This is a genomic window from Arthrobacter sp. AB6, assembly GCF_031844545.1.
Lineage (GTDB): Bacteria > Actinomycetota > Actinomycetes > Actinomycetales > Micrococcaceae > Arthrobacter.
Genome location: NZ_JAUZVL010000004.1, coordinates 1 through 57,671, shown reverse-complemented (window position 1 = coordinate 57,671; position 57,671 = coordinate 1). Strand labels below are relative to the sequence as shown.

Here is a 57,671-nt window from a genome sequence, read left to right as displayed (position 1 = left end):
GGCGGCGCGAAGGACCCGGGCGCCGTGTACGGCATGGTCTGCGACGGCGACGTCTGCGAGGGCGGCGTCAGGACGCGGGGGGCAGCGGTCTGCACGGGCGGGGACGCCGCGGGGACGCCCGCCACCGGGGATAGCACCTGCTGCACGGGCGGCAGGTCCATCGGCGCGAAGCTGTACGGCCCCTGGATGCCTCCGGTGGTGATGGGATCGCGGCCTGCCTTCACATCGAAAACGAGGGCCTTGGCTGGTTTGTCGTGCCAGCCGCGCAGGCCGCTGTTCTTGTCCCAGAGGTTGGACACCACCACCAGTACGGCCCAGGCGGCGCCTGCAAGGAATAGGGGCGCAAGGATGAACAGCGCCGGGGCGAACCATTTGAACACCACCACCAGGACCGCCGCCAGCAGAGCCAACAGGACGCCGGCACCGGTGATGAGGCCGCGGAGGAAGACGGCGCCGGCTCCCGGCGCGTAGCCGTCGTTGTCCGCGCTGCGGATGCCCATGAGCAGGTTTCCGGGTGTTTTGCCTGTCCTCGCTTCAATCCCCATGACCACGAACAGGTACACCAGCGTCAGGCCCAGCCCGATCCCGCCGAACAGCACCAGGGAAGCCGTGTCATAGGTGATGTACTGCCCGTTGCGGGTGCGGGTGATCCCGGCAAAGCCGATGGTGAGCGTCAGCACCAGCACTGCCAGCGGCGGCAGCCAGTCAATGACGGCAGCGCCAAGCCGCTTGCCGGCCGCGGCCGGAACTAGCTGAAGGTTCACTGCCATTCCCGTTCCTCCCCCTGGGACGGCCCCCGACTGCGCGGTGAAACCGCCGGCGCTCCCCCGCCCGGTGCCTGCGTTTGCGAACCCCGCGGTCTGAGGCGCCGGGGGGCTTTGTACTACCGGGATAGTACCGGGAATCGCCGCACGGTGGGCAGTCACAGCTCCGGGCGGCGGTTCACTGCCGGCATGGCCGCCGGTGTGCAGGTTGCGGTTGCTGCGCGCCGCCCTGTTGGGCAGGGGGGCTCCGCAGGAAGTGCAGAAGGCCGCCCCCGCCCGGATGGACCGCTGGCAGCGGGGGCACGCCTGGAATTCGGCGGTCACGGCGCAGGAGGTCCTTGCCTTGGCGGTTCCGGCGCTGGCGGCGCCTGCGCCGGCGTTGCCTGGGCCGGCGTTGCCTCCACCGCCTTAGCTTCCGGTGCAGGCGCTGCGGAGCCCTCCCCTTCCGGGCGGGTACGACGGCGTGCGGCCGGCTTGAGGGCCGACAGGGCCGGCAAAGCCAGCCGCCCCCTTTGTGCCAGCGGGCTGCGGCGGGCCAAGGCACTGCGTGCGTCAGCGAGCAGCGACCGCGGGGAGAACCTTGCCTGCTGCCGCTGCCAGAAACCTGCCGTAGAGGTCATCTCCTTCAGCGAGCTGTCCACGATGGTCCAGTATTCCCGCACGTCGTCCTCGCTGGGCTGGCCGGCGCCGAAGATGGACGCGTCCGCGCGGCGGGCCAGCATCGTGGTGGTGCCGCCCGCAGCCGGAAACGCCTCGGCCAGGACCGCAGCGCTTTCGCGGCGGGTGGCCCGGGTATCGACGGCGGCCCCCATGTCCGTGGCGAGGCTGACCACCTCGCTCCAGCCGCCACCTACGCGCTGCGCAGGATGGCCTTCGCTGAACCGCGACTTCCGCCGTCGTGATTTCAGCAGGACGATCAGCAGCAGCGGGAGCGCGAGGACGGACAGCGGGATCAGGGCGATGCCCAGCGCGCCCAGCAGGGCACCCCAGAAGAGCCACGGGTTGTTCTTCTTCTGGTCCGCATCCAGTGCATCGGGGGACGAGTCCGGCGGAAGGTCCGCCGGTTCCTGCGGCGGGGGCGGCGGCTGCAGCACCTGCGGCTTGGGCTTGGACTTGTTCTCGGGGTCCGGCGGGATGGGAATGTTGTCCTTGGGCGGCGTCGGATCGAAGCTCACCCAGCCCGCCCGTTCAAAGGCCACTTCCACCCAGGCGTGCACGTCATTGCCGGTGATCTTGACTTCGCCTGCCCCGTTTTCCGGACTGGTGGGTTCAGGGTAGAAGCCCATCACCACGCGGGACGGGATGCCCAGGTGGCGGAGCATGAGGGACATGGCCACCGCGTACTGCTCGTCGTCGCCCAGCATCTGCTTGGCCGTCAGGAGGTTCCTGATCCGGGCAGAACCATGGCCGGACACGCTGGGCAACTGTCCTTCGCTGACCAGCCCGTTGCTGAACGCCCCGGTCTTCTGGAAATGGGCCTCGATCTGCCGGACCCGGTCGATGGCGGTGGGGGCGTCAGCGGAGAGGTCGTTGGCCTGCGACCCCACTACCGGGGGCACTTCCGTGGCGTCGGGCAGGGATAGTTTCGCGAAGTCGTACTGCGCCAGCTGCCCGTGTTCCAGCTTCACGGGATCCGAGACCTGCACCTTGTAGGAATCGCCGCGGGAGAGCCCGTTGGTGGTGACGGCGGTATCCGTTCCGGAATTGAAGTAGAGGCCGGACGCCGCGGCAGACGCGCTGTCATCAAAGCTCAGCCCCGTGGTTTTACGGCCCCCCGGCACGAAGAATCCCTGGTAGTCCTCAACCGTGATGCTGATGGCGTAGTCCTTGGTGGGAACAACCCCGGAGGTATCCGCCAGGGTGTTGATCGACTCGGTGTCCCCCACTCTGTTGAAGTTGCCCGAGCCGTTGGGGTCCATCGTGTAGTTGGTTCCATTGAAGGCATCCAGGGCCCCCAGCCGGACCCGGCCGTCACGGGGCAGGCCCCGGACCACAAAGAGGGTGTCGTCCTTCTTGTCTTTGACAAAGGTGCGGAAACTGGCCAGCGGCGTGATGTAGTCCTTGGGGTCGAACGGCGGGACCACCACGTTCCGGAGGACCTTCCGGTCGTTGCCTGCCGTTACCAGGGGTGCGGAGAGTGCTGTGACGGCCACACTCAAGGCGATGACGCCGGCTGCCATTCCCAGCCTCCGGACCTTCGCCCGCTGCGCGGTGGCGGTATCCGTCTGCGGCCTGTTGACGGAGACCTTTCGCGTGGAGTTCTTCCTGAGGGCGTCCCGGCGGAACGTGGCCCAGGCGATGCCCAGGACCGTCAGGCCGATGCCGCGTTCGAGGGTGAGGAAGGCGGCGTTGGTGCTGAAGGCGATGCCGGTGACGAACAGGACCAGGACCGGCAGGAGCGGAAAGTAAGGGCTTCGAAGGCGCCATGTCAGGACACCGGCCACCAGGGCGGTCACCAGGGAACTCAGGAAGGGAACAATCAGCACGCCGCCTGCAGTGCCCACGGGAACACCAACCGTCAGCATGTCCTTCCAGGCAAACACCACCCCCAGGAGGAGGGTCCGGAGCGAGTCAAGGGTGGGGACAAAACCTGCGATTGCGGCGTCGGGCACCGCCAGCAGCGTTCCGAGGACCAGGTAGGCGCCGAGGGCAACTGCCGTGGTGATGAGCAGTCCGAGCCGCAGGTGAGCGTTGAGTGCGCCGATGGCCAGGCCCAGGAGGATGCCGCCGAAGCCGGAGACGAGGTAGTACCGGTCGCCGCCGAAGCTGAGGCCAAAGCCGAGCAGGCCAAGCCCCAGCAGGACCGTCAGCGCGGCGGCGTCGAGCAGGAAGTGCCAGGCCGGCTGGCCGTCGGCGAAAGCGGAGGCCGCCTGGTTACGGCCGCCGCCGGACGCACCGCGGTTGGTGCCTAATGGTTTGCTGCGGGGGCGCGTGCTGCGCGGGCGGAGGCCTTCCGTGGAGGTCATGCTGCGGCCTTTCTCAGCACAATGGCAAGGTCGTTAAGGTCGCCGAGCGTCAGCACGGTAAGGTCAGCGATGTTCGCGCGGCCGGGCGAGGCGCCGTCTTCCACCCGCACCGCGAGGCTGCGGACGCCGGGCGGCACGGACGCGGCCGCGGAGCGCAGCTGGGTGGCAGTCACGTTGCTGCCCACGACGAAGAAGACCACGGAGGCGTTGGGGACGGTGTCCGCCAGGGTCCTGGCGAGGTCGACGGCGGTCCGCCGCATGGGCGATCCCGCAATCCTGGTCATGTCATCGAGCATGTTCCGCCCGGTTTCACAGCGCAGCGGGCCTTTCTGGGTAAGGACGTCCAGCTCACGCTGCTCACGGATGGCCTGCCGGCCGATCGATGCGGCTACCGAGATGGCCATTTCGAATTCCGCTTCGGAGGCGTATTCGTCGGTGTTGATGGACAGCGAGATGGCCAGGTGGGCCCGGCGTGTTTCCTCGAACTGGCGCACCATGAGCTTGTTGGTCCGCGCGGTGGTTTTCCAGTGGATGTGCCGGCGGTCATCCCCCGGCACGTAGTCGCGGAGCGCATGGAAGGACACGTCCGCGCTGGACAGGTCCGTGGTAGGCATTCCTTCCAGGTCGCGGATAAAGCCGGCCGCCGAACCGGCCAGCGCCACCGTGCGCGGATGGACGAACAGGTCTTCCGGCTCGGTCCACAGGACCTGCCGGCGCAGCAGGTGCAGCGGGTCCGCCCGGACTGACCGGACAGGTCCGACGACGATCACGGCACGGCGCGCGGTGGGAATGGTGAAGAGGTCCTCGTGAACCTGCTGCGGCTTCATGCGGGGCAGGTGGAACACAGCCGTGACGTTGCCCACCGGAAGTTCCAGTGCTGCCGGCAGCAGGGGCCGGGCAGAGGTGTTGGACACGGCGATGCTGCCCACGGCGCTGTCCCCGACGGCCACCCGGGTGCGGGCGAGGTCCAGGAGCACTCCGTAGGAAGATCGGCCCAGGACAAAGGCGATGGCGATCAGGAACATCACGAACGCCGCGATCGCCGCCGCCTTGGCCTCCTGCCAGCCGAACGCCTGACCTGTTGACCAGAGCAGGATGGAGGCAGCCAGGACGCACCAGCCCAGGACGCTGACCACGGACAGCACGGGCCAGGCGTACTTTAGCCATGCAGTTTGGACGTTCCGCCAGGCTGGCGCCAGCGCCATGGCCGCCGTGTTCCGCGCCTCGGCCCAGACTGCCGACGGGTGCAGCTGCATAGGCCGGCCGTCCCTGTGGAAGGGTTGCTTGAGACGCTCCGCGAGCCGGGTCAACGGGGTGCCGGTGGACATATGTATGCCTTCGTTGTTGCGTGGAAGTGGTGGGGTCCGTGCCGGGACCGTCAGGCGTTGGTGCGCTGCTGGGGGGCCGCGACCTCCGCCAGGATCCGCGTCAGCACGGCTTCCGCCGTGGCTCCGGAGAACTCTGCCTCAGGATCCATGACGAAGCGGTGGGTCCACGCCACCGGGGCAAGTTCCTTGATGTCATCCGGAAGTACGAAGTTCCGCCCCTGCCCCGCCGCCCAGACCTTTGCCGCACGGACCATGGCCAAGGCCCCGCGGACCGAGACGCCCAGCCGGGTTTCGGGGGCGTTGCGGGTCTCCTCGCAGAGCCGCGAGATGTACTCGAGGACGGCGGTGTCCACGTGCACCGTGGCGGCGAGGTCCGCCATGTCGGCCACAGCCTGGGTGGTGATGACCGCGGAGAGGTCCTGGGACCGGTCCTTCAGGTTGGAGGCGCCCAGCAGCCGGACAGTGGAGGCGTGGTCCGGGTAGCCGATGGAGGTCTTGATCAGGAAGCGGTCCAGCTGTGCCTCCGGCAGGCGGTAGGTGCCTGCCTGCTCGATGGGGTTCTGCGTGGCCATCACCATGAACGGGCGCCCGGCCTCGTACGTGACGCCGTCAACCGTGACCCTGGATTCCTCCATGACCTCGAGCAGAGCCGACTGGGTCTTCGGCGAAGCACGGTTGATTTCGTCCGCCAGGACGATGTTGTTGAAGATCGGGCCCTTGTGGAACTCGAACTTCTGGGTCTTCTGGTCGTAGATGGTCACACCCGTGACGTCCGAGGGCAGCAGGTCCGGGGTGAACTGGATGCGGTTGTTGGACCCCTGCACCGTAGCGGCCAGGGCGCGGGCCAGCGAGGTCTTGCCGGTGCCGGGTGCGTCCTCGAACAGCACGTGGCCCTCGGCCAGCATGGCCGTGAAGGTGAGCCGGATGACGTGTTCTTTGCCCAGGACGGCCTGCCCCACGTTGGCAACGAGTTTCTCGAAGGTGTCTGCAAACCAGGCGGCCTGCTCGGTGGTCATGGTCACGTGTTGTTCCTTAATCTTGATCGGTAGGTTGCGCCGGGCCGGCTAGCGTTGCGGCATGCCCGGCGGCGGGCCCTGTCCGTCCCTGTTGGTGGTGTCGTGGCGGACGTAGTTCCCGGCGGCGGGGCCGCTGGTCAGGTGGTACCAAATGCCGGAGGGGTTCGCGGACGTCTTGTACCAGACCACATAGAAGTCCGAGTTGGACGGCGTGTTTTCCGGCAGCCATTTGCCGGGGCTGACGCAGCTGGAGGGATTGCCGGCCCTGAAGCTGTCAACGCCGTATCCGGGTTCGGTGCAGCTGCGGACCGGTGTTGCCGTGATGGTCCAGGAGGTGGGTACGGGAGGCGGCGGCTCCGCACCGCTGCGGGATGAATCACTGCCGATCCGGCCGGGCTGGCCCCCGCTGATGGCTCGGACCCGAAGAGTATGGGTTTCGCTGTAGCCCACGGTCCGGGAGAAGCGCCGCTCCTGCGTGTCCTGCCAGGCGCCTCCGTCCAGGCTGTACTGGTAACCGGTGACCGCCCGGCCGTTGCCGTCCGGCTGGTTCCACGTCCAGGACACCGTCCTGTCCCCCACTCCGCTGCTGTTGCTGCCTGTGACGTTCGGGGCAAAGGCCAGCCCATAGGGGTTGACCGAGTTGGAGGGGGTGCTGGCGTCCCCGGCGGTGGAACTGCGGGACGATACTGCCCAGACCACAACAGCGGTCGGGGTGCCGTTGGCTGCGGGAACAGTTCCGCCACCGGCAGCAATATTGCCGCTGCCGCCGCCGGACGTCAGGCTGTATTTGTAGGTGATTTCTTCGGCGGTCGAACCATTGCGCTGGGCTGCCGTCAGCACAGGGAAGCGCACATCGATCTTTCCGCCATTTCCTCCTGTGTCCACCAATGCCGCCGTCGGAGTTCCCACCATGCCCGGCTTGCCGGCAGCACGGATGGCCCCTGATTGGGCACTTGTCCCGCTGGTGCCCGCCTTGTTGGTGGCAGACACCGTGAAGGTGTAGTTGGTTTCGGAGTTGTCCACCGTGACGTTCTGCGAGGTACCGGCCACTTGCTGGCTGGACACCACGGCACCGCCGCGGAGGGTGGTCAGGGTGTACGCCGAGATGGCGTCGCCATTATTGTTCGGCGCAGCCCAGCTCACCTTCAGCTGGCTTTGCGAACCCACCGAACCGGCCTGCGCCGCAGACGGTGCGGCCGGAGTGGCCGGAACACCCGCCGGAACCATGGCTGCTGAATAAGGGCTCCACTCGGAGGGTTCCTTGGCATCATTGCGCGCCAGGACCCGGACTTTGTAGGAGACGCCGTTCTGCAGGCCCTTCCAGACATAGCTGACGCCAGTCAGGTTTTGGATCTGGGCGTTCTGGCCGGCGGGAGGAGGTGAGATCTCCAGGTCGTAGGACTTCACCGGTGAGCCCTTGCTTGCCGGAGCGGTCCAGTTGACGGACAGCTCCCTATCGCCGAACTTCAGCGACGGCGCCAGGGGGGTATCGGGCTTAACGTCAGGCCGGACCTCGGCGGATGCAGGCGAGCGGTCGGACTCGCCGAACTCGTTCGTGGCCGTGACCTGGAACTGGTACTTGGTGTTGTTGACCAGCCCGTTGAGGGTGCAGGTGTTGGCCGGGCAGTCCTGCCGGAACCCTGCCTCCCCGTACACGGTGTACTTAGTGATTGCTGAACCGCGGTCCGCTGGCGCCGTCCAGGTCAGGAGTGCCGTCTGGTCCCCCACGCTCTGCGCCTGCGGGGTAGTGGGGGTCTGGGGTTTGTCCTTGACTGTCAGCCGGACGCGGGCCGTGGCAGTGCGGGACTCATCGCCGGTCTTGTCGGCCACCGTGTAGGACACCACCATGGTGCCGGTGAATCCCGGCGCAGGGGTGACTGTGATGGAATCGCCGTTCACGTCCACGTTGCCGCTGCCGGTTTCCGCAGCGGCCGCAATGATTTTGAGTGCGGTCTCCGGGAACGGGTTGGCATCGTTGGCGAGCACGTTCACCGTTACGGGTTTGCCGGCGGCAACGTCGTCCTGCACGTCGTCGTTCGCCACGGGCTTCGGCCGGTTGGAAGCCGTCACCTTCAGCTGGTAGGTGGCCGTGGCTTCGAGCCCGCGGGGATCCCTGGCTTTGACCTGGACGGCGGCCGTCGTCCCGGCCCCGCTCGAGTCGGCCGCGGAAACCTTCAGGGTCCTGCCGTCGATGCCGGCGTTGAAACCGGCGGGAGATCCTCCCACCAACTCGTATTTCATCTTTTCGACGTCGTCCCGGTCAGGGTCCGCCGTCAGCTTGCCCAGGTCGGTGCTGGCGGAGTCGCCCTTGGGCACGTCAAGGTTTGCGCCCAGCAGTTCCGGAGGGTTGTTCCTGTTCGGATCAGGCAGCACCTTGGTGCGGATGCTCAGGGTGGACTTCAGGCCGGCCGGATCGTCAGGGCCGGTCCCGTCGGTCACCTCGAAGGTAAGGGAACCTGGTCCCACATAGTCGGCGCCCGCGGTGTACTTGAGTCCTGTGCCGTCGCCGGCCACGGGATCGCTGCCGTCTGCGCCGATGAGCTTGATGCGGTCCGTCTGGGTGAGCCGCGGCGAGCGGCCTTCCCGGACCTTGACCCACTCATCCAGGTCAACATCCACGGACTGGCCGGCAACTACCTCAAGCACTTCGTCCTTGGCAAGGGTGGGCACCTGCTGCCCGAGGCCCGGTACCCAGATCACCGCCGTGGACTTCTGGCCGTCCACATCCTCCACGGTGTAGGGGATGAGCTGGGACTGCTCAGTCAGGTCCACGATCATGTTGCCGTCCGCCCCGGGCCGGGCTGTGGTGGCTTCTGTGCTGATCTTGAGGTTTTCCCCTACGCCGTCCGGGTCCTCGTCGTTCTTCAGGACAGGGACGTCCACGGCGGTTTTCCCCATGGTCTGGGCCGACGTCACCCTGTCGTCACGGGCGATGGGCGCCTTGAGGGGAACCTCGTTGTCCACCACCACGCGGATGGTCCCTTGGGCGGATGCGTCCCGGTCATCGGCGATGGTGTAGCGCACGTTGACGGTCCCGGCTTCTCCGGGCGCCAGCAGGATGATTCGGCCGCTCGTTTTGCTCACGGTGGCCTGCAGCGCGGCGTCGGCATCAATGCCGTCGGTGAGGATACGAATGAGGTCGCCGTCGGGATCTGTGTCGTTGCCGGTGGCGTCGACGGCGATCTGGCGGCCGGGGCGGACCCTTACCTCGTCGTCCACGGGAGTGGGCTCCTGGTTGACCTCGCCGCGCGGCGCGATGCCCACGGTGACAGTGCCGGTGTTGACGGCGCCCTGCCGGTCCACCACCTTGTAGCGGAAGGTATCGGTTCCAGCGCCGTCACCGGCAGCGGTGAAGTCGATGAAGTTGCTGCCGACCGCAGCTGTGCCCATGGCCGGTGTACTGTCGATGCCGGTCAGCTGGACGGAGTCACCGTCCGGATCGATGCCATCCAGCGGCACTGGAATCCGGACCGTTCCGGCGGCCACCACGCGGGCCGTGAGGTTGCGCGGCTGCGGGCGTGAGTTCTCCGCGCCCTCCAGGGGAAGGATGTGGATGGTCACGGCGGCGGCGCTTTTTTGTCCCTGGGGATCCACGGCGTTGTAGATGGCGCGGACGGTCTTGGGTGCCGGACCGGCAATGAACCGGAGGGTGTTCTCCGAAACGAAGCTCTTCCCGTCGAGGGGATCAACCCCTTGCGGCAAGACCGGGTCCACGGTGAGCTCCTGGCCCTGCGGGTGGGTGTCGTTCCCGAGCACGGGGATGGTGACGACGTCGTTGACCCGAACGTTTACCTCGTCCGGTTTTGGCTGGGGTGCCTCCACCACGGCCGGCGCCGGCACGGGCACCACCGACACGCTGCCGGTGGCCGACTTCTTGCCGTTGGACATGGTGTATTCGAAGAGGAACGGGTCTTTGGTTCCGAGGATGTCGGTGATCCGAAGGACGCTGTGGTTGATGACGCTCACCGACGCGGTTGAGTTTTCCGGCAGCTTCACGGACTGCAGCACCAGGACTCCGCCGGAGGGGTCGGAATCGTTGGCCAGCGGGTCCACCAGCACGCTTCCGCCGGTGGGCATGAGCGCGACATCATGGACGGCGACGGGGTTGCCCGTTTCATCTCCGGCTTCGACGTCGACGCGGATCAGCCCCTGGCTGCTCTGCGGCCCGTTGCTGGCGATGTAGGTGAGGTAGACCGGGCCGGGGGTGGTGCTGCGGAACGTAAAGGTGCCGCCGTCGGTCACGGGGCCCAGCTCGGCCGGGCCGTTGGCTTCCACCTGGGCCAGGCGGAGGGCGCCCCCGTTCGGATCGACGTCGTTCTTCAGCGGCGAGATGACCAGGTCCTGTCCCACCACGGCCGTGACGTGGTCGGCGTTGACCACCGGTGCAAGGGCTCCCGGCGGCTGGACGTTGACCACCACTTTTCCGCTGACGGTGGCCCTGCCGTCCCAGATGGTCACCTCCACGTTCTTCCTGCCGGCGGTGGCGCCGGAGTCCTGGAAGGTCAGCAGGCCGTCGCGGCGGACCTTGACCTGGTCCTGGTCGTTGTCCGCTTTCGCGTCAAGGAGCACCAGGTCGTCGCCGTCGGGGTCGATCCAGTCGGTAAGGATGTTCTGGCTGACGGCTTTGCCCTGTTCCACGAGCATGGTGGTGTTGTCGCCGCGCTTGAACCGGGGCGGCTTGTTCTCTTCGGGGGCCATCACGCTGAGGGTGACCTGCCCGGTGGCGGAAAGGCCGCGGCCGTCTGAGGCGCTGTAGCTGAATGTTTCCGTCCCGGGTTTCGCGCCGGCCGGAACGGAGATCTGGAAGGCCGTGCCGCCGTAGATGTTCTCAAGGCTGCCGGTCTGGGGTCCGGAATTCCCGACGGCGGCCGTGAGGACATCGCCGTCGGGGTCCGAATCGTTGTCCAGGACGCTAAGGATGGTGGTGCGGCCTGGGCGCACGCCGACGGCGTCGGGCTTGGTTTCCGGCGGACGGTTGGGCTTGGTGCGGTCCGGCAGGACGTTGATGGTGTTGTTGTCCGCGGATTCCTGGTCCTGCTCGTCGGACTCGTTCTTCGGCGGGATGACATCGTCCCAGTTGTTGACCAGCTGCATGTTCTGGTTCACCAGCCACACGTTGCCGGAATTGACGTCATTCAGGACCACGAGGTCCCGGTTCACCCGGAAGACATACGACGGCGAGGCGCTCGCCCTCGGCACGTCAACATTCTTGTCATCGTCGTCATTGGCGCAGTCGCGCACATACTTGTTCGTCCCGGACCACGCCGCGTGTACGCACCCGCCCAACTGGACGGGGGCAGCCGGCACGCCCTCGCCGTCGAATGCCACCGTCTTCGCCGTGGATCCGTCCAGGGGCTGCTTCAGCAACGCCTTCCGGGTGGCGATGGCCACGAAACCGCTGGCGGGGCCGCCCTGCTGCAGCTTCGCCTCCCGCGCGTTTTCCAGCTGGAGCCGCTTTCCGCCGGGCAGGAACAACTTCCCGGCCGCCGGATCCAGAAGCACCGGCTTGTCCCCCACCACCGTGATCTGGAGATCGCCCGAACCTTTCAGCTCGGCCCAGGTTTCGGATTCCGATGTTGTCACCTCGCCGTTGGCGTCAACGGCCGTTACCGTCACGGCCCCGGATTCAGGGTCCGCCGAGTAGATCCGGTCATCATCGCCGACCGCCGAGACAATGCCCTCCGAACCGACCAACACGGGTTCTGAGGCTTCCTCGTCAAAACCGTTGACCGTGGACGGCGACACCGCCCATACCTTGCCCGATGCCGCGTCCGTCACGGAGATGACTTCCGAGCCGAAGCTGACGTCCGCCGATCCCGGCAGCTGCTTGTCTCCGCCCAGCCGCATGTTCGCCGGCGAAACCTGGTTCAGTGTTGAGCCTGTCTCATCATCGACGAAGACGTCACCGGCGTCCTGCAGGATGTCGAACGTGGTGGAAGCGGGGGTCACGGCCCCATCAAGGACGCGGGAGGGGTAGTTGAGCCGGCCCACCGCATTCTTGGACTTCGAGACCACCCACACGCCGCCGTCGTTCAGCTCCACCTCGGTGGTCTTGAACCCCGGATACAGCACGGCACCGGTGACCAGGACAACGACGGCGGCACCGAAGGCGGTGCCCGTGACGAGTTTCTTGTGGCGCCTTTTCAGCCCAAGCTTCCCCAGCAGAGTTGTCACAGCGTTACTATCCCCTGAATTACCGCTGCCAAAAGGCAACTGTCCGGCCCGGGGTGCAATCCCCGGACCTTTATTTTTCGCCGCCCCCGGTGGGAGCAGCAGAGACCTGACATTGGCGATGCCCCGGGCCGGCTCGGGCGTCCGGCCCCGGCGAGGCACCGGTGGCAAGCTTACCGATCGGCACTTCCTGCCGCGATGGGGAGCCCTATCCACACCGGCGGTTCAGCGTTGCCGACGCACCAACTCTACCGCGATAGACCAACAACTGGATAAACTGGTTTTCCGCACCGGTCCCGCTCGCGCGCGGCGTGCGCCTTAGTCCAGCACCAAGCCTTTGCCGAGGCCGCGGCTAAGCCGCACGGGGCGGATTTCGCCGAATCCGCGGACGTTTTCGGGAGGCTGCGGCTCCAGCACGAACCGTTCGTCGTGTTCCAGTGCCGAGGCGGTCATCGAGTCCACCAGCACCGTGCCGGGATCCGCAAGGGTGGTGAGGCGGGCGGCGAGGTTCACGGTGGGACCGTAGATGTCGCCGAGCCGGGACAGGATCCTTCCCCACACCATGGCCACCCGCGCTTCGGGAAGGATCTCGTCCTCCGTGAAGGCCTGGGCAAGAGCCAGGGAGATCTCGGCACCGGCGGCCGGGGTTTCGGCGATGTAGAGGACTTCGTCGCCCACGGTCTTCACCAGGCGGCCGCCGCCCACGGAGATGATCTCGGCACACTTGTTTTCGAAGCGCTGGACCAGCCGGGCCAGAGTTTTTTCATTCATGCGGCGGGACAGGCTGGTGTACGAAACAAGGTCCGCGAAGCCTACGGCTCGCGCCAGCGGCAGCGGGGCGTCGTCCTCGTCGCCTTCCCGGCCCTCTTCGCTCGCCTGCAGGCCCGCTTCCGCCCGGACAGCGAGCCGCTGGACGCCTGCGTTAAGCTGGCGCCGCCAGGAGTAGACCAGCATTTCTTCCAGGGCGTCCACCAGCGCCGGCAGCTCGTTGACCAGGCGTTTGCGGGCGACGGCGTCCGTAACGCCCTGCTCGTGGACCATGTCCTCCACCAGGGCTTCGATCTGCCAGACCACCATCCGGTCCGTCATCTGCCCAATGGAGCGGGTGACGGAGATGGCGGCCTCCTCGGTCAGCTTCCCCGAGCGGACCAGGTCCACCACGGTGGAAAGCGCGGCCTGGTCGCGCTCAGTGAACGCCACGTCCTCGTCGCCGAAGTTGGGGAAACCGAGGGCACGCCACAGTTTGCGCGCGGACAGCAGGGACAGCCCGGCGCCGGCGGCGACTTCACGGCGCCGGAGCTTGCGTTCGCCGCCCAGCAGCCGGGCCTCCAAAGCCTTCATGGCGAGCCGTTCGGCAGACATCGCGCCTGTGGCCGGGTGGGAATCCATCGCGGGCGGGGGTGTGATGGAGTCCACGCGCTCCTGCTGGTCCTCATCGTTCATCCCGTCCACCTTCTCTCAATTCCCATGGCAAAGCTCCGGCAGGATCGTCCATTGCTCCGCCGGCCTGGCCGTCACGTTCGTCGGGCAATTCCTCGATGGCATCCAGGATGAAGTCCCGGAACCTGGCAACCTCCGGCACGTCCTGGAATGTCACCACGCCTTGGTACCCGGTTTCCAAGGATATATTCCCGGAGCGCAACAGGCGCTGAAGTACGGATTCGTGGACAGTCAGATTGCGCACCGAGGCCAGGTTCACCTGCTGGTCACGCCGCCGCAGGAGACCGGACCGGGCAACGAGCCGCCGGCTGGTGAGCGTGTACCTGGTGCCCTGCCACCGCAGCAGCCGGGGCAGGCAATATCCCAGCCAGACCCCGGCCACCGCCAAGGCGAACCCTGCCACCAGCCACGGCGTCCACCGGGGAGTCAGCGCGGGGATGAGCCTGGCCGCTTCCCCGCGGGTGGCCCAGGCGGAAGCGAACGCGGCAAGCGCCGGTGAGAGTATGAAGGCCGCAGCTGCCCCGGCCAGCTTCCTCGGCTGCGGGCGGGTGGTGACGATCACCTGCTCGCCCGGAACGAGGTCTTTACGCATAACCGCCCTGGCCGGATGCGTCCGGGGAATTCCACGGACGCAAGTGCACAACATCCCCGGCCGTTACCACGTGCTCCTTGGACTCGCGGTCCACCACCAGCAGCGATCCGTACTCGTCGAGGCGGGACGCGTGGCCGATGATTTCGTGGTCGCCCGGCAGCTGCGCCCGTACCTGTTTGCCCAGGGTGGTCATGACGCCTTCCACGCGCTTGTGCAGCGACGGTCCGCCGGCCAGGCCTGCCGCCGGGTCGCCGTCGGCGTTGCAAAAGCCGCGGTAGAGCACGGCGAAGTGCAAAAGGTAGCTCTTCAGCAGCTCCGTCCGGTCCGCTGAGCGCGGTGATTCCAGCACCACTGACGTGGCGGTGGGAACCGGGAGTTCGGCCGCCTGGAGGGTGACGTTCAGGCCGGTTCCCAGGATGACCGGGGGCACGGAGCCGTCCACCATGGGACCCATCTGGGCCAGGATTCCCGCGATCTTCTTGCCGCGCACCAGGACGTCGTTGGGCCATTTCAACTCGGCGGGCAGGCCGGCCGTTTCCAGGAGGGTTTCCCGCAGCGCCAGGGCGCCGATGAGGGACAGCCAGGAATAGCTCTGGGTGGGAAGCGGCCTTCCTTCGGCGTTGGCCGGCCGTAGGACAACGGAAACGGAAACTGAGCTCAGGGGCGGCGCTTCCCAGCGCCTGTCCAGGCGCCCGCGGGCTGCCGTCTGGTACTCCGCGGTCAGCACTGACATGTCCGGCCAGGCCGAAGGTTCCACGGTGACGGAGCGGAGGAGGTCGGCGTTGGTGGACCCGGTGGAGTTAACAACCTCAAGCCGCGGGATGCCGGCCGCGGACAGAAAGTGCTGGTCCGCGAGGGCCCTCCGGTCCAGTGGCGTGCCGGGGGCATGTGCGTCATCCATAGCTAAACTCTACCGACACCGCTTAGTCCTGGCAGCCCGGCGTGCCGGCCCGCAGGAACCCGGAAGGATCACGGCGGAGGCTAAAGGAAAATGTCCGGCACCAGCTGGTCTTCGGGAGCGCCAAGGCTGTACGGGCGGAAGTCGGTGACCCCCGCGGCCGCGAGCACCTCTTCATCCGTGTAGAAATTGCCGCTTGGCCGGCCGCCGGCCGTGAGGTTGCAGCCCGTAAGCACGGCGTGGGCCGCATCCGCCATGATTTCCGCGCCACGGGCGGCCTGGACGATCTTTTCCCCGTGCGGCATGTTCCTGATGGCCGCAGTGTCTATAAGGGTGCGCGGCCACAGCGAATTCACCCGGATGCCGTCCGCCTTCAGCTCCTCGGCAAGGCCGAGGGTTGTGAGGCTCATCCCGTACTTTGCCATGGTGTAGGCCAGGTGCTTCCCGGCCCACCGGGGATCGAGGTTCAGCGGCGGCGAGAGCGTAAGGATGTGGCCCTGGTCCGAGGCCCGGAGCGCCGGGAGCGCCAGCTTGGACATCAGGAACGTCCCGCGGACGTTGATGTCCTGCATGAGGTCGTACTTTTTCATGTCCACGTCATCGGTCCGGGAAAGGTCGATGGCGGAAGCGTTGTTGATGACGGCGTCAATGCCCCCGAACCGTTCCATTGCCGCCGCCACGGCCGCGGCCACGTCGTCGTCCCTCCGGACATCACCCACCAGCGGGAGCGCCTGTCCGCCCGCCTCCACCAGTTCCTGGGCAGCCGTATGGACAGTCCCGGACAGTTTCGGGTGCGGCTCCCCGGTCTTGGCCATCAGCACGATATTGGCGCCGTCCTGCGCCGCGCGCAGGGCGATTGCCAGGCCGATCCCCCTGCTCCCGCCGGAGATGAGGATGGTCCTTCCCTGGAGTGAACCGGCAGCCTGGTAGGGTCCGCCGAGGGCATGCGAAGCGTCGTTGCTCGAAGTCATGGCACCACTGTAACCCAACTAAGTTACCGGCAAGTAACATGGCGCTGCTGCTGACGACGGCGCAGAAAATTGTAGGTTCCCTACAGCCGCAGCCGCCGGAAGCGTCACTAGACTTGCCAGCAGGGTTCGCCTTTTGTGTGGAAGCTACTTAACTGCAGCGCCACAGCCCGCCAGCATTCACAGCACCACAGAATCAATCTGCTACAGAGCCGGAGATACTTGATGAGCCACGATCTGACAACGACAGCGGGAAAGATCGCCGATTTCCGCGACCGCCAGGCGCGTGCCGAACAGCCCTCCGGCCCTGAGGCAATCGAGAAACAGCATGCCCGCGGCAAGAACACCGCCCGGGAGCGCATCGCCCTCCTCCTCGACGAGGACTCCTTCGTCGAATTCGACGCCCTGGCCGTCCACCGCTCCACCGCGTTCGGCATGGAGAAGAAGAAGCCGCTCGGCGATGGACTGGTTTCCGGATACGGCACCGTGGACGGTCGCCTGGTGGCCGTGTACAGCCAGGACTTCTCGGTCTACGGCGGGTCCCTGAGCCAGGTCAACGGCGAAAAGATCGTCAAGGTGCAGGAGTTTGCGCTGCGCAACGGCTGCCCCGTTGTGGGCATCCTGGACGGCGGCGGAGCACGAATCCAGGAGGGCGTTGCCTCGCTGGCCATGTTCGCGGACATCTTCCGCAACAACGTCCACGCGTCCGGCGTGGTCCCCCAAATTTCGCTCATCATGGGCCCGTCGGCAGGCGGCGCCGCCTACTCCCCTGCCCTCACCGACTACGTGGTGATGGTGGACAAGACCTCCCACATGTTCATCACCGGACCGGACGTCATTAAGACCGTCACCGGGGAGGACGTTGACATGGAAACCCTCGGCGGAGCCCGGCAGCACAATGCCACCACAGGAACCTCCACCTACCTTGCCTCGGACGAAGCGGACGCGATCGAGTTCGTCCGCGAACTGCTGGACTTCCTGCCGTCCAACAACCTCTCAGAGGCACCCGTCCTGGAGCACACGCAGGAACTGGAGCTCGACGACGACGACCTCGCCCTGGACGCGCTGGTCCCCGATTCCGCCAACCAGCCCTATGACATGCGTGCCGTGGTTGAGCAGATCGTGGATGACGGCCACTTCCTGGAGATGCAGGCCCTCTACGCGCCGAACGTGATGATCGGGTACGGCCGGGTGGAGGGCCATACGGTGGGCATCGTCGCCAACCAGCCCCTGCAGTTCGCCGGCACCCTGGACATCGCCGCCTCGGAAAAGGCTGCCCGGTTCGTCCGCCACTGCGACGCGTTCAACATCCCCATCATTACCCTGGTGGACGTTCCCGGCTTCCTGCCCGGCAAGGACCAGGAGTTCCAGGGCATCATCCGCCGCGGCGCCAAGCTCCTCTATGCCTACGCGGAGGCGACCGTTCCCAAGCTCACCGTCATCACCCGCAAGGCCTACGGCGGCGCCTACATCGTAATGGGCTCCAAGAAGCTCGGCGCCGACCTCAACCTGGCCTGGCCCACCGCCCAGATCGGCGTAATGGGTGCACAGGGTGCCGTCAACATCCTGTACCGCCGCGATCTTGCGGCCGTTGCGGAGGCGGGCGGCGACGTCGAAGCGCGGCGCGCCGAGGTCATCCGGCAGTACGAGGAAGAGCTCCTCAACCCCTACCAGGCAGCGGAGCTCGGCTACGTTGACGCCGTCATCGCCCCGTCCGAGACCCGGCTGCAGATCATCAAGGGCCTGCGCGCCCTGCGTGACAAGCGCGCCAGCCTCCCCGCCAAGAAGCATGGGAACATCCCGCTGTGAACGCGGAAAAGCCGGCGGCCGAGGCTGGCGAAACCCAGGCACCCGCTGAGCCCCTGCTGTCTGTCGTCAAAGGGCAGCCCACCGCCGAGGAACTGGCGGCGCTGACCGCCGTCGTACTTTCCCTGGGCGGCGCGGAACAGGCTGAGACCGAGAATCCGCCGGTGCGGCACTGGGTCCGCCGCCAGCAGCTGAGGCTGGAGCCCGCCCCCGGCCCCGGAGCATGGAAACGCAGCCGCGGCTGATCCTCCCCGCCGGCTCCCACATTCGGAGGCGCTAGTCTCGGAGTGTGACTACAGACACTTCTCCTGCCGCCCGCCCGCACACCCGGATTGACGCCGTCGCAGATGACTACACCGAGACGCTCATAAGGCTCAATCCATCCTTCGCCACCACCCTTGGCCTTGCCGGACACGAAACCGAATACCAGGACTTCTCCCCGGCAGGCATCGCCGAATTCGCGGAGGCTGCCCGGAAGGCCCTGGTCGACCTCGAAGGCCTCGAGCCGGAGGACGACGTTGACGCGGTCACCCTGGACGCCATGCGGGAGCGGCTGGGGCTGCAGCTGCTGATCCACGCCTCGGGATGGGATTACGCCGACCTGAACAACATTGCCTCCCCTGCCCAGGACATCCGGGCGATCTTCGACCTCATGCCCACGGAGACGGAGCAGGACTGGCGGCACATTGCCGGCCGCGCGTCCAACGTCCCCGGCGCAATTGCCGGGTACACCGAATCCCTGCGGCAGGCGAAGGACGCCGGCCGGGTGGCCGCCGCGCGCCAGGTGAAGGTCGTCATTGAGCAGGTGACGAAGTACGCCGCGGAGGATGGCTTCTTCGCGAAGCTGGCGGCCGGGGCGGCCACTGCCGCCGGGCCGCTGCCCGCAGCCATCCGGGAAGAGCTCGACGCCGGTGCGGCCGCCGCCCGGGCAGCCTACGCCGGGCTGGCGGACTTCCTCCGCGCAGAGCTGCTGCCGGCAGCACCCGAAAAGGATGCCGTGGGCCGGGCGCGTTACGCCCTCGCCTCCCGGTCCTTCCTCGGTGCCACCGTGGACCTCGAAGAGACCTACGCATGGGGCGTGGAGGAGCTGGACCGGCTCATCGCCCAGCAGGAACAGGTGGCCCACACCATCAAGGACGGCGCCACCATCGCCGAGGCCAAGGAGATCCTGAACAACGATCCCGCCCGCCAGCTGAAGGGAAAGGACGCGCTGCAGCAGTGGATGCAGGAACTCTCCGACAAAGCCGTGGCCGGGCTCGCCGGCGTCCACTTCGACATCCCCGACGTCATGAAGAAGCTGGAATGCCTCATCGCCCCCACCGACGAGGGCGGCATCTACTACACCGGCCCGTCCGATGACTTCAGCCGCCCGGGCCGCATGTGGTGGTCCGTCCCCGCCGGTGAGGACACGTTCACCACCTGGGCCGAGACCACCACGGTCTACCACGAGGGCGTCCCGGGCCACCACCTCCAGGTGGCCACCGCCACCTACCGCCGCGAGCTGCTGAACAAGTGGCGGCGCAATGTCTGCTGGACCTCGGGCCACGGCGAAGGCTGGGCCCTGTATGCCGAGAAGCTGATGCAGGAACTCGGATACTTGAGCGATCCCGGCGACCACATGGGCATGCTGGACATGCAGCGGATGCGGGCCGCCCGCGTGGTGTTCGACATCGGCGTCCACCTTGAGCTGGAGATGCCGGAACGCTGGGGCTCCGGCACCTGGACCCCGGACAAGGGATATGAATTCCTGAAGGCGAACCTGCCCATCAGCGAAGGCCAGCTGAATTTCGAGTTCACCCGCTACCTGGGCTGGCCCGGCCAGGCGCCCTCCTACAAAGTTGGCCAGCGCCTGTGGGAGCAGATCCGCGCCGAACTCGAAGCCCGGCCCGGGTTCGACCTCAAAGAGTTCCACACAAGGGCTTTGAACATCGGCTCCGTAGGACTGGACACCCTGAGGCGTGCGCTGCTTTCCTAGCTCTGGCTCCGCAGTCGCCCCGGCCCGCCGAGGGTGCCTTCCTCTGCTTGCTGCTCCTTCGTCGCTTTGACGCAAGCTGCCGGAAGGCACCCACGTCGGGCCTTTTACTGTATCGCGCGAGATGTTAACCACACCCGGGGCGGGAATAAGTAACATGGCCGCTGTGCAACCTTGATTTCTCGGGGAATATCGGCTCCGGCAGAATCTTGGGCCGCGTAATATTTCTCAATGTTCGTTCGCCGTGGTATTCGCGCTGGCTTTAGCGTGTTCGGGTGAGCACTCAGACAAGCACCCCCTCCCCCGCCGGGAAGACCGGCTTCCAGCTGCCCAAGTGGGCCGGCTCGTTCGGCGTCCAGATCATCGCCGCCCTCATCGTGGGGCTGGGCCTCGGCCTGCTGGCCAAGTACACCGGCAGCACCAAGGCAGCCCCGAACGGCCTCGGCGCCACGCTGCAGACCATCGGCTCCAGCTATGTGTCACTGCTGCAGACCGCAGTCGTACCCCTGATCTTCACCGCGGTGGTCAGCTCCATTTCCAACCTTCGCCAGGTGTCCAATGCCGCGAAGCTGGCCTGGAACACCCTGTTGTGGTTCGCCATTACGTCGCTGATCGCCGTACTGATCGGCATCGGGCTGGGTGTCCTCCTGCAGCCCGGCGCCAACACCGGCATCACCCAGGAAGCCAAGTACTCCGGCAAGTCCGGTGACTGGTGGGCCTTCCTGGTTGGCCTGTTCCCCAAGAACTTCCTGGGACTGGGCGCCAGCTCCACCGTTGCCGAGTCCGGCGCCGTCACCACCTCGGTCAGCTTCAACGTGCTCCAGATCCTGGTGATTGCCATCGCCGTCGGTGTTGCGGCGCTGAAGGTGGGGAAGGCTGCCGAACCGTTCCTGGCCCTGAACGCCTCCGCATTGGCCGTCATCCAAAAGGTGCTCTGGTGGATCATCCGCATCGCACCCCTGGGCACCGTGGGCCTGATCGGCAACGCGGTGGCTGTCTACGGTTGGGACACCATCGGGTCCCTCGGCAAGTTCACCTTCGCCATCTACGTGGGCCTTGCCCTGGTGCTCTTCGCGGTCTACCCCATCCTGGTCCGCACCCACGGCCTCTCCGTCAAGCAGTACTTCTCGGGCGTGTGGCCTGCCGTCCAGCTGGCCTTCGTCTCCCGCTCCTCCGTGGGAACCCTGCCCCTGACCCAGCGCGTCACCGAACGAAGCCTGGGCGTTCCCCGCGCTTACGCCTCCTTCGCCGTTCCGCTGGGCGCCACCACCAAGATGGACGGCTGCGCCGCCATCTACCCCGCCATCTCCGCAATTTTCGTGGCCCAGTTCTTCGGCATCCAGCTGGACTTCAGCCAGTACCTGCTGATCGCCCTGGTATCCGTCCTCGGTTCTGCTGCCACCGCGGGAACCACCGGCGCCGTGGTGATGCTCACGCTGACGTTGTCAACGCTGGGGCTGCCGCTGGCCGGCGTCGGGCTCCTCCTGGCCATCGATCCCATCCTGGACATGGGCCGCACCGCAGTGAACGTGGCCGGTCAGGCACTCGTCCCCACCATCGTGGCCAAGCGCCAGGGCATCCTCGACGAGCAGCTGTACAACGCTCCCCGCAACGGCACACCCTTCGTGGATGATTCCGTTGCCGGCACTGATACCGATGCCCCGTCCGACGGAACCTCCACGGACACCGCATCGCGTGAACTGGCGGGCGCGAAGGCCTAGGAACCTCTGCTCACCCACTGCAACAAAACAGTAGAAGTTCCCGGGAGACCTTCCCGGGAACTTCTACTGCGTTAGGCGGCTGGCCGAATCGGCGTCATGACCGCGTCAGTGACCGCCGCCGCCGATAATGCCGTTCGCCACCGCCTTGGTCACAGCGTCGGCCTCGGCCTGCGTCAGCTTTCCGTCCGTGACCGCCTGGTCCAACCTCGCCTTGAAGGCCGCAGCCTTCGCAGCCTGCTTCTCCGCGCGGAGCTCCTCCAGTGCAGCAGTGACCTTGGCCTCCTCGATGCCCAACGACTCCGCCAGTGACTTCGCAAGGGCGGCGTCGCGGGCGGCGGGGTCCGGCCTCTCCCCCTCCGCAGGCGGCGTGGGAGGCTTGTTGGCTTCGCGGAAGGCCTGGAGCGCTTCGGCCACCTTGGCTTCGTCGACACCCAGCTTCCCGGCGAGCGCGGATGCCTGGACTGCGCCCCGCTCGCCGCCCCGGCCGTGCTTGCCCATGCCTCCGCCGGGAGCGGTGCCGGTGCTCCCGTCCGGGGACGCACTGGAGCCGGCACCGGGTATGGGAGCGGGTGTAGTGGTGGCTGAGGCGACGCCGGCAACGCCGATACCGGCAGCAAGGGCCAGCGCCGTAGCTGACAGGCCAAGGGTCATTTTCTTTGTGCGTGACATTACGTGTCTCCTGGATCCGCCGCCTGGTGACGGCTGCTGATGATTTGTCCCTTTCGGGACACTTCCAGGATTGGGCAGCAGGTAATGCGGGGCCTGTTCGGAACCTTTCATTCTCCTGTGAAAATAAGTTGCGCAGAGTGCAAAGTTGCACATAGTGTAAACGGGTGACCCTTCCTGCCGCATCTGCCCAACAGGGAACCTCCGTCCCGCCACCGGCCGCACCTTCGCGCCGCGAGCTCAACAAAGCAGCCACCCGCCAGGCCATCACCGACGCCGCGCTGGGCCTCCTGCGAAGCAAGGGCCCTGGAAACTTCACGGTTGAGGACATCGCAGACGCCGCCGGGATTTCACGCCGGACGTTCTTCAACTACTTCGGCAGCACCGACGCCGCACTGGCCTCCATCACCCATGGCTTCCTGGACAACGCGATACAGCAGTTCAAACTCCGGACCGCGGAGGAGCCCATCCTGCAGTCGGCGCAGGAGGCACTGATGGCGCTGGCGGACCCCATGACAGTGGCCCCGCTGGCAGAACTCTTCACCCTGACCCAGCAGAGCACACTTATGTCCCACTCCGAACTGGAAGCCTGGGACCACTGCCGGGAACAGATCACCGCCGTGGCCCGCAGCCGGGCTGCCGCCACGCCGGGCGCCGAAAACGAGCTCTACCTCCGCGCCTTGGCCGGTTCCGTCATCTCGTGCGGCAAGGCGGCAATGGAGGTCTGGTTTGCCCGCCGCGGCGCGGACCTCTCGCCGGCATCCCTGGCCGAGCTGCGGCAACTGCTGATCGACGCCATGGCACTGCTCGGCTCAGGCTTCACCACAGGCCGTGCACCTGCCCCATCCTCTTCCGCCACCCGTTCCTCCTGATCAGATCGGCTTCCTCGCATGGCACTGTTCCTGTACCGCCTGGGCAAATTCTCCTACCGCCGGCGCTGGCTGGTCATCTCGCTCTGGCTTGCCGCCCTGGTGGCCGTGGGCGGTTCAGCCGCAGCCTTCCACGGCACACTGTCCAACAACTTCCAGATTCCGGGCACTGAGACGCAGCGGATCGCGGACAAGCTGAAGGAAGAGCTTCCCTCGGCGTCCGGAGGCACCGCCACCATCGTCTTTGAAGCGCCCGACGGCGGTTTCACCGCCGGGAGCCGCGCGGCCGTCTCGGAGGCCCTGGAGAAGCTCAAGACCGTGCAGGGTGTCCGCGGCACCGTGGACCCCTTTGCCACCCAGGCCCAGGTGGACCGGGCCGGCCAGGCCATCACGGACGGCGAACAGCAGCTTGCCGCAGGCCAGGCGCAGCTGGACGCCTCCCGTGCCCAGCTTGAAGCCGGGCAGGGACAGCTCGCCGCAGCGGAACAGCAGCTGGCCGCCGCGGGCGCCCCGGCTGCCCTGATCGAGGCCCGGCTCGGCCAGCAAAAGGCAGTCCTTGCCGAGGGACAGGCCCGGCTCGAAGCCGGCACCCGGGAACTGGAAGCGGGCAAGGCAAAGCTCAGCCTTGGCAAGCGCCAGGCAGAGGCAGCGTCCGCCATCCGCTTCGTGTCGGAGGACGGCCGCGCCGCAGTGGCGCAGGTGCAGTTCAACACCTCCATCAACGGCCTCAGCCCGGAGGTCCGCCAGCAGGTCCAGGACATCGCCCACGAAACGTCCGCTGCCAGCGTGACCGCCTATGCCAGCAAGGAGATCACCGAGGACATCTCGGAACTCTTCGGCGCCGCCGAGGTCATTGGCATCGCCGTCGCGGCCCTGGTCCTGATCCTCATGCTGGGCACCCTGGTTGCCGCCGGGCTGCCGCTGCTGATGGCCATCGTGGGTGTCGGCATCGGGCTAGGCATCACGTTCGCCCTGTCCGGACTGTTCGACATGAGCTCCATTTCACCCATGCTGGCCCTCATGCTGGGCCTGGCTGTGGGCATCGACTATTCCCTGTTCATCGTGAACCGGCACCGGACCCAGCTGCTCGCCGGCATGGATCCGGAGGAGTCCGTGGCCCGGGCAACCGGCACGTCCGGCAATGCGGTGGTCTTCGCCGGCCTGACCGTGATCATCGCCCTTGCCGCCCTGGTGGTGCCCGGGCTGCCGTTCCTCGCCGTGATGGGCCTGGCTGCGGCCGGCACCGTGGCCGTGGCCGTGCTGGTGGCCATCACCCTTACTCCGGCCATGCTGTCCTTGATCGGACGCCGCATCATCTCCCGGCGGGCCTGGGCCAAAGCCGCTGCCCACAACGCCGAACCCGGCCATGAAGCAGCCGATGAGGCCAAGGACCGGGAACGCAGCACGCACGGCTGGGGCGGCCTGGTCACCCGGCACCCGATCCTGGCGCTCCTGGCGGGGGTGCTCCTCCTTGGCACCCTCGCGCTGCCGGCCACCCAGCTGCAGCTTGCACTGCCCGACGGCGGCTCGGAGCCGGTGGACTCCGAGGCCTACCAGGCCTACGACCTGACCGCGCGGAGCTTCGGAGAAGGCGTCACCGGCCCCATCGTCGCCGTGGGCGAGTTCCCGGCCGGCCTCGATGAAGCCCAGGCACAGACCCTGCAATACGACGTCGCCGACAAGCTCCGTGCCGTGGACAACGTGGTGGCCGCCGTGCCCGTGGCGCTCAGCGAGGACCGACGCACCGCGGTATTCCAGGTCATCCCCGGGGAAGGCCCGGCGAGCGCCAGCACCGTCCGGGTCGTCTCGGAGCTTCGCGGCCTGAATGACGACATCCAGGCCGAGCACGGGGTCGCCATGGGCCTGACCGGCCAGACCGCCGGCAACATCGACGTCTCCACCAAGCTGGGTGACGCCCTGCCGCCCTACCTGGCAATCGTCGTCGGGCTTTCCCTGGTCCTGCTCCTGCTGGTGTTCCGCTCCATCGTTGTGCCGCTGCTGGCAACCGGCGGGTTCCTCCTCTCGCTCGCCGCGGCCTTCGGTGCGGTGGTGGCTGTCTACCAGTGGGGCTGGCTCGGCGGGGTGTTCGACGTCGCCAACCCCGGCGCCGTGCTGAGCTCCCTGCCCATCATCCTGATCGGCGTGCTGTTCGGCCTGGCCATGGACTACCAGGTGTTCATCGCCTCCGGGATGCGCGAGGCCTACATGCACGGTTCCACCGCCAAGGAAGCGGTCCGGGTGGGCTTCCGCCACGCGGCCGCCGTGGTGGCCGCCGCCGCGATCATCATGGTCAGCGTGTTCGCCGGCTTCATCTTCAGCCACCTCACCATGGTCCGGCCGCTGGGCTTCGCGATGGCGTTCGGCGTGCTCCTGGACGCCTTCGTGGTGCGCATGACCATCGTTCCGGCCGTGATGTACCTGCTGGGCGAAAAGTCCTGGTGGCTCCCCCGCTGGCTGGACCGGATCCTGCCGGATGTGGACGTGGAGGGCGCCAAGCTCAGCCGGCCCGAGGCCGCACGGGCGGCCGGAGAACTGGTCCACTAGGCTGGAACTGTGCCCCGCCTGATTCTCGCCTCCCAGTCCCCCGCCCGCACCAAGCTCCTGGCCGAGGCCGGCATCCGCCACACCGTCCTGGTCTCAGACGTGGACGAGGACGCCGTCCAGGCCCGGTACGGCGTTACCGACCCCCATGACACCGCACTGCTCCTTGCCCGGGCGAAGGCCGAAGCCGTGGCGGCCCTCCCGGAAGCAGAAGGGGCCCTGGTCCTGGGCTGCGATTCCGTCTTCGAGTTTGACGGCGAGGCGCACGGCAAGCCGTATACCGCAGCCGTGGCCCGTGAGCGCATGCTGCGGATGAGCGGCAATACGGGGGTCCTGCACACGGGCCACTGGCTGGTGGACTGCCGGGACACCGAGCCGGACGACGACGGCGGGGAACAGGGTTCGGGCGCCACTTTGGGGACGGTTGCCTCCGCCGCGGTCTCCTTCCTGGAGATGGAACCGGCCGAGATCGACGCCTACATCGCCACCGGCGAGCCGCTGCACTGCGCCGGGTCCTTCACCATCGACGGCCTGGGCGGGGCGTTCATCCGGAAGGTCGACGGCGACCCGCACACCGTCGTCGGGCTTTCCGTCTCCACCCTCCGGGACCTGCTGGCCTCGGCGAACGTGCGCATCACCGACCTCTGGCCCGCCTGACCGGAGCCCCGGCCGGGGCGGAAAAAGCGCCGCATTTCGTAGCGTCTTGTAGCTTCCCTACAAAGGCTGGAGCGTTTACACGCGGATTCCGCAAGTAATATCGGCGGAACCCTCAAAACCGCGCTAGGCTCCCTGAAGGAAAGAAGGAGACGCCTTGTCAGCAAATTTGGAGCAATCCGCAGGAACCACGCAGTCGACCCTCACGAAGGTGCTGATCGCCAACCGCGGTGAAATTGCCGTCCGCATCATTCGCGCCGCACGTGACGAGGGCATCGCGTCCGTGGCCGTCTACGCGGACCCGGACCGTGACGCCCTGCACGTCCGCCTCGCTGACGAGGCCTATGCCTTAGGCGGGAACACCGCTGCCGAGTCCTACCTGGTGATGGACAAAATCATCGACGCCGCCCTCCAGTCCGGTGCCGACGCCATCCACCCGGGCTACGGCTTCCTTGCCGAAAACGCCCAGTTCGCTGCGCGAGTGATCGACGCCGGCATTACGTGGATCGGCCCTTCCCCGGAAGCCATCTCTGCCCTCGGCGACAAGGTCCAGGCCCGGCACATCGCAGAAAAAGTGGGCGCCCCCCAGGTTCCCGGCACCGCAGACCCCGTTCAGTCGGCCGAGGAGATCCTCGACTTCGTGGACCAGTACGGCCTGCCGGTGGCCATCAAGGCCGCCTTCGGCGGCGGCGGCCGCGGCATTAAGGTGGCCCGGACCAGGGAAGAGATCCCCGAACTGTACGAATCGGCCGTCCGCGAAGCCACCGCCGCCTTCGGCCGCGGGGAATGCTTCATCGAGCGCTTCCTGGACGCCCCCCGGCACGTGGAAACCCAGTGCCTGGCGGACGCCCACGGCAACGTTGTGGTGGTCTCCACCCGCGACTGCTCACTGCAGCGCCGCAACCAGAAACTGGTGGAGGAAGCCCCCGCCCCGTTCCTGACCGAGGACCAGAACCGGCGCCTCTACGAATCTTCCAAGGCCATCCTCAAGGAGGCAGGCTACCTGGGCGCCGGCACCTGTGAATTCCTCGTGGGGCAGGACGGCACCATCTCCTTCCTGGAAGTCAACACCCGCCTGCAGGTGGAGCACTGCGTTTCCGAGGAAGTCACCGGCATCGACCTGGTGCGCGAGCAGTTCCGGCTGGCCCGTGGCGAAGAGCTCGGCTACGGCGACCCCGAGGTGCGCGGCCACTCCATCGAGTTCCGCATCACGGGTGAGGACCCGGGCCGGAACTTCATGCCGGCTCCCGGCACCGTGCGCGTGCTGAAGAATCCCACCGGGCCCGGAGTCCGCGTCGACTCGGGCATCGAACAGGGTGACGAGATCAGCGGCAACTTCGACTCCATGCTCTCCAAGCTGATCGTGACGGGAGCCAGCCGGCCCCAGGCCCTGCAGCGGGCCCGCCGCGCCCTGGAGGAAATGGTGGTGGAGGGCATTCCCACCGTCATCCCGTTCGACCTCGCGGTGGTTTCCGATCCCGCATTCGCCCCGGCCGAGGGACCGTTCAAGGTCCACACCCGCTGGATCGAGACAGAGTTCGTCAACAATCTTCCGGCCTGGACGCCCGACGGCGCTGCTGACACCGGCGGCGCCGAAGAGCGCCAGCGCGTGGTGGTGGAAGTGGGCGGCAAGCGGCTCGAGGTGGTCCTGCCCGCCTCCCTCGGTTCCCCGGGAACGGGAGGGGCGGCAACCGCAGCCAAGCCCGCCAAATCGAAGAAGCGTTCACGCTCCGGCGGCCCGGCTGCCGCCACCGGCAACGCCCTCACCTCCCCCATGCAGGGCACCATCGTGAAGGTCGCCGTCGCGAACGGCGACGTTGTGACCGAGGGAGACCTGGTGGTGGTCCTCGAGGCGATGAAGATGGAGCAGCCGCTGACTGCGCACCGTTCCGGAACCATCATCGGGCTCCAAGCCTCATCCGGCGAAACAGTGTCTGCCGGCGCTGTCATTGCCATCATCGAAGACTAAGCGCCGGAGGCACCCATGCTCGCACCCAGCTTCCAGGAAGAAGTGGACCGCTACCACCTTGCCGTCCCCGAAATCACGCAGGGCAACCCCGGCCCCATCAAGGAACTCTATTCGCGGCTCGACGACGTCACCCTGGCCAACCCGTTCGGCGGCATAGCCCGCGGCTGGGCGCAGGTTGAGGCCCGGCTGGACCAGGCTGCCCGGCAGTTCCAGGACGGGCAGATGCTCGGATTCGACACCATCTCCTCCTACACCGCCCGGGACACCGCCTACCTCGTGGAGACCGAACATTTCCGGGCACGCCTGGACGGTGCCGCCACCGCGGAGGAATTCGCACTCCGGGTCACCAGCATCTTCCGGCGCGAGGAAGGCTACTGGAAGCTCGTGCACCGGCACGCGGATCCCGCCGCGCGGCCGCAGTCGCGCCGCTCCCTTACCCAGCCCGCCAGCTGAGGACGCCTTGCTGACAGGCCGGTGTCCCAACCGGCACACTTAGCAGATGTTGCCTTTCCTGCTCCTGGCCTCGCGGGCGGAGGATGCCGCCGCCGAGGACGAGTACGCCGCCTACCTTCGCTACGGCGGACTGGAGCCGCGGGAGCTGCAGAGGGTACGCCTGGAGGCTGCGCCGCTGCCGCGCCTGGACCTTTCCAGCTACTCGGGCGTTATTGTTGGCGGCAGCCCCTTTACCTCGAGCGATCCCCCGGAAATGAAATCATCCGTCCAGCACCGGGTGGAGCGCGAGCTTTCAGGGCTCCTGGACGAGTTGGTGGCACGCGACTTCCCGTTCCTGGGGGCCTGCTACGGAGTGGGCACGCTGGGGCGGCACCAGGGGGCCGTGATCGACAGGACCTACGGCGAGCCGCTGGGCGGGGTGGAGATCGAGCTGACGGAGGCCGGGCTTGAGGACCCGTTGCTGGCGGGGCTCTCCCCGACGTTCACGGCTTTCACCGGCCATAAGGAAGCGTGCACCGCCCTGCCGCCGCATGCCGTCCTGCTGGCCCGCTCCGCGGCCTGCCCGGTGCACATGTTCCGGATCCGGGAAAACCTCTATGCCACACAGTTCCATCCGGAGCTGGATGCCGAAGGCCTGTGCACCCGGATCGACATTTACCGGCACGCGGGATATTTCCCGCCGGAGTCCGCCGAAGAGCTGATGGAGAGCGCCCGGCAGTTCACTGCCACCGAACCCATGAAAATCCTGCGGAACTTCGTGGCCCGCTACGCCCGGTGACCTTACGGACGGACTGACGCGCCGCCGTCGTACCTTCCCCGGGCTGGTACCTTGCCTGGGTTAGCCCATTCCCTGGCACGCGCTCCTCCCCCGGACACGAAAGTGCCCGGCACATTCCCCTGGTGAGGGGAACATGCCGGGCACCGCAGCCCCGGACCGGGCTGGAACGCAGAGGGCGTGCTGCTAGGCCACGTTGTTCTCGTAGTCGGTGTTCTTCGTCTCGCGCGTCATCCACAACGCGATGAAGGTGAGCACCGCCGCGGCCGCCATGTACAGGCCAACCAGCCAGGTGCTTCCCCCGGCCGCCTGCCACAGGGCAATGGCGATGAACGACGCCGGCGCCGCACCAATGACACTGGAAAGGTTGTAGGCGACAGCGGAACCGGTGTACCGGACGTTGGCCGGGAAGAGTTCCGGGAGGATGGCTGCCATGGGACCGAAGGTCAGGCCCATGAGCGTGAAGCCGACGATCAGGCCGACGATCGCGGCCGCCGTACCGGGCCCGAACATGGTGAACCAGAAAATCCCGAACACGAAGATTCCGGCGGTCACGCCGAGCAGGAACTTCCGGCGGCCCCACTTTTCGGCCAGCGGACCCGAGACGAGGGTGAAGATGCCGAAGAACACAACGCCGAGGATCAGCATCCAGAGGAAGTCGCCCCGTGGAATGCCGAGGCCGGGGACGAAGTTGGCCACTTCGGCCGCAGACATCGGCTTGCCGGCCTTCTCCGCGGCCGCCTTGGCAGCCTCAACCGTGGCAGGCTTCGTGCCGTAAGTCAGCGTGAAGGATGTCATGACATAGAACAGCACGTACGTGGCAAACATGATGAAGGTGCCGGCGAGGACCGGACGCCAGTGGCTCTTGAAAGTGGCGAAGAACGGAACCTTGGCCACCTTGTCCTCGTTGAGGACCTTCTGGAACGAAAGGCTTTCAACGAGCTTCAGCCGGACGTAGAGGCCAACGATGACCAGGATCGCACTGAGCAGGAACGGAACCCGCCAGCCCCAGGCGAGGAACGCCTCCGGGGGCAGGGCGAAGTTGAGCCAGATGAAGAGCAGGTTGGCCAGGATGAAGCCGATGGGAGCGCCCAGCTGCGGGAACGTTCCGTACACGGCCCGCTTGCCCTTGGGCGCATTCTCGGTGGCCAGCAGGGCAGCGCCCGACCATTCGCCGCCGAGGGCCAGGCCCTGGGCGAAGCGGAGCACCACCAGCATGAGGGGCGCCAGGATGGCCCAGCCGGGCAGTGACGCGGTGGGAAGCAGGCCGATAAGGAAGGTCGCGATGCCCATGGTGAGCAGGGAAGCCACCAGGGTCCCCTTGCGCCCGAATTTGTCACCGAAGTGGCCAAAAAGCACTGAGCCGACAGGACGTGCGATGAACGCCACCCCGAAGATGGCGAAGGAGCTCAGGAGCGCGTTGATATCCGTGGCGTTCGGGAAGAACAGCTTGGGGAAGACCAGCACGGATGCCGTCGCGTAGATGTAGAAGTCGTAAAACTCAATCGTGGTTCCAATGAGGCTGGCAAAAATCACCTTGCCCTTGGAGTTGACCGGTTTTAGCGAACCGGGCTCCGTTGAGATACCGGTTGATGACATATGGAGACCCTTTCAGGAGAGACCTGCCGGACATGGTCAGCCCGGCAGCCCTCGTGCGTTTAACTAGGGCTCAATATTAGTTCCCGGGTTCCATTTGATGGACGAAACGTCCAACATGCGGACAATCCGGGTTGTCTCACATTTGCCCCTCACGCCTCCTCACGCCCGCCCAAACGTGCCGATAGGCAAATGTCACAGCGCGTTAACAAACATCGTCGGTCCGTGAAACGCGGCTTCTTTACCTTGGAGGAACAACATCCCCCGAAGGAGGTACACCGTGACTGTTGATCGCACCGCTGATGCCGGCACCGGCAATTCCCTTGATCTCGACGTACAAGGTTCCGCAGCCGCCAGCGCACAGCCCGGCACCACCCGCACCACAGACTCCCCCGCCCTTGAATTCCGTCCCGGCCGCTGGATCGCCAACTGGGATGCCGAGAACAAGGAGCAGTGGGAAACCGCCGGCCGCACCATTGCCCGCCGCAACCTCAACTGGTCCATCTTCGCCGAGTTCCTCGGCTTCGTCGTATGGCAGCTCTGGTCCATCGTGGTGGTCCAACTGCCCGCCGTCGGCTTCAACTTCTCCACCTCCGAGATTTTCTGGCTCATCTCCATGCCCAGCCTGGTGGGCGCAACCCTCCGCATCCCCTACACCTTCATGGTTCCCCGCTTCGGCGGCCGCAACTGGACCATCGTGTCCGCCCTGCTGCTCCTGATCCCCGCCATCGGCCTCGGGCTCTGCGTGGCCAACCCGGAAACCCCCTTCGGCGTCATGCTCCTCGTGGCAGCCCTGGCGGGCTTCGGCGGCGGCAACTTTGCCAGCTCCATGGCCAACATCACCTTCTTCTACCCGGCCCGTGAAAAGGGCTGGGCCCTGGGCCTGAACGCTGCGGGCGGCAACATGGGTGCCGCCGTGGCACAGCTCGCCGTCCCCATTGTGATCACAATGCTCGCCGTCGGCAGCGTCAACCTGCCCATGGCCGGGTGGATGTGGGTCCCCTTCATCCTGATCGCCGCGTTCGGCGCCTTCAAATACATGGACAACCTCACCAGCGCCAAGGGTGACGTAGCCGGTTCGATCGCAGCGCTGAAGGAACCGCACCTATGGATCATGGCACTGCTGTACATCGGCACCTTCGGTTCGTTCATCGGATTCGCCGGTGTCTTCCCCAAGCTCATCAAGGACTACTTCCCGGCTTTCTCCTCCATCGGAGTGGGGACCGTGGCACTGTCCCTCGCCTTCCTCGGCCCCCTGGTGGGTTCCCTGGCCCGGCCCTACGGCGGACGGATGGCTGACCGGATGGGCGGCGCCCGCATGACCATCGCGGCATTCGCTTCCATGGCCGTGATCACCCTGACCATGATCTGGACCCTGCCGCTGAAGAGTTTCTGGCTCTTCCTCGCCCTCTTCCTGATGCTCTTCACCGCCAGCGGCTTCGGAAACGGCGCCACCTACCGGATGATCCCGGTCATCTTCGCCACCTCCAGCCGGGCAGCACGGAACGGCGCCAGCTCCGTAGCCACCCAGCGCCTGGCTTCCTCGGCCCTTGGCCTCATCTCAGCCATCGGCGCCTATGGCGGTTTCGTGATCCCCCAGGTGCTCAACGCGTCGAACTCCGCCAGCGGCTCCTACACACCCGCTTTCTACGGCTTCGTCGGAACGTATGTCCTGATGCTGGTTGTCTGCTGGGCCTGCTACATCCGCAACGCCAACCGGAACGCGATGGGACACGTCTAACATGACCACAAGCGCCGACACGCACTGCCCTTACTGCGCCCTGCAGTGCGCAATGACGCTCACGTCTCCAACGGGCCTGGCCCCGGCTTCCCAGCCGGGGCCAGTCCCCGTGTCCGCACCACCCGCAGCGGAACGGCCGGTTATTGAAGCGACGCCCAAGGTGCCCACCCACGTGCCGCTCACAGTCCAGGGCCGGGATTTCCCCACCAACCGCGGTGGCCTCTGCCGCAAGGGCTGGACTTCCCCCAGCCTCCTGAACCACGCCGGGCGGATCACCGAGCCGCTGCTGAAGGGTCCCGACGGCGTCCACCGTCCGATCAGCTGGGAGCACGCCCTGGACGTTGCGGTCGCCGCGGTAAAGGATGCCCGCGCACGCTACGGAGCTGACGCCGTCGGCGTTTTCGGCGGCGGCGGCTTGACCAACGAAAAGGCCTACATGCTCGGCAAGTTCGCCCGGCTTGCCCTGGGCACGTCGAGGATCGATTACAACGGCCGCTTCTGCATGTCCTCCGCCGCGGCCGCCGGGATGCGGGCCTTCGGTGTTGACCGCGGCCTGCCGTTCCCGCTGGAAGCCCTGGACAGTGCCAGCACCATTTTGATGCTGGGCTCGAATGTTGCCGAGACCATGCCTCCCTTTGTGCAGCACCTCAAGGGAACGCGCGACGCCGGCGGGCTGATCGTGGTCGATCCCCGCCGCTCCGCCACGGCTGCCTTCACGGCCGACGGCGGAGGCCTCCACCTGCAGCCCCTGCCGGGCACCGACCTGGCCCTCCTCCTGGGCATCTCCCACGTGGTCATCCACGAGAACCTGGTGGACACTTCCTACGTCGGGGACCGCACCTCCGGCTACAGGGCCGTAGCCCGCAGCGTCAATTCCTTCTGGCCCGAACGCGTCCAGTCCCTCACCGGCGTCCCGGCCGAACTCATTCGGGAAACTGCCCGCCGTCTCGCCGCCGGAGCCCGCCAGGGCGGCAGCTACATCCTCACCGGCCGCGGCGTGGAACAGCACGTGGACGGCACCGATACCGCAACGGCGGCCATCAACCTGAGCCTCCTGCTGGGCCTTCCCGGTTCCGCCCGCAGCGGCTACGGCACCCTCACCGGCCAGGGCAACGGCCAGGGCGGCCGCGAACATGGCCAGAAGGCGGACCAGCTCCCCGGCTACCGCAAGATCACCGACCCAGCCGCCCGCGCCCACGTAGCCGGCGTATGGGGCGTTCCCGAGGAGCTGATTCCCGGCCCCGGCCTGCCCGCCGTCCAGCTGCTTCAGTCACTGGGAAAGCCCGACGGCGTCCGTTGCCTTTTCGTCCATGCCTCCAATATCGCCGTGGCTTCCCCCGACGCGAACGCGGTGATCCAGGGGCTCCGCAGCCTGGACTTCCTGATGGTCTGCGATTTCTTTATGTCCGAGACCGCAGCCGAGGCGGACCTCATCCTCCCGGTGCTCCAGTGGGCGGAAGAGGAAGGCACCCTGACCAACCTCGAAGGGCGGGTGCTGCGCCGCCGCCGCGCCCTTGCTCCCCCGCCTGGTGCCCGCAGCGAACTCTGGATCATGGCGCGGCTGGCCGAGGCGCTGGACGCACCGTCCACCTACAGCGAAGACCCCGAAACCGTCTTCGAGGAACTCCGCCTGGCCTCCGCCGGCGGGCTGGCCGACTACTCGGGCATCGACTACGCCATGCTGGACCGCGGGGAAGCCGCCTACTGGCCCTACCCCGCCGGCAGCACCGGGACGCCGCGCCTGTTCCAGGACGCATTCGCGCACGCTGACGGCAAAGCCGTGATGGTCCCGGTAACGCCGCGCCGCCGTCGTACTCCTGCTGCGCCCCCTGCAGGGGACGCAACCGCCAAGACCATGACCCTGATCACGGGCCGCCTCCTGGAGCACTACCAGTCCGGCACGCAGACCCGGCGGGTGCCGGAGCTGCTGGCAGCGCAGCCGGAGGCAGAGGTGCAGATCCATCCGGCAGCCGCAGCATCCATGGGCATCACCGAGGGCACGCCCGTGTCGGTGGCCAACGAGCGCGGCGAGGTGGTGTGCCGGGCCCGGCTCAGCAACGCCATCCGTCCCGAGACCGTCTTCCTGCCCTTCCACTTCCCCGAACTGGAGAGCGCCAACCGCCTCACCGAGGCGGCCACGGACCCCATCTCCGGGATGCCCGAATTCAAGTTCAACACCGTGTGGGTCCGGCCCGTGGCCGTTCCCCTCTCCACCAACGTGCTTCAAACGACGGAGGCCTCATGAGCGAGCAGATTGTCATTGTGGGATTCGGTCCGGTGGCGGCCCGGCTGGTGGACGAACTCCTGCCCGTGGTCCGCAGCGGCCGGGCGGCCCTGACGGTGGTGGGCGAGGAAGCTGAAGCAGCCTACAACCGCGTGCTCGTCGCCGACCTCGGCGTGGGACGGACCACCGCCGAGGCCCTGGCACTCGCCGACGCCGAGGCCCTGGCCGGCGACGGTGTGGACGTCCGCCTCGGCCTCCGCGTCCGCAGGGTGGACCGGGCCCGGCAACAGGTCATCCTGTCCGACGGCGCGTCAGTCCACTACGACCGCCTGGTCTTTGCCACCGGCTCGCGCCCGGTCATTCCCAACCTCACCGGCATCAACCCGGATCCCACCCACCCGGTCCTTCCGGCAGGCGTCACCGCGCTGCGCGACCTGCGTGATGCCGACGTGCTGCGGCAGGCCGTTGCGGGCGGCAAGCGCGTGGTTGTCCTGGGCGGCGGCGTCCTGGGCCTGGAGACTGCCTTGGCCGCGGCCGAAGAAGGCGCCACCGTCACCGTGGTCCACAACGGGCCGCACCCGCTGGGACGCAACATCGACCGCGGCGGCGGCGCCGTCCTGGCTGCCAGCCTGCGCCGCTGCGGCGTCCGGATGGCCGGCAACGCCCGCTCCACCGGCGTGGAGCACAACGCGCCCGACGGCGGTTTCTCCGCTTTGCTGCTGGATGACGGGTCGGCGATCGACGGCGACCTCCTGGTGCTGTCCTGCGGCGTCCGTCCCCGCACGGAGCTGGCCGAGGGCTGCGGGCTCTCCACGTCCGCAGGAATCCTGGTGGACCACAAGCTCCGCGCCCACCACGAGCCGCACATCTTCGCCATCGGCGACTGCGCAGAGGTGCGCTGCCCGGACCCGGGCTGCGCATCCTGCCGCAACGCCAAAGGACCGTCGGGCCTGGTGGGGCCGGGCTGGCGGCAGGCCGAGTGGCTGGCCGAATACCTGACCCTCCTGGCCGCTGGCACGCCGGAGGAAGCCGAAGTTCTGGCGGAACTGCCTGCGGAGCAGGCGGGCGTCATTGTCCTGAAGGCACGCGGCATGAACATGGCCGTGGCGGGGGACAACTCTGCCGAGCCGTGGGATGAGGAAGCACTGTCCGCCGGCGCGGTGAACGGGCGCCCGCGCCGCCAGGTTGCCCAGTGGGCGGATCCGGAACACGGCCGCTACGTGAAGATGACCACCCGCGGCGGCGTTCTTGAAGGCCTCGTGGCTGTAGGAATGCCACGCACCGCCGCCGAGCTTGTGGGGCTGTTCGAACGAAGCGCCGAATTGCCGGCTGACAGGTCCCTGCTGCTGCGCCTTGACGGCCCGGACCAGCTGCCCGGTACGGGTCCCGCCGATCCGGCCGGCACCGTATGCCGGTGCGCGGGCGTCAGCGGAACGGCCATCCAGGGCGCAGTTGAGGAAGGCTGCTCCACGGTGGCAGAGGTGTCCAAGGCAACCCGTGCCGGCACCGGCTGCGGCGGCTGCCACGAGGACATCAAGGGGCTCATAGAAAAACACTTCCAGGCGGTTCCGGCCGCCTGAACCCGGGCCTGGTGGTTGAGGCTCTCCAGACGCCCCGGGAGGGGTCTGCCGCCCCGGCCACCATCTGTGGTTACGCCGGCTCCTTGGGAATGATGATCCACAGCACGATGTACGCAAGTTCGCCTACCCCGACAAGCCCAAAGATGACGAAGCCCAGCCGGACCAGGAATTTCGGGAGTCCAAAGCGGGCCGCCAGGGCTGCGCAGACGCCGCCAATGATCTTGCCGCGGCGCGGCCTCATTAGTGCTGTTGTCATCGCTTGTACCTAACCTTTCGTACCGTTGATTCATTACTGCCGAATATGGGCGTACGGTCAAGGGCCCCGGAAACCGGCTACCACGGGATACACTCCCCGGAGCCCGGCCCAAGCAGGACACACCGATAAGTCAGTACCAGCCTGGTGTCTTGAAGATAGCAGTTTTACCTCGTAGAACAGCAGGGCTGCGCGGATTCCAGCGCAACCCCGCAGGCGACTTTCTGCCCGTACAAACGGGCCCTTACAGATGCACGTGCAGGCGCCGCGCCGCCTCCGAGATCGATCCGCTCAAGGAAGGGTAGACGGTAAAGGTGCTGGCGACGTCGTCGACGTGCAGCTTCTGCTTCACCGCGATGGAGATCGGGAAGATCAATTCGGACGCGTTCGGTCCCACCACCACACCGCCAATGACGGTGCCCGAGCCCTTGCGGGCGAAGATTTTCACGAAGCCGTCCCGGTGGTTGCGCATCTTGGCGCGGGCGTTGCTGCGCAGCGAGAGCTTGATGATGTCGCCCTGGTATTTGCCGGAGTCGATCTCGGCCTCGGAAACCCCGACATTGGCAATTTCCGGCGAGGTGAAGATGTTGGACGCCACCTGGTGCAGCTTGAGCGGGGTAACGGTGTCGCCCATGAAGTGGGCCACCGCAATGCGTCCCTGCATCGCCGCCACGGAGGCCAGCGGGAGCACGCCGGTGCAGTCGCCCGCGGCGTAGATGTTGGGCGCGGAGGTGCGTGAAACGCCGTCGACCTTAATGTGGCCGCTCTCGCTGAGCGCCACTCCGGCCTCCTCGAGGCCGATTCCGGCCGTGTTGGGGATGGAGCCCAGGCACAGCAGGCAGTGGCTGCCGGTGACCTTGGACCCGTCGCTGAGGGTGACCAGCACGCCGTCGTCCGTTCGTTCCACGCTCTCGGCCCGGGAACGGGACAGGACGCGGACGCCGCGGCGCTCGAACACTTCCTCCAGCACCACTGCAGCATCCACATCGGACCCGGGAAGCACGCGGTCACGGCTGGAAATCAGCGTCACCTTGGACCCCAGGCCGTTGTACGCGGAGGCGAATTCGGCGCCGGTGACACCGGAACCCACCACAATCAGTTCCTCGGGCAGTTCATCGAGGTCGTAGATCTGAGTCCAGTTGAGGATCCGCTCGCCGTCCGGCCTGGCCGTGGCAAGCTCGCGCGGATGGGCACCCACTGCGAGCAGGATGGTGTCCGCTTCAACTGTTTCGGTGCCCTCCGCCGTGAGGACCTCGATGGTGTGGTCGTCCACCAGGCGGCCGGACCCTGCAAGGATCCGAACTCCCTGGTGCTCCAGCCCGTCATGGATGTCCTTGGACTGGCTGCGCGCCAGGTTGAGCAGGCGGTCGTTGATGTGCTTGAGGTCGGCGCGCATCACCGGGACAAAGTCGCCGCCGTCGACGTCGAATTTCACTCCCAGCTCGCCCGCCTCGCCGACGCGCGTCATGAGGTCCGCGGTGGCGATCAGGGTCTTGGACGGGACGACGTCGGTCAGCACGGCTGATCCGCCCAGCCCGGCCCGCTCGATGATGGTGACCTGCGCCCCCAGCGAGGCGGCCACCATGGCGGCTTCGTACCCCCCTGGACCACCTCCGAGGATTGCGATCCGGGGCGAACTGAAATCTGGATGCGTAGTCACAATCAACCATTCTCCCTGCAACTGCCCCGCACCGCCAAAGAAAACGGTCTCTCAGAAACCGGCAGCGGGGCGGGCGGCCAGGACAGGCGGCCAGTGTGGGCGCCAGCGCAGGCGGCAGGATAGCTTGTACCAGTGAGTACAACTGACTTCCTGAACACCAATCCCTTCGCGGCCGCACATGCCGCCGCCGACTACATCGCCGAGGAAACAGGCGTGGACAGCCACGACGTCGCCCTGGTGCTCGGCTCCGGTTGGGCTGAGGCGGCCGACCTGATCGGCGAGACCACCGCGACCCTGTCCGCGGAAGAGGTTCCCGGCTTCCATGCGCCCGCGGTGGAAGGCCACGTGGGCACCATCCGCTCGGTGCTGACCAAGGGCGGCAAGAGGGCCCTGGTCCTGGGCGCAAGGACGCACTACTACGAGGGCAAGGGCGTGCGCGCGGTAGTGCACGGCATCCGCGCGGCCGCGGCGGCCGGCTGCAAGACCCTGGTGCTCACCAACGGCTGCGGCGGCCTCCAGGAAAACTGGACCCCGGGAACCCCTGTGCTGATCAGCGACCACATCAATCTCACCGCCGCCTCCCCGCTGGAAGGCGCCACCTTCGTGGACCTCACGGACCTTTACTCGGCGCGCATCCGGGGCCTGGCCCGCGAGGTCGACGCCTCCCTTGAGGAGGGCGTGTATGCGCAGTTCCCCGGCCCGCACTACGAGACGCCGGCCGAGGTGCAGTACGCAAAGCGCATCGGCGCGGACCTGGTGGGCATGTCGACGGCGCTGGAGGCTATCGCAGGGCGGCACGCAGGGATGGAAGTGTTCGGCATCTCGCTGGTCACCAACCTTGCCGCCGGCATCAGCCCCCGGCCCCTGAGCCACCAGGAAGTCATCGAGTCCGGACAGGCGGCGGGGCCGCGGATTTCCAAGCTGCTTGCCGAAATCATCGCCCGGCTCTGACGCGGGACAGCGCTGCAGTGAATTTCCGCTTTCCGAGGGAGGCGGCACAGCTTCGGCGGCCAATGACGATAGCGTTATGCCCATGACGTCTTCCGATGCCGATTTCCGCCTGCTCAATGAAGCCCGCGAATGGGCTGCCCAAGACCCGGATCCCGCCACATCGGCTTCCCTCCTGGAACTCGTCCAGCTCGTCGACAACGGCGTTCCCGCCGCACGCCAGGAGCTGGCGGACAGCTTCCGCGGCACACTGGAGTTCGGAACGGCGGGGCTCCGGGCCGCCCTCGGTCCGGGCCCGAACCGGATGAACCGTGTGGTGGTGCGGCGGGCCGCTGCCGGCCTCGCGGACTTCCTGCTCTCGGCGGTAGCCGACGCCTCGCCGGGCACGCGGCCGCGCGCCGTCGTCGGCTATGACGCCCGGTACAACTCCGACATCTTCGCGGAAGAAACCGCAGCCATTTTCACGGCCGCCGGAATCGAGACCTTCCTGATGCCCGCGGCGCTGCCCACTCCACTGCTGGCCTACGCGGTCCGGGCGCTGGAGTGCGACGGCGGGGTCATGGTGACTGCCAGCCACAACCCTCCGCAGGACAACGGCTACAAGGTGTACCTGGGCCGCCACGCCGTGGCGGACAGCGGCAACGGCGCCCAGATCGTGGCCCCCTACGATGCTGAGATCGCAGCCCGGATCAACGCCGTGGGGGCGCTGGAATCCATCACCCTGGCCCCTGCCGGCTGGACCGTCCTGGACAGCTCCATTGCGTCGGACTACGAACGGGCAACCGCCGGGCTTGCCCTGCCGGACCACTTCCCGGCCCGCGACCTGCGCATTGTCCTGACCCCCCTGCACGGCGTGGGCGGCGGGACCGCACTGGCCGTTCTGAACGCGGCAGGTTTCAGGGACATCACGCTGGTGGCCGAACAGGCCGAGCCGGACCCGGACTTTCCCACTGTCAGCTTTCCGAATCCGGAAGAACCCGGGGCCCTTGACCTGGCGCTGGAGGCCGCTGAGCGGCAGGCCGCGGACATCGTGATCGCCAATGATCCGGACGCCGACCGGGCCGCCGTTGCGGCCAAGGATCCGGACACCGGGGCCTGGCGGATGCTCCGCGGGGACGAAGTGGGCGCGCTGCTTGGCGCGCACATAGCCGCCCGGCTGGCCGCAGGGCGGGGGAAGGACGACGGCGGCGCGGACGAGGGCGCCAAGGGAGTGTTCGCGAATTCGATCGTGTCCTCCAGGCTGCTGGCCCGCATCGCTGCGGCAGCCGGATACGCGCACCAGGAGACCCTCACCGGGTTCAAGTGGATTTCCCGGGTTCCCGGGCTGGTGTACGGCTACGAGGAAGCGCTGGGATACTGCGTGGCGCCGGACCTGGTGCGGGACAAGGACGGCATCTCGGCTGCCCTCCTGATTGCCGAACTTGCCGCGGCCGCCAAGGCTGACGGCAAATCCGTCTTTGACACCCTGGACGAGCTCTACCTGCAGCACGGCCTGCACGCCAGCGACCAGCTCAGCATCAGGGTTGCGGACCTGGGGCTGCTGGACGCCATGATGAACCGGCTGAGGGTTTCCCCGCCGGAAACGTTCGGGTCATCCGCAGTTGAGGTTTATGCCGATCTGGCCGAGGGCAGCGACGGGCTTCCGTCCACTGACGGCCTGCTGTACGTGACCCGGGACCTCACCAGGGTGATCATCCGGCCCAGCGGCACCGAGCCCAAGCTCAAGTGTTACCTTGAGGTTATCCACCACGTGGGGTCCGCGGCCGAACTGCCCGCCGCCCGGCAGGCGGCGCGGGCGGCGCTGGACGAGGTGCTCCGCGACGTCAGCGAAGCCCTGGGCCTCTAGTCCCTGCTACAGCTCGATCTCCACGACTCCGCCTGCGATCCGGGTCGGGAACGTGGCAAGGCTCAGGCCAGGGGTGCTGAAGCATTCACCGGTTTCAAGGTCGTAGACCTCTTTGTGGAGCGGCGAAGCGATGGTGGGACGCTCGCCTCGTGAGCCCAGGATTCCGCGTGCCATGACATGGGCGCCCGTTGCAGGGTCCTCATGGGCCACCGCGAAAACCTCGTTGGCGCCGGTACGGAAGAGTGCAACCTGGCGTCCCGCGATCAGGGCGGCTTCGCCCCAGGCAACCTCCAAGTCGTCCAGCCGGCAGACGGCGTGCCAGCCGGCGATGCCGGAGACAGCCTCATCCATGCCGGCTTCCAGTGCCCCGAGTTCCAGTGTTGCCGTCATGTCCGGCTCCTCTCCCTGTGCGTGTAATCCTTCTCAATGGCCACCTCTGCGGCCGTGATCCACGCTAGGCCCGCGGTGTTTCAAAGGGATGCAGTGAATGTGTCCACAACGTAAAAGACACCTCACGCGGCCGGAAATGCGTTCGTGATGCAGAAGTTAAGTTGACGAAACAATCGGGAAACTGAAGCGAAACTGCGCCTCCCTATTCTGAATGGACAGCTCGTCAGAGAAGGCTGCAGGAAAACTGCCTGCGGCCCATGCGAAAGGCCCATCAGTGACCGAACAGACTTCAAGCACAGAGACTCCGCGCCGCATCGTCGTCGCCGGCGGCGGCCCCGCGGCCCACCGTTTTGCGGACGCAATGCATGCCCGTGGCCTCGATGGCTGGCATGTCACTGTCCTCACTGAGGAAGCCCATCTCCCCTACGACCGGGTGGCCCTGTCCAAGGCGCTCACAGACAAAGATGTCGACCTGACGCTGGGGACCGCGTCCATGTGGGAGCATCCTTCCCTGGAGCTCAAGACCGGCGAGCGTGTCGTCAAGATCAACGCCGAAGCCAAGAGCGTGGAAACCGCTGCCGGCAACGTCTTCGAGTATGACGAACTGGTGGTGGCCACCGGCTCGAACGCCGCACGCCTGCCCATCCCCGGCGCCGAGCACACGCACGTCTACCGCACGCTCGAAGACGTATGGGCCATCAACGAGGCCATCGCCGGGCTGAAGGAGAAGCTGGGCCGCAAGGTCAACGCCGTCACCATCGGCGGCGGGCTCCTGGGACTCGAATCGGCAGCCGGCACCGAGCAGCTCGGCGCCAACCCGATCGTCATCGACGGCTCCCAGTGGCTGATGGCCACCCAGCTGGACGAAGGCGCGGGCCAGGCAATGGGGCGGCTCATCAAGGCCAAGGGCTTCGAGGTCCACGGCGGCGTGTTCCCGTCCGAGGTGCTTTCGGACGACGACGGCCAGGTCACCGGTGTCCTCATGGCTGACGGCCGCATCATCGACGCGGACATGGTCATTGTGGCCATCGGCGTCCGGCCCCGCGACGAACTCTTCCGCGCCGCCGAGGGCGAGGAACAGGTGTTCAGCCTGGGTCCCCGCGGCGGCGTGGTCATCAACGACTACTGCGAAACCGAAGTGCCGGGCATCTGGGCCATCGGTGAAGTGGCCAATTACGGCGGCATGTGCCTGGGCCTGGTTGCCCCCGCAAACACCATGGCGGAGATTGTGGCCGACCGCCTGCACGGCGGGGACGCCACGTTCCCGGGCTTCGACACCGCCACCAAGCTCAAGCTCTCCGGCGTGGACGTGGCCAGCTTCGGTGACGCGTTCGCCAAGACCGAGCACGCCCTTGAAATCGTTTATGCCGACCCGGCCCGCGGCGTGTACCAGAAGATCGTCACCACCGACGACGCCAAGACCCTGCTGGGCGGCATCTTCGTCGGCGACGCCACACCGTACATGAGCCTGCGGCCGCTGCTGGGCCGCGAGCTTCCTGCCGAGCCGGGCGCCTTCCTCAGCGCCGCCGGCGGCGGCGACGCTCCAGAAACCGAACTGCCCGACGACGCCACCCTGTGTTCCTGCAACAACGTCACCGCCGGAAGCATCCGCGACGCCATCAACGGCTGCGGCGCCTGCGAGGGCAACGCCCCCGTCCAGGAACTGGGTGAGCTGAAGGGCTGCACCCGCGCCGGAACCCAGTGCGGTTCCTGCGTGCCGATGCTCAAGAAACTGCTGGAAACCGAGCTCACCAAGTCCGGCGTCGAGGTTTCCAAAGCACTCTGCGAGCACATCGAACTGTCCCGCCAGGAACTGTTCGACGCCATCCGCGTCCTGGAGCTGACCTCCTTCGAAGAGATCATGGCCAAGTACGGTACCGGCGCCGGCTGCGACATCTGCAAGCCCACCATCGCCAACATCCTGGCCAGCCAGAACAGCGCCTATGTCCTGGACGCCGGCCGCGGCACCCTGCAGGACACCAACGACCGCGCCCTGGCCAACATGCAGAAGGACGGCACCTACTCGGTGGTCCCCCGCATCGCCGGCGGCGAAATCACCCCCAAGAAGCTCGGTGTCATCGCTGCCGTAGCCGAGAAGTACAACCTGTACACCAAGATCACCGGCGGCCAGCGGATCGACATGTTCGGCGCCCGGCTCGAGCAGCTGCCGGAGATCTGGAAGGAACTCGTGGACGCCGGCTTCGAATCCGGCCAGGCGTACGGGAAGAGCCTGCGTACGGTGAAGTCCTGCGTCGGATCCACCTGGTGCCGGTTCGGCGTCCAGGACTCGGTGGCCATGGCCATCCAGCTCGAACTCCGCTACCGCGGCCTCCGCAGCCCGCACAAGCTCAAGATGGGCGTCTCCGGCTGTGCCCGCGAATGCGCCGAAGCGCGGGGCAAGGACGTCGGCGTGATCGCCACCGCGGACGGCTGGAACCTGTACGTCGGCGGCAACGGCGGCGCCACTCCGGCCCACGCCCAGCTGCTGGCCAAGGACCTGGACGACGAGACCCTGATCAAGTACATCGACCGCTACTTCATGTACTACATCCGCACCGCGGACCGCCTGCAGCGCACGGCGCGCTGGCAGGAAGAGCTCGACGGCGGCATCAAGCACGTTGAAGACGTGGTGGTCAAGGACACCCTGGGCATCGCCGCGGACCTGGAAGCCGCCATGGCCAAGCACGTGGACACCTACGTTGACGAATGGGCAGACACCCTCAAGGACCCCGAGCGCCTGCGCCGGTTCCGCTCCTTCGTCAACGCCCCCGACCAGAAGGACGACTCCATCACCTTCGTCCCGGACGAGCGCGGCCAGATGCGCCCCGCAACCGCGGAGGAAAAGGCGGCAGCCGCCCAGCAGCCAGTCCTGATCGGGGCCTCCATCCCCGTCCGGCCCAGCAACGAGAACGAGGTATAGGCATGCAGCTCAGCATTGATCTGACCGGCCGGGAAGTCCTGGTCACCGGCTCCGACTACGCTGCCCGCCAGGCCGTCCGCCGCTACGAAGCGGCAGGCGCCGTCGTCTACCGCCTCAGCACCCCCCAAGGGGCAAGCCATGACGGTCCGCTGCCCGAACGCCCCTTCCTGGTGGCGGCAGTCGACGACGGACAGCCCGGCTGGGAGGCCCTGCTGGAGCGGTGCCGCACCACCGGCATTCCGGTGGCAGCCGAACCGGCAGCCGGCCCAGCTGGCCATGTCACGCTGGTGGGCGGCGGACCCGGAACCACCGAACTCCTCACGGTCGCTGCGATCAAGGCCCTGCGTGATGCCGACGTCGTCTTCTATGACCGGCTGGCCCCGTACCAGGAGCTGCCGTCCATGACCTCGGCCGAACTTGTGGACGTCGGGAAGAAGCCCGGCCACCACAAGGTGAGCCAGGGGGACATCGAGAAGCTCATGGTGGAAAGTGCCCTGGCCGGCAACAACGTGGTCCGCCTCAAGGGCGGGGACCCCTACGTGTTCGGCCGCGGCGGCGAGGAAGTTGCCGCCTGCGTCGCCGCCGGCGTCAAGGTCCGCGTCATCTCCGGGGTCACCAGCGCGATCTCCGTCCCGGCCGCCGCCGGGATCCCGGTGACCCACCGCGAAGTCAGCCACATGTTCACCGTGGTCTCCGGCCACGCGCCGCTGACCGAAAAGGAGCACAAGCACCTGGCCGGGCTGGGCGGGACCATCGTGGTGCTGATGGGCATCGGAACCCTTCACCAGCTGGCCGCTGGACTGCGCAGGGCGGGGATGCGCGCTGACATGCCCATGGCCGTCGTCGAACGCGGCTACCGCCCCGGCCAGCGCACCACCATCGCGGACCTTGGCACGATCACCTCGGCCGCTGCCGGATGCAGCAACCCTGCCGTGCTGGTCATCGGCGAGGTGGTTCGGGTGGCTGAGGCCAACCGCGGGCATGCCGAGGCCGCCGCCGACCTGGACAGGCTGGCGGCCTCGCTGCTGGGTTCATGAAAGGATTGACCCCCATGACTGCACTTGCACCGGCCGAAGCACCTCAGGTCGAACAAAGGGCTGGCGAAGCACCGGACACCGCCGAGTCGCCCCTGGAGGGCTTCCGCATCGGCGTGACCTCGGATCGCCGCTCCAGCGACCTCATTGAGGCCCTGGAGCGCCGCGGCGCCGACGTGCTGCACGCCCCCGCGCTGAAGATCGCCCCCGTGCAGGAGGACATGCGCCTCATCGAGGACACCAAGGCCATCATCGCCGCCAGGCCGGACCTCTGCATCGCCACCACCGCCTACGGCATGCGCCGCTGGTGCGAGGCAGCGGATTCCTTCGGGATCGGCGAGCAGCTGCTGGACACCCTTGGCGCCTGCCGGATGTTCGTCCGTGGACCCAAAGCCCGCGGCGCCGTGCGCGCGGCCGGCCTTGCCGACGTCGGAATCAGCAGTGACGAAACCACCGCAACATTGGTGGACATGCTCCTCAACGAGGGCGTCCGGGGCAAGACGGTCGCCGTGCAGCTGCACGGCTACACGGACGTTCGGCAGCTGGAGCGCCTGCGGATGTCCGGCGCCACAGTCCTGACAGTCACGCCGTACCGCTGGGTAAAGCCCGACGGCGAGGACCGGCTTCCGCGGCTCATTGAGGCTGCGTGCAGCGGAAACCTGGATGTCCTCACCTTCACCAGCGCGCCCGCCGTCGATGCCCTGTGGAGCACCGCCCACGAGATGGGCGTGTACAAGCAGCTGATCGAGAGCCTGAAGACAAACGTCACCACTGCCGTGGTGGGTCCGGTCACCGCGCAGCCGCTGCTGGATGCCGGAGTAACCCCGCTGATCCCGGAGCGCTTCCGGATGGGCGCCCTTATCCGCCTGGTGTGCGAACACCTTGCCCTGAACCACGTGCGCCGCCTCGACACCAGGTCAGGCAACATCGAGCTGCGCGGCCGAAGCCTCCGCATCAACGGCCAGGTCGTGGAACTGGCGCCCGCTCCCCTGCTGCTCCTGCGGGCCCTGCTCGGGGCGGGCGGCGCCGTCCTGTCCCGCGAATCGCTGTCCGACCTGCTGGAACTGCGCGGTTCCGTCCACGCGCTGGACATGACGGTGAGCCGGCTCCGTTCGTCCCTGCCTGACGGGCGGCTGGTGGAGACCGTGGTGAAGCGCGGCTACCGGATCCGCGTCTAGCCTGGCCGGAGCCGGGCCCTAATGTGTCAGCCGCACGCGTGGATGAGAGGCAGGTCACGGGTTCTGTTACCGGCCGGTAAATACTGGCGAACACAGCCCTGACAAACAGCAACTGCGGGGAAACACCCCGGAAAAGGCGCGGGCCTACGCTGGTTCCATCACGAAGTTACGGCCGTTCCCGGCCGCCAGCGAAAGGGCCACCACATGTCCGCTCCGGCACCCTCCACCACCACCGCGCCCGCCACCCGCATCGTCATCGCCGGCGCAGGGCCGGCTGCCCGGGCACTGGTCAGCCAGCTTGACCGGGCCCGCTTCACCGGCACCATCACAGTCCTGAGCAACCGGGACGACACCCCGGCGGAACTGCTGGAGCTGGCGATGCTGCCCCAGGTTTCCGTGCGGTTCGGACAGCCGGCCAGCCACATCGACGCCGTGAACCGCACGGTGGCCACGGCGGACGGCATGGAATTCGCCTACGACCAGCTGGTCATCGCCACTGGCTCGGCGCCCGTGGCCAGCCCCGTCGAGGGAGCGGGCCAGTGCCTGAGCTACTCCACCATCGACGACGCCGCCCGCGTCGGCGAGGCCGTGAGCCAGGTGGCCAGGGAGCTGGGCCGGCGTCCGCTGGGAATCCTGGTGGGCACCGGCGCCGCAGCCGGCCAGGCGGAGGCGGTCCTCCGGGCCCGCGGCGTGCGGCCCATCCGCACCACGGCCCGGCCGGTCTCCGTGATCCCTGCCCCATCAACCTCGGGCTTTGCAGCCTCCGGCGTGGTTTTCGAGGACGGCAGCAGCATGTACGGCGACCTGGTGGTCCTGGCCGAGGAACGTGAATCCCGGGACGACCTCGCCGCCAGTGCGGGCCTGGAGACGGCGGCCACCGGCGGGATCGTGATCAGCCATGACTTCCGGACGTCCGTGCCGGGCATCTGGGCCCTCGGAGATGCCGCAGCGTTCGACGGCGTCCGGCTGGGCCTGCTGGTGGCCGCCGCTTCCGCTGCGGGCGCCTGTGCCACCCAGCTGCTGACGGCTGCCTCCGCTCCAGTTCCGCTGCAGGCCGCCGCCTGAACAGCAACGCGGGGTCACTCCCGGCCCGATAATCACCCCGTACCGGGCGGAAAGTGACCCCGCGTTGCCGTTGGTCCGGCTGTGGCAAGATGGTTCCGAAACGAGTCGCGGGCGTTACAACGCCCGGCCAACAGGCCCTTGGAGAGGACCATCATGAGCAACGAAGCCACCCCTTCCGTTCAGGCTGCAGCCACCGGCGCCGCAGGCTCCGGCAGCATAGCGTCCTTCATCGACCACACGCTGCTGAAGCCGGAGGCCAGCGAGACTGACGTCCTCAAGGTCTGCGCGGAAGCAGCCGAGTACAACTTCAAGTCCGTATGCGTCAACCCCATCTGGGTCAAAACCGTGAAGAAGGCCCTCAAGGGATCCGGCGTCCTGACCTGCTCGGTGGCGGGGTTCCCGCTGGGCGCCACCCCCACCGACGTCAAGACCTTCGAAGCCCGCGGAGCGGTGCTGGACGGGGCGGACGAAGTGGACATGGTCATCAACATCGCAGCCGCCAGGGCCGGGGACAAAGGGGCGCTTGTCGAGGACATCGCCTCGGTGGCGGATGCCGTGCATGCCAGCGGGGCCATCCTGAAAGTCATCATCGAAACCGCGCTCCTCACCGACAGCCAGAAAGTCCTCGCCTGCCAAGCGGCAGTGGAGGCAGGCGCAGACTTCGTGAAGACCTCAACGGGGTTCAATGGCGGCGGCGCAACGGTGGAGGACATCGCACTGATGCGCAGGACTGTGGGGCCCGGCCTGGGCGTCAAGGCCTCCGGCGGGGTGCGGTCCCTTGCAGACGCGCAGGCTATGATTGCAGCAGGTGCAACACGTATTGGTGCCAGCTCCGGAATTGCCATCGTCAAGGGTGAACAGGGTTCATCCGGCTACTGACGGCAACCGGACGCCGCCACAGATTGAGCCCCGCGGGGCCGAGGAGGAACGAATGTCCAGCAAGATTATGGCGTCCAACGACGGCACGGATTCCGGCCGCGGGGCACAGCAGGGTACGCTGCAGACCCCGCAGAACGAAAACAAGCTGGGAACCAGCGTCCTCCTTTTCGTGGTCATGATCGCGCTGTTCTTTGGTGCCGTGTACTCGCTTTCCTTCCTCACGCTGGACAACCCCTGGCCGATGGCTGTCTGCATCTTGCTGTTCGCCCTGGCCTTCTGGATTCCGCAGACCGTCCTGGGACGTTCCGACTCCGCCGGCGAGCACTAGCCCACCCCGCCACGAACCCCTGGACAGTTCACACCGTCCGGGGGTTTCGTCATTCGCCCGCCGCTACGCTCGGGTCCCTACAGCCACAGCCGGGCCCACGCCAGCGCTGTGTCCGCCGCGCGGCCCCAGTGGCTGTGCGCTATGGACCAGCCGGCCATGCACATCCCCACCATGGCGTAGGCGCTCACCGGGATCAGGACAAGCCACTCGCGTTTTGACCCCGCCCGGCCCAGCAGCGGGAGGGACAACGCACCGTTGGGCCGCCAGACCTGGCGCAGCAGCGGCACCCGCCGCAGGGGTTTGGGCGGCCTGACCACCAGCGGCCACAGCAACGGCACGCCTCCCGTGGTGACCAGGTCACCCACGATATGGACCACAACGCCGGTCAGCATCGAAACCGGGAGCCAGGTCCACTGGTCCGGGGCGAACCAGGTGACCAGGCCCGCCATGGTCAGCGCGAAGATCCAGTTGCTGATGAAGCCCGCCTTCGGAAAAAGCTTCAGTGCCTTGGCCGCGATGTTGATCATGAACATGCACAGCAGCCCCGCCCCGACGGACAGCAGTCCCCAGTCCGTCTGCAGCTGGAATTGCCCTGCAAGGGTGGCGAGAAGGACAAAGAAGGCCGCCCCGAGGACGGAGTGCGTGCCCTGGCGGTGCCCGCCGCTGGCGTTTTCAATCCCGACGGCGATCACATTGGACAGCGGCGGCAGGGAATTCGCTACCGTGCTGTGCCGGTGGTCCCAGTCGCACACCAGGGCGGTTCCCGCCGTCGCCATCCCGCCGATCAGGATGCCCGTGGCGTCCAGCGGGTACCAGCCAAGCGTGTACGGCCCCGTCGAGGCAATAGCCACCCACGCCGCGGCTCCCGACGCGGCGTGGTGTCCTCCCATCAAGTGCTAACTCCCGGTCGGCGAGACAGAGACCGGTTGGTCCGTGAAGATGTTCCGGATCACGCCGTTGGCCCATTCCAGGATTTCCGCATCCTGCAGGTCCCTGCCCCCGATCCTTGCGGTCTTGGGCTTGGGGATCAGCACGGCATCAAGAGCGGGCTTGGACTGGGATCCCGGGTACATCCGGTTCAGGCGCATGACCTTGGATTCGGGAAGGGCGGCCGGGGAGAACTTGATGAAATTGCCCTGGAGGGCAACATCGGACAGCCCCGCCTCGCGGGCGCCCACCCGGAAGCGGGCCACGGCCACCAGGTTCCGGGCCGGCAGCGGCGGCTCGCCGTACCTGTCAACAAGTTCGGCGAGGACTTCGTCGATCGCCTCATTCGTGAGGGCTGCCGCCAGCTTGCGGTACGCCTCCAGGCGGAGCCGCTCCCCTGGCACGTAGTCGTGCGGGAGGTGGGCGTTGACCGGCAGTTCAATCTTCATCTCGGCGGCCTTCTCCTCGGCCTCGCCGCGGAAGTCAGCCACGGCCTCGCCCACCAGGCGGATGTACAGGTCGAAGCCCACGCCCTGGATGTGCCCGGACTGCTCGCCGCCAAGCAGGTTTCCGGCGCCGCGGATTTCCAGGTCCTTCATGGCGAGTTGCATGCCGGCACCGAGCTCGTTGTGGGTGGCCACGGCCTTGAGCCGTTCCAGCGCCACCTCACCCAATGGCTTCTCGGACGGGTAGAGGAAATAGGCGTAGGCGCGTTCCCGGCCGCGGCCCACGCGGCCGCGGAGCTGGTGGAGCTGGGACAGGCCGTACTTGTCCGCGCCGTCCACGATCAGGGTGTTGGCGTTGGAGATATCCAGCCCGGTTTCGATGATGGTGGTGCACACCAGGACGTCAAAGCGCTTCTCCCAGAAGTCCACGATGATCTGCTCGAGGCGGCTTTCGGACATCTTGCCGTGCGCCACCTCCACGCGCGCCTCCGGAACCAGCTCGCGGATCTTGGCTGCCGTCCGTTCGATGGTGGACACCCGGTTGTGGACGAAGAAGACCTGGCCCTCGCGCATCAGCTCCCGGCGGATGGCCGCGGAGGTCTGCTTGTCCGTGTAGGGACCCACGTAGGTCAGGACCGGGTGCCGTTCCTCCGGCGGGGTGGCAAGGGTGGACGTCTCGCGGATCCCCGTCAGGGACATCTCCAGGGTGCGCGGGATAGGAGTTGCGCTCATGGCCAGCACGTCCACATTGGTGCGCATCTTCTTGAGCGCTTCCTTGTGCTCCACGCCGAAGCGCTGCTCCTCGTCCACGATCACCAGGCCCAGGTCCTTGAAGGCAAAGTCCTTGGACAGCAACCGGTGCGTGCCGATGACGACGTCCACCGAGCCGCTCTTGACGCCCTCCATGGTCTCCTTGGTTTCCTTTGTCCCCTGGAACCGGGACAGTGCCTTGACCCGCAAGGGGAATCCGGAGAACCGCTCGGTAAACGTCTCGTAGTGCTGCTGGGCCAGCAGCGTAGTGGGCACCAGCACAGCCACCTGCTTGCCGTCCTGCACTGCCTTGAAGGCTGCGCGCACGGCAATTTCCGTCTTGCCGTAGCCCACGTCCCCGGAGACCAGCCGGTCCATGGGGATCTCCCGCTCCATGTCAGCCTTGACCTCGTTGATGGTGGTGAGCTGGTCCGGCGTCTCCACGTAGGGGAAGGCTTCCTCAAGCTCGCGCTGCCAAGGAGTGTCCGGGCCGAAGGCATGCCCGCGGGACGCCATCCGGGCCGAGTACAGCCGGATCAGCTCGCCGGCGATCTCCTTGACGGCTTTCCGGGCCTTGGACTTGGTGCTGGCCCAGTCAGCGCCGCCCATCTTGCTCAGGACCGGGGTGTCGCCGCCCACGTAGCGGGTCACCTGGTCCAGCTGGTCCGTGGGAACGAAGAGCCTGTCCCCCGGCGCGCCGCGCTTGGACGGCGCGTACTCGAGGACCAGGTACTCGCGCACCCCGTCACCGCCGCCGGCAACCTTACGCTGCAGGAGTTCCACGAACCGGCCGATGCCGTGCTGCTCGTGGACCACGTGGTCCCCGGCCACGAGCTGCAGCGGGTCCACGGCGTTGCGCCGCTTGGACGGCATCCGTCGCATGTCCTTGGTGGAGCCGGCGGAGGTCCTGCCCAGCAGGTCGGCTTCCGTGAGCAGGCCCAGCTTGAGCCCGTCCAGGACAAAACCGCGTCCGACGGCGGCAGTGGTCACCTCGATGATGCCCGCCTGGGGCTCGTGGTCCAGGCTGTCCACCCGGGCGCAGGGGATGTCGTTCTCGTGGAACAGCTCCGCCAGGCGCTGGGCAGGTCCGGGGCCTTCGGTGGCGACAACGATCCGCCACTGGTCGCGGACATGTGAGCCGATGAAGTCCATCATCTCGGCCACATCGCCCTGGTAGCCGCGGGGTTCCCGGGCATGCAGGTTCAGGACGTCGATGTCCGGGAGAAGTTCCTCGTCCTGCGCCAGCGACGTGATGGACCACCAGGACACCCCGTGGTCCAGTGATGAAGTGCGCGTTTCCGTGAGGGAGCGGAAGCTGGCGGAGTGGAGTGCGGCGCTTGCCTGCGAGCTGAGATCCAGCGGCGCCGTCCCGCCGTCCGAGGCGGTGGACCAGGCGGCCTCGAGGAATTCCTCGTTGGTGGCGGCGAGGTCGTGGGCCCGGGTGCGGACCTTCTCTGGTTCAATGATGACCGAAATGGAGCCTGCTGGCAGCTGCTCCACGAACGGGACCATGGAGTCCACCAGCACGGGTGCCAGGGATTCCATGCCCTCCACGGTGATGCCGCCGGCGATCTTTTCCAGCATGTCGGCGGCTGCCGGGAGCTGCGCCTTGAGGGTTGCTGCCCGGGACATTACGGACGGGGTGATGAGGATCTCCCGGCACGGCGGGGCATGCAGTTCGGTGGGGTGGTGCAGGCCGGGCGAGGACAGCGAGCGCTGGTCTGCTACCGCGAACCAGCGCATCTGGTCCACTTCGTCGCCGAAGAACTCGACGCGGATGGGGTGGTCCTCAGTGGGCGGGAAAACGTCGATAATGCCGCCGCGGACGGCGAACTCCCCGCGGTGCGTCACCATGTCCACCCTGGCGTAGGCGGCGTCCGCGAGGCTCCGCACCACCTCGGTGAAGGGTTTCTCCTGGCCCACTTTCAGTGTGACCGGGACCAGCTCGCCCAGGCCGGCCACCACCGGCTGGACCACGGCGCGTACGGGTGCCACCACCACCCGCAGCGGACCCGACGCGGAGGTTTCCGGATGCGCCAGGCGGCGCAGGACGGAGAGGCGGCGGCCTACGGTGTCCGAACGCGGCGAGAGGCGTTCGTGCGGGAGGGTTTCCCAGCTGGGGAATTCGGCTATGCAGTCTGCGGGAAGGTACGCCCGCAGCGCCGCCGTCAGGTCCTCGGCCTCGCGGCCTGTTGCGGTGACGGCAAGAACGACGCCCGGCCGGCCGTCGTCGTGCCCTTCGCCTGCGGCGGCTGCCACGCCGTCCGCCATCTCGGCAAGAAGCAGCGGGCGAAGCCCGGCGGGTGCGCTGATCTGGTAGTCCTGGCCCCGGACCTCGAACCCGCGGGCGGCCTCGGCGCGGACGCGTGCGAAGGTCTGGTCCGCGGCGAGGGCGCGGCGCAGTCCGTCCAGCGACGGGCCTGTGCTGGAGTGGCCGGCGTTGGACGGGCCTGGAAGGCTCATGGCAGAAAGCTCCTGTGGTGTGCAACGGAAGGCAGGCAACGCGAAAACCCGAAATTCTCTTCGAATCCCGGGTAAACCCAGCCTACCGCGCAGCAGCGACAATGGGAGCCGGCCCGGGGATAGGCTGGCAGGGCGGGGCCCATTGGCACAACGGCCCCAAAGAACGGGCCGTCCAATCGGCAGGCCGCTCCGAATGGCCTGTGGACACTAAGGAGTCAGCATGACCGATCCCAGCAACACCGCCCGCGCCTCCAGGACGGTCCTGGTTACCGGGGCTACCGGCTATATCGGCGGCCGGCTGGTGCCCAAGCTCCTCGAGGCCGGCCATACGGTAAAGGTCCTGGTGCGCTCACCGGACAAGATCGCCGGGGTGCCGTGGCGGGACCGGGTGGACGTCGTGGAAAGCAGCCTCGACGACGGCGACGCCCTCCGCCAGGCGCTGGCCGGCGTCGACGTCCTGTATTACCTGGTCCACTCGATGGCAGCAGGTGCCGGCTTTGAAGCGAAAGAGCAGGCGATGGCACGCACGGCCGCGGACGCCGCGGCCGCGGCCGGCGTTGGCAGGATTGTCTACCTGGGCGGGCTCCATCCCGCAGGCGTGGAGCTGTCCACCCACATGCGGTCCAGGGAGGCAGTGGGCAAGGTGTTCCTCGACAGCCCCGTGGACGCCATCGTGCTCCAGGCAGGGGTGGTCATCGGCTCCGGATCGGCGTCCTTCGAGATGATCCGCCACCTCGCCGAAACCCTCCCCTTGATGCCGGCGCCCAGCTGGGTCCGGAACCGGATCGAGGCCATCGCCGTGCGCGATGTCCTCTACTACCTGGTCGCCGCCGCCTCGCTGGCCGGCCCGCTCAACCGTGCGTTCGACGTCGGCTGCCGGCAGGTCCTCACCTACGCCGGGATGATGCAGGAGTACGCCGCCGAGGCCGGCCTGCCCTACCGCCCGGTGCTGGCACTGCCGATCCCGGCGCCCAAGCTGGCCGGCATGTGGGTTGCCCTCACCACGCCCATCCCCTTGCCCATGGCCATGCCGCTGGTCCAGTCCCTGCAGCACGATGCCGTCTCCGACGAGCACGACATCGACCAGTACATCCCGCAGCCCGACGGCGGCCTGACCGGCTATCGCACCGCCGTCGCCCTGGCGCTCGGCAAGGAACGTGACGGACAGGTGGAAACCACCTGGGCAAACGCCGGCGCTGCGTCCGATCCCCTGCCCAGCGACCCCGAGTGGGCCGGCCACAAGGTGTACATCGATGAGCGGACGTTCCACGGCGACGTGGAGCCCGCGAAGGTGTGGACGGTCATAGAGGGGATCGGCGGCCGGAACGGCTGGTACTCCCTGCCGCTGGCATGGCAGGTGCGCGGCTGGCTGGACAAGCTGACCGGGGGCGCCGGGCTCCTCCGCGGCAGGCGGCATCCCCACACGCTTGCGGCCGGCGAGGTGGTGGACTGGTGGCGTGTTGAACGGATTGACCGCGGCAGGCTGCTGCGGCTCCGCGCGGAAATGCGCGCCCCGGGCCGCGCCTGGCTGGAACTCTCCGTGGAGCCCGACGGGAACGGCAGCCGCTACCGGCAGCGGGCCGTTTTCTTTCCTAAAGGACTCAGCGGCCGGCTGTACTGGCTGGCCGTCCTTCCGTTCCACAGCCTGATCTTTCCCGCCATGGCCAGGAACATCACCAGCGCCGCACGGGAGATCGCGGATGCGGAGCGTACGGCAAGGACACCGTAGGATGTTTGGAGCCTAATCCGACCCCCACGTCCCAGGAGGACCCATGGCCTTGAGTGCAACCACCACCCTTCCCCACTCCGTCGACAGCGTCGCAGCTGTGCTGGTGAACGAGGATTTCCAGCGCCACGTCAGCCAGCTGGTGGGCGGCTCGCTGGAGTCATTCACCGTGGACGGAGACGTCGCCGGAGCATTCAGCGCCACGTCCGTGCGGACCCTTCCCACCACCCGCCTCCCCGAGATTGCCCGGAAATTCGTGGGCGAGCACCTCAAGGTCACCCAGGTGGAGAACTGGGACGCTCCCGCCGCGGACGGCTCACGCCAGAGCAACATCTCGCTGAAGATTGCCGGCGCCCCCGTGGACGTCACCGCCGTTCAGCGGCTGGTGGCAGACGCCGGCGGAACCCGTGTGGAGCTTGAGGGTGCCGTGAAGTCGTCCGTTCCGTTCCTCGGCGGAAAGATCGCTGATGCGGCGGAGCCGATGGTATCCAAGGCCCTGAACCTCCAGGCCAAGCAGGCGCAGGCCTGGCTGGAAAGCCACTAGTTCATGGAGCTGCCCGTCTTCGCTTCACTGGTCCTGATCATTGCTGGAGTATGGTCCCTTGTGGTCTGGCCCCAGTTCCTGCGCCGGGTCATGAAGGATCCGCGCGCCAGGGACTCCGCCGGCAAGGCCACAAAGTTCCTCACCGTCCATGTGGTGCTGGTGGGCGTCTCCATGGTGCTTGGCGCGGCCACTGCCGTTATCGGCATCATGGCGCTGGCCGGCTAACGGACTGCAAAAGGAAGGCCCTCGTCCCGCTGAACTGCTCCCCGAAAGTTGGACTGAAAATTCAGTTCTGACTTACGGGGAGCAGTTCATGTTTAAGAGCAGTTCGTTGTCTGAGAAGCAGCGCGATGCCGCGGTGGCGTTGTTTGAGATCGGTTGGGGCTCGAGAGCTGTGGCCACAAGGCTCGGTGTGGGTCGGAAAGCTGTCCTCCGCCTGCACGACAGATGGCGCGTTCGTGGAGATACTGCTCTTGTGACCAAGCCAAGCAGCCGCGTGTATCCATTCGAGTTCAAGCTCAACGCTGTGCAGCGGTATATCGCCGGCGAGACCAGGGTCGCCTTGGCCAAAGAGCTCGAACTGTCCTCGCCACATCTGATAGCCGTGTGGGCGGGGCAGTACCGTGCTCAGGGCGAGGAAGGCCTTCGTCCGAAACCTAAAGGCCGCCCAAGGAAGAATCCAGATACGCCGGCGCAGCCGGAACCTGAGCTGCAGCGGCTGCGGCGTGAGAACGAACGGCTGCGTGCAGAGGTGGCTTTTCTGGGAAAAGTAAACGCCTTGAGGGACGAGGAACGGCGCTAAAGGTTCGTGCTGTCATCGCTCTCAAGGCTGAACACCGATTGGAAGTCCTCCTGGAGGTAGCCGGGTTGGCCCGGTCCACGTTCTTCTATCACCAGTCCCGACTTAGTGGACCGGATCCACGAGCCGCCTTGAAGGCCGCTATTACGGGGATTTTCACGAAAAACCATGGCCGGTACGGGCACCGTCGGGTCCACGTTGAGCTGGTCAAGCAAGGGTGGAGGGTCGCCAAAAAGACCGTGCTGAAGGTGATGCGTTCCCTGCGGCTGGTCTGCAAGGTCCGGAGCAGGAAGCGGTACAACTCCTACCAGGGCGAGCAGGGCGTCGTGGCCCCGAACCTGCTGAAGCGGCAGTTTGAAGCGGATGCTCTAAACCAGAAATGGGTTACCGATGTGACCGAGTTCAGTGTCGGTGACCGGAAGCTCTACCTCTCACCGATCATGGACCTTTTTAACCGTCAAATCATCTCCTACACCATTGGCACATCGCCCAACCTGGAACTGGCCAACGCCTCGCTGCGCGGCGCGCTGGCCACACTGGAAAACGGGCAGAAACCCCTCGTTCACTCCGACCAGGGATTCCAATATCAGCACAACTCCTGGCGCACACTCTTGGCGAACGCCGGCGCGGTCCAGTCGATGTCCCGCAAAGCTAACTGCTACGACAACGCTGTCATGGAGAACTTCTTCGGCCACCTGAAGGAAGAGCTCTTCCACCGCGTCCGGTTCCTCAACACCGATGCACTCGCATCAGCGCTGCACGAGTACATGCACTGGTACAACACCGAAAGAATTTCGACCAAGCT

General features: G+C 67.0%; 42 protein-coding genes and 1 pseudogene (1 of these 43 running past the window's edge). 26 read left to right on the top strand and 17 right to left on the bottom strand.

Going from position 1 to position 57,671, the window contains the following annotated elements; translation table 11 throughout:
• From Q9R30_RS04260 to Q9R30_RS04215, 10 genes and pseudogenes are all read right to left on the bottom strand, one after another.
• On the bottom strand, window positions 1-770 hold the 5' portion of the coding sequence (locus Q9R30_RS04260; RefSeq protein WP_311216964.1) for an RDD family protein. The gene continues 475 nt to the left of window position 1, outside the view; the window shows 770 of its 1,245 coding nt (coding positions 1-770); its start codon is at window positions 768-770; its stop codon lies beyond the left edge, outside the window.
• A gap of 237 nt (window positions 771-1,007) precedes the next feature.
• Window positions 1,008-1,088, bottom strand: a pseudogene (locus tag Q9R30_RS04255) (zinc-ribbon domain-containing protein); the annotation flags it as partial.
• A complete protein-coding gene (locus Q9R30_RS04250) occupies window positions 1,085-3,730 on the bottom strand; it encodes a transglutaminaseTgpA domain-containing protein (RefSeq protein WP_311216874.1) in 2,646 nt (881 codons plus the stop codon). The pseudogene Q9R30_RS04255 and the gene Q9R30_RS04250, both read right to left, overlap by 4 nt.
• Window positions 3,727-5,058: a DUF58 domain-containing protein gene (locus Q9R30_RS04245; RefSeq protein WP_311216873.1), complete on the bottom strand. Its 1,332-nt coding sequence runs from the start codon at window positions 5,056-5,058 to the stop codon at window positions 3,727-3,729. The genes Q9R30_RS04250 and Q9R30_RS04245 overlap by 4 nt, the downstream gene beginning before the upstream one ends.
• 50 nt (window positions 5,059-5,108) lie before the next feature.
• The gene (locus tag Q9R30_RS04240; protein ID WP_311216872.1) at window positions 5,109-6,080 is read right to left on the bottom strand and encodes a MoxR family ATPase; all 972 of its coding nucleotides are present in this window, start codon (window positions 6,078-6,080) and stop codon (window positions 5,109-5,111) included.
• A 42-nt stretch (window positions 6,081-6,122) separates the two neighbouring features.
• Window positions 6,123-12,248, bottom strand: a complete 6,126-nt coding sequence (locus Q9R30_RS04235; protein WP_311216871.1) for an Ig-like domain-containing protein — start codon at window positions 12,246-12,248, stop codon at window positions 6,123-6,125.
• Between the two features lie 315 nt (window positions 12,249-12,563).
• Window positions 12,564-13,688, bottom strand: coding sequence for an adenylate/guanylate cyclase domain-containing protein (locus tag Q9R30_RS04230; RefSeq protein ID WP_104997291.1), 1,125 nt, complete (start codon window positions 13,686-13,688; stop codon window positions 12,564-12,566).
• Entirely contained in the window at window positions 13,678-14,277 is a 600-nt protein-coding gene (locus Q9R30_RS04225; RefSeq protein WP_104997290.1) for a PH domain-containing protein, read from the bottom strand. Before Q9R30_RS04225 ends, Q9R30_RS04230 begins: the two co-directional genes overlap by 11 nt.
• A complete protein-coding gene (locus Q9R30_RS04220; RefSeq protein ID WP_104997289.1) occupies window positions 14,270-15,178 on the bottom strand; it encodes a biotin--[acetyl-CoA-carboxylase] ligase in 909 nt (302 codons plus the stop codon). Before Q9R30_RS04220 ends, Q9R30_RS04225 begins: the two co-directional genes overlap by 8 nt.
• A gap of 80 nt (window positions 15,179-15,258) precedes the next feature.
• The gene (locus tag Q9R30_RS04215; protein WP_104997288.1) at window positions 15,259-16,146 is read right to left on the bottom strand and encodes an NAD(P)-dependent oxidoreductase; all 888 of its coding nucleotides are present in this window, start codon (window positions 16,144-16,146) and stop codon (window positions 15,259-15,261) included.
• A 222-nt stretch (window positions 16,147-16,368) separates the two neighbouring features.
• Between Q9R30_RS04215 and Q9R30_RS04210 the strand changes: the two genes are divergently transcribed.
• From Q9R30_RS04210 to Q9R30_RS04195, 4 genes are all read left to right on the top strand, one after another.
• The gene (locus Q9R30_RS04210; RefSeq protein ID WP_104997287.1) at window positions 16,369-17,952 is read left to right on the top strand and encodes an acyl-CoA carboxylase subunit beta; all 1,584 of its coding nucleotides are present in this window, start codon (window positions 16,369-16,371) and stop codon (window positions 17,950-17,952) included.
• Complete coding sequence (locus Q9R30_RS04205) at window positions 17,949-18,194, top strand: acyl-CoA carboxylase subunit epsilon (RefSeq protein ID WP_311216870.1); 246 nt, start codon at window positions 17,949-17,951, stop codon at window positions 18,192-18,194. Before Q9R30_RS04210 ends, Q9R30_RS04205 begins: the two co-directional genes overlap by 4 nt.
• A gap of 44 nt (window positions 18,195-18,238) precedes the next feature.
• Complete coding sequence (locus Q9R30_RS04200; RefSeq protein ID WP_311216869.1) at window positions 18,239-19,924, top strand: DUF885 domain-containing protein; 1,686 nt, start codon at window positions 18,239-18,241, stop codon at window positions 19,922-19,924.
• Between the two features lie 272 nt (window positions 19,925-20,196).
• Window positions 20,197-21,642: a dicarboxylate/amino acid:cation symporter gene (locus Q9R30_RS04195; protein WP_311216868.1), complete on the top strand. Its 1,446-nt coding sequence runs from the start codon at window positions 20,197-20,199 to the stop codon at window positions 21,640-21,642.
• Between the two features lie 105 nt (window positions 21,643-21,747).
• Here Q9R30_RS04195 and Q9R30_RS04190 read toward each other — a convergent pair whose 3' ends face one another.
• Window positions 21,748-22,311: a hypothetical protein gene (locus Q9R30_RS04190; RefSeq protein WP_311216867.1), complete on the bottom strand. Its 564-nt coding sequence runs from the start codon at window positions 22,309-22,311 to the stop codon at window positions 21,748-21,750.
• A gap of 164 nt (window positions 22,312-22,475) precedes the next feature.
• Here Q9R30_RS04190 and Q9R30_RS04185 point away from each other — a divergent pair, with 164 nt between their 5' ends.
• The 6 genes from Q9R30_RS04185 (at window position 22,476) to Q9R30_RS04160 (ending at window position 29,572) form a co-directional block, all read left to right on the top strand.
• Window positions 22,476-23,180, top strand: coding sequence for a TetR/AcrR family transcriptional regulator (locus Q9R30_RS04185; protein ID WP_311216866.1), 705 nt, complete (start codon window positions 22,476-22,478; stop codon window positions 23,178-23,180).
• An 18-nt stretch (window positions 23,181-23,198) separates the two neighbouring features.
• Window positions 23,199-25,721, top strand: coding sequence for an MMPL family transporter (locus Q9R30_RS04180; protein ID WP_311216865.1), 2,523 nt, complete (start codon window positions 23,199-23,201; stop codon window positions 25,719-25,721).
• A 9-nt stretch (window positions 25,722-25,730) separates the two neighbouring features.
• On the top strand, window positions 25,731-26,375 hold the full coding sequence (locus Q9R30_RS04175; RefSeq protein ID WP_104997281.1) for a nucleoside triphosphate pyrophosphatase: 645 nt from the start codon (window positions 25,731-25,733) through the stop codon (window positions 26,373-26,375).
• Between the two features lie 154 nt (window positions 26,376-26,529).
• Complete coding sequence (locus tag Q9R30_RS04170; RefSeq protein ID WP_311216864.1) at window positions 26,530-28,341, top strand: biotin carboxylase N-terminal domain-containing protein; 1,812 nt, start codon at window positions 26,530-26,532, stop codon at window positions 28,339-28,341.
• 15 nt (window positions 28,342-28,356) lie between these two features.
• Window positions 28,357-28,794, top strand: a complete 438-nt coding sequence (locus tag Q9R30_RS04165) for a nuclear transport factor 2 family protein (RefSeq protein WP_311216863.1) — start codon at window positions 28,357-28,359, stop codon at window positions 28,792-28,794.
• A gap of 46 nt (window positions 28,795-28,840) precedes the next feature.
• Window positions 28,841-29,572 carry a glutamine amidotransferase gene (locus Q9R30_RS04160; protein WP_311216862.1) on the top strand — a complete coding sequence of 244 codons (732 nt, stop codon included), beginning with the start codon at window positions 28,841-28,843 and terminating at the stop codon, window positions 29,570-29,572.
• 183 nt (window positions 29,573-29,755) lie between these two features.
• On the opposite strand, the gene Q9R30_RS04155 is transcribed toward Q9R30_RS04160, so the two are convergent.
• Window positions 29,756-31,168, bottom strand: a complete 1,413-nt coding sequence (locus Q9R30_RS04155) for an MFS transporter (RefSeq protein ID WP_104997277.1) — start codon at window positions 31,166-31,168, stop codon at window positions 29,756-29,758.
• Window positions 31,169-31,445: 277 nt separating this feature from the next.
• On the opposite strand from Q9R30_RS04155, the gene Q9R30_RS04150 reads away from it, so the two are divergent.
• From Q9R30_RS04150 to Q9R30_RS04140, 3 genes are read left to right on the top strand one after another with little or no spacing between them, the layout of a single operon-like run.
• Window positions 31,446-32,906 carry an MFS transporter gene (locus Q9R30_RS04150; protein WP_104997276.1) on the top strand — a complete coding sequence of 487 codons (1,461 nt, stop codon included), beginning with the start codon at window positions 31,446-31,448 and terminating at the stop codon, window positions 32,904-32,906.
• 1 nt (window position 32,907) lies between these two features.
• Complete coding sequence (locus tag Q9R30_RS04145; RefSeq protein WP_311216861.1) at window positions 32,908-35,151, top strand: molybdopterin oxidoreductase family protein; 2,244 nt, start codon at window positions 32,908-32,910, stop codon at window positions 35,149-35,151.
• On the top strand, window positions 35,148-36,710 hold the full coding sequence (locus tag Q9R30_RS04140) for an FAD-dependent oxidoreductase (RefSeq protein ID WP_311216860.1): 1,563 nt from the start codon (window positions 35,148-35,150) through the stop codon (window positions 36,708-36,710). The genes Q9R30_RS04145 and Q9R30_RS04140 overlap by 4 nt, the downstream gene beginning before the upstream one ends.
• A gap of 70 nt (window positions 36,711-36,780) precedes the next feature.
• Here the strand turns inward: Q9R30_RS04140 and Q9R30_RS04135 are convergent, their stop codons facing one another.
• Together Q9R30_RS04135 and Q9R30_RS04130 are read right to left on the bottom strand one after the other, a co-directional pair.
• A complete protein-coding gene (locus Q9R30_RS04135; protein WP_104997273.1) occupies window positions 36,781-36,966 on the bottom strand; it encodes a PspC domain-containing protein in 186 nt (61 codons plus the stop codon).
• 241 nt (window positions 36,967-37,207) lie between these two features.
• Entirely contained in the window at window positions 37,208-38,623 is a 1,416-nt protein-coding gene (locus Q9R30_RS04130; RefSeq protein WP_311216859.1) for an NAD(P)H-quinone dehydrogenase, read from the bottom strand.
• A gap of 132 nt (window positions 38,624-38,755) precedes the next feature.
• Between Q9R30_RS04130 and Q9R30_RS04125 the strand changes: the two genes are divergently transcribed.
• Together Q9R30_RS04125 and Q9R30_RS04120 are read left to right on the top strand one after the other, a co-directional pair.
• Window positions 38,756-39,574, top strand: coding sequence for a purine-nucleoside phosphorylase (locus tag Q9R30_RS04125; protein WP_311216858.1), 819 nt, complete (start codon window positions 38,756-38,758; stop codon window positions 39,572-39,574).
• A gap of 82 nt (window positions 39,575-39,656) precedes the next feature.
• On the top strand, window positions 39,657-41,417 hold the full coding sequence (locus tag Q9R30_RS04120) for a phospho-sugar mutase (protein ID WP_199775346.1): 1,761 nt from the start codon (window positions 39,657-39,659) through the stop codon (window positions 41,415-41,417).
• Window positions 41,418-41,423: 6 nt separating this feature from the next.
• On the opposite strand, the gene nirD is transcribed toward Q9R30_RS04120, so the two are convergent.
• Complete coding sequence (nirD, locus tag Q9R30_RS04115) at window positions 41,424-41,807, bottom strand: nitrite reductase small subunit NirD (protein WP_311216857.1); 384 nt, start codon at window positions 41,805-41,807, stop codon at window positions 41,424-41,426.
• 274 nt (window positions 41,808-42,081) lie between these two features.
• Here nirD and nirB point away from each other — a divergent pair, with 274 nt between their 5' ends.
• From nirB to Q9R30_RS04085, 6 genes are all read left to right on the top strand, one after another.
• A complete protein-coding gene (gene nirB, locus Q9R30_RS04110; RefSeq protein WP_311216856.1) occupies window positions 42,082-44,727 on the top strand; it encodes a nitrite reductase large subunit NirB in 2,646 nt (881 codons plus the stop codon).
• 2 nt (window positions 44,728-44,729) lie between these two features.
• Complete coding sequence (gene cobA, locus Q9R30_RS04105) at window positions 44,730-45,764, top strand: uroporphyrinogen-III C-methyltransferase (RefSeq protein ID WP_104997267.1); 1,035 nt, start codon at window positions 44,730-44,732, stop codon at window positions 45,762-45,764.
• A 14-nt stretch (window positions 45,765-45,778) separates the two neighbouring features.
• Entirely contained in the window at window positions 45,779-46,939 is a 1,161-nt protein-coding gene (locus tag Q9R30_RS04100; protein WP_104997266.1) for a uroporphyrinogen-III synthase, read from the top strand.
• Between the two features lie 204 nt (window positions 46,940-47,143).
• Window positions 47,144-48,004 carry an FAD-dependent oxidoreductase gene (locus tag Q9R30_RS04095; protein WP_311216855.1) on the top strand — a complete coding sequence of 287 codons (861 nt, stop codon included), beginning with the start codon at window positions 47,144-47,146 and terminating at the stop codon, window positions 48,002-48,004.
• A gap of 153 nt (window positions 48,005-48,157) precedes the next feature.
• Window positions 48,158-48,883 carry a deoxyribose-phosphate aldolase gene (gene deoC / locus Q9R30_RS04090; RefSeq protein ID WP_311216854.1) on the top strand — a complete coding sequence of 242 codons (726 nt, stop codon included), beginning with the start codon at window positions 48,158-48,160 and terminating at the stop codon, window positions 48,881-48,883.
• Window positions 48,884-48,935: 52 nt separating this feature from the next.
• Entirely contained in the window at window positions 48,936-49,211 is a 276-nt protein-coding gene (locus Q9R30_RS04085; protein WP_311216853.1) for a hypothetical protein, read from the top strand.
• A 77-nt stretch (window positions 49,212-49,288) separates the two neighbouring features.
• On the opposite strand, the gene Q9R30_RS04080 is transcribed toward Q9R30_RS04085, so the two are convergent.
• Together Q9R30_RS04080 and mfd are read right to left on the bottom strand one after the other, a co-directional pair.
• Window positions 49,289-50,101, bottom strand: coding sequence for a metal-dependent hydrolase (locus Q9R30_RS04080; RefSeq protein WP_104997263.1), 813 nt, complete (start codon window positions 50,099-50,101; stop codon window positions 49,289-49,291).
• Between the two features lie 6 nt (window positions 50,102-50,107).
• A complete protein-coding gene (gene mfd, locus Q9R30_RS04075; RefSeq protein ID WP_311216852.1) occupies window positions 50,108-53,797 on the bottom strand; it encodes a transcription-repair coupling factor in 3,690 nt (1,229 codons plus the stop codon).
• 220 nt (window positions 53,798-54,017) lie between these two features.
• Here mfd and Q9R30_RS04070 point away from each other — a divergent pair, with 220 nt between their 5' ends.
• From Q9R30_RS04070 to Q9R30_RS04050, 5 genes are all read left to right on the top strand, one after another.
• Complete coding sequence (locus Q9R30_RS04070) at window positions 54,018-55,526, top strand: SDR family oxidoreductase (protein ID WP_311216851.1); 1,509 nt, start codon at window positions 54,018-54,020, stop codon at window positions 55,524-55,526.
• Between the two features lie 43 nt (window positions 55,527-55,569).
• Entirely contained in the window at window positions 55,570-56,067 is a 498-nt protein-coding gene (locus Q9R30_RS04065; RefSeq protein ID WP_104997260.1) for a DUF2505 domain-containing protein, read from the top strand.
• Between the two features lie 3 nt (window positions 56,068-56,070).
• Entirely contained in the window at window positions 56,071-56,292 is a 222-nt protein-coding gene (locus Q9R30_RS04060; RefSeq protein WP_104997259.1) for an SCO4848 family membrane protein, read from the top strand.
• Window positions 56,293-56,542: 250 nt separating this feature from the next.
• Window positions 56,543-56,869 (top strand): helix-turn-helix domain-containing protein, encoded by a 327-nt coding sequence (locus Q9R30_RS04055; RefSeq protein WP_311216850.1) that lies wholly within the window; start codon window positions 56,543-56,545, stop codon window positions 56,867-56,869.
• A 38-nt stretch (window positions 56,870-56,907) separates the two neighbouring features.
• Window positions 56,908-57,671: IS3 family transposase (locus Q9R30_RS04050; RefSeq protein ID WP_311216849.1), on the top strand; the 764-nt coding region annotated here is incomplete at its 3' end.

Coding starts and splice junctions, on each gene's coding strand:
- Q9R30_RS04140 (WP_311216860.1), top strand. CDS start 35,148: ATGAGCGAGCAGATTGTCATTGTGGGATTCGGTCCGGTGGCGGCCCGG.
- Q9R30_RS04165 (WP_311216863.1), top strand. CDS start 28,357: ATGCTCGCACCCAGCTTCCAGGAAGAAGTGGACCGCTACCACCTTGCC.
- nirD (WP_311216857.1), bottom strand. CDS start 41,807: ATGACGGCAACACTGGAACTCGGGGCACTGGAAGCCGGCATGGATGAG.
- Q9R30_RS04210 (WP_104997287.1), top strand. CDS start 16,369: ATGAGCCACGATCTGACAACGACAGCGGGAAAGATCGCCGATTTCCGC.
- Q9R30_RS04155 (WP_104997277.1), bottom strand. CDS start 31,168: ATGTCATCAACCGGTATCTCAACGGAGCCCGGTTCGCTAAAACCGGTC.
- Q9R30_RS04180 (WP_311216865.1), top strand. CDS start 23,199: ATGGCACTGTTCCTGTACCGCCTGGGCAAATTCTCCTACCGCCGGCGC.
- Q9R30_RS04145 (WP_311216861.1), top strand. CDS start 32,908: ATGACCACAAGCGCCGACACGCACTGCCCTTACTGCGCCCTGCAGTGC.
- Q9R30_RS04220 (WP_104997289.1), bottom strand. CDS start 15,178: ATGGATGACGCACATGCCCCCGGCACGCCACTGGACCGGAGGGCCCTC.
- Q9R30_RS04245 (WP_311216873.1), bottom strand. CDS start 5,058: ATGTCCACCGGCACCCCGTTGACCCGGCTCGCGGAGCGTCTCAAGCAA.
- mfd (WP_311216852.1), bottom strand. CDS start 53,797: ATGAGCCTTCCAGGCCCGTCCAACGCCGGCCACTCCAGCACAGGCCCG.
- Q9R30_RS04215 (WP_104997288.1), bottom strand. CDS start 16,146: ATGACTTCGAGCAACGACGCTTCGCATGCCCTCGGCGGACCCTACCAG.
- Q9R30_RS04080 (WP_104997263.1), bottom strand. CDS start 50,101: ATGGGAGGACACCACGCCGCGTCGGGAGCCGCGGCGTGGGTGGCTATT.
- Q9R30_RS04095 (WP_311216855.1), top strand. CDS start 47,144: ATGTCCGCTCCGGCACCCTCCACCACCACCGCGCCCGCCACCCGCATC.
- Q9R30_RS04100 (WP_104997266.1), top strand. CDS start 45,779: ATGACTGCACTTGCACCGGCCGAAGCACCTCAGGTCGAACAAAGGGCT.
- cobA (WP_104997267.1), top strand. CDS start 44,730: ATGCAGCTCAGCATTGATCTGACCGGCCGGGAAGTCCTGGTCACCGGC.
- deoC (WP_311216854.1), top strand. CDS start 48,158: ATGAGCAACGAAGCCACCCCTTCCGTTCAGGCTGCAGCCACCGGCGCC.
- Q9R30_RS04070 (WP_311216851.1), top strand. CDS start 54,018: ATGACCGATCCCAGCAACACCGCCCGCGCCTCCAGGACGGTCCTGGTT.
- Q9R30_RS04065 (WP_104997260.1), top strand. CDS start 55,570: ATGGCCTTGAGTGCAACCACCACCCTTCCCCACTCCGTCGACAGCGTC.
- Q9R30_RS04120 (WP_199775346.1), top strand. CDS start 39,657: ATGACGTCTTCCGATGCCGATTTCCGCCTGCTCAATGAAGCCCGCGAA.
- Q9R30_RS04085 (WP_311216853.1), top strand. CDS start 48,936: ATGTCCAGCAAGATTATGGCGTCCAACGACGGCACGGATTCCGGCCGC.
- Q9R30_RS04225 (WP_104997290.1), bottom strand. CDS start 14,277: ATGCGTAAAGACCTCGTTCCGGGCGAGCAGGTGATCGTCACCACCCGC.
- Q9R30_RS04060 (WP_104997259.1), top strand. CDS start 56,071: ATGGAGCTGCCCGTCTTCGCTTCACTGGTCCTGATCATTGCTGGAGTA.
- Q9R30_RS04230 (WP_104997291.1), bottom strand. CDS start 13,688: ATGAACGATGAGGACCAGCAGGAGCGCGTGGACTCCATCACACCCCCG.
- Q9R30_RS04190 (WP_311216867.1), bottom strand. CDS start 22,311: ATGTCACGCACAAAGAAAATGACCCTTGGCCTGTCAGCTACGGCGCTG.
- Q9R30_RS04160 (WP_311216862.1), top strand. CDS start 28,841: ATGTTGCCTTTCCTGCTCCTGGCCTCGCGGGCGGAGGATGCCGCCGCC.
- Q9R30_RS04250 (WP_311216874.1), bottom strand. CDS start 3,730: ATGACCTCCACGGAAGGCCTCCGCCCGCGCAGCACGCGCCCCCGCAGC.
- Q9R30_RS04135 (WP_104997273.1), bottom strand. CDS start 36,966: ATGACAACAGCACTAATGAGGCCGCGCCGCGGCAAGATCATTGGCGGC.